General features: G+C 73.2%; 47 protein-coding genes (1 of these 47 only partly in view). 19 read left to right on the top strand and 28 right to left on the bottom strand.

What is annotated here, in order from left to right:
• Both ABT354_RS26920 and ABT354_RS26915 read right to left on the bottom strand, forming a co-directional pair.
• On the bottom strand, positions 1 to 855 hold the 5' portion of the coding sequence (locus tag ABT354_RS26920; protein ID WP_351498318.1) for a peptidoglycan-binding protein. Its footprint begins 216 nt before the window's first position; only the first 855 of its 1,071 coding nucleotides appear in the window; the start codon lies at positions 853 to 855; its stop codon lies beyond the left edge, outside the window.
• Positions 856 to 1,560 carry a hypothetical protein gene (locus ABT354_RS26915; RefSeq protein ID WP_351498316.1) on the bottom strand — a complete coding sequence of 235 codons (705 nt, stop codon included), beginning with the start codon at positions 1,558 to 1,560 and terminating at the stop codon, positions 856 to 858.
• A 122-nt stretch (positions 1,561 to 1,682) separates the two neighbouring features.
• On the opposite strand from ABT354_RS26915, the gene ABT354_RS26910 reads away from it, so the two are divergent.
• The 6 genes from ABT354_RS26910 to ABT354_RS26885 all read left to right on the top strand — a co-directional run bounded on the left by ABT354_RS26910 (position 1,683) and on the right by ABT354_RS26885 (position 7,050).
• Positions 1,683 to 2,372 carry a response regulator transcription factor gene (locus ABT354_RS26910; RefSeq protein WP_351498314.1) on the top strand — a complete coding sequence of 230 codons (690 nt, stop codon included), beginning with the start codon at positions 1,683 to 1,685 and terminating at the stop codon, positions 2,370 to 2,372.
• On the top strand, positions 2,369 to 3,904 hold the full coding sequence (locus tag ABT354_RS26905; RefSeq protein ID WP_502983511.1) for an ATP-binding protein: 1,536 nt from the start codon (positions 2,369 to 2,371) through the stop codon (positions 3,902 to 3,904). The genes ABT354_RS26910 and ABT354_RS26905 overlap by 4 nt, the downstream gene beginning before the upstream one ends.
• Positions 3,901 to 4,488: a hypothetical protein gene (locus tag ABT354_RS26900; protein ID WP_351498312.1), complete on the top strand. Its 588-nt coding sequence runs from the start codon at positions 3,901 to 3,903 to the stop codon at positions 4,486 to 4,488. Before ABT354_RS26905 ends, ABT354_RS26900 begins: the two co-directional genes overlap by 4 nt.
• 140 nt (positions 4,489 to 4,628) lie before the next feature.
• Positions 4,629 to 5,015 carry a hypothetical protein gene (locus ABT354_RS26895; protein WP_351498310.1) on the top strand — a complete coding sequence of 129 codons (387 nt, stop codon included), beginning with the start codon at positions 4,629 to 4,631 and terminating at the stop codon, positions 5,013 to 5,015.
• Positions 5,012 to 5,680 (top strand): hypothetical protein, encoded by a 669-nt coding sequence (locus ABT354_RS26890; RefSeq protein WP_351498308.1) that lies wholly within the window; start codon positions 5,012 to 5,014, stop codon positions 5,678 to 5,680. Before ABT354_RS26895 ends, ABT354_RS26890 begins: the two co-directional genes overlap by 4 nt.
• 233 nt (positions 5,681 to 5,913) lie before the next feature.
• Positions 5,914 to 7,050: an NAD(P)-dependent alcohol dehydrogenase gene (locus ABT354_RS26885; RefSeq protein ID WP_351498306.1), complete on the top strand. Its 1,137-nt coding sequence runs from the start codon at positions 5,914 to 5,916 to the stop codon at positions 7,048 to 7,050.
• 41 nt (positions 7,051 to 7,091) lie between these two features.
• On the opposite strand, the gene ABT354_RS26880 is transcribed toward ABT354_RS26885, so the two are convergent.
• Complete coding sequence (locus tag ABT354_RS26880; RefSeq protein WP_351498304.1) at positions 7,092 to 9,035, bottom strand: hypothetical protein; 1,944 nt, start codon at positions 9,033 to 9,035, stop codon at positions 7,092 to 7,094.
• Positions 9,036 to 9,606: 571 nt separating this feature from the next.
• Between ABT354_RS26880 and ABT354_RS26875 the strand changes: the two genes are divergently transcribed.
• From ABT354_RS26875 to ABT354_RS26860, 4 genes are all read left to right on the top strand, one after another.
• A complete protein-coding gene (locus ABT354_RS26875; RefSeq protein WP_351498301.1) occupies positions 9,607 to 10,722 on the top strand; it encodes a type III polyketide synthase in 1,116 nt (371 codons plus the stop codon).
• A gap of 138 nt (positions 10,723 to 10,860) precedes the next feature.
• A complete protein-coding gene (locus ABT354_RS26870) occupies positions 10,861 to 11,871 on the top strand; it encodes an ABC transporter ATP-binding protein (protein WP_351498299.1) in 1,011 nt (336 codons plus the stop codon).
• Positions 11,868 to 12,857, top strand: coding sequence for an ABC transporter permease (locus tag ABT354_RS26865; RefSeq protein ID WP_351498297.1), 990 nt, complete (start codon positions 11,868 to 11,870; stop codon positions 12,855 to 12,857). Before ABT354_RS26870 ends, ABT354_RS26865 begins: the two co-directional genes overlap by 4 nt.
• Before the next feature lie 43 nt (positions 12,858 to 12,900).
• Positions 12,901 to 13,296, top strand: a complete 396-nt coding sequence (locus ABT354_RS26860; protein ID WP_351498295.1) for a GntR family transcriptional regulator — start codon at positions 12,901 to 12,903, stop codon at positions 13,294 to 13,296.
• Between the two features lie 126 nt (positions 13,297 to 13,422).
• Here ABT354_RS26860 and ABT354_RS26855 read toward each other — a convergent pair whose 3' ends face one another.
• Together ABT354_RS26855 and ABT354_RS26850 are read right to left on the bottom strand one after the other, a co-directional pair.
• Positions 13,423 to 13,596: a CsbD family protein gene (locus ABT354_RS26855; RefSeq protein ID WP_351498293.1), complete on the bottom strand. Its 174-nt coding sequence runs from the start codon at positions 13,594 to 13,596 to the stop codon at positions 13,423 to 13,425.
• Positions 13,597 to 13,724: 128 nt separating this feature from the next.
• Positions 13,725 to 13,880 (bottom strand): DUF6131 family protein, encoded by a 156-nt coding sequence (locus tag ABT354_RS26850; protein WP_351498291.1) that lies wholly within the window; start codon positions 13,878 to 13,880, stop codon positions 13,725 to 13,727.
• 227 nt (positions 13,881 to 14,107) lie between these two features.
• Here ABT354_RS26850 and ABT354_RS26845 point away from each other — a divergent pair, with 227 nt between their 5' ends.
• From ABT354_RS26845 to ABT354_RS26835, 3 genes are all read left to right on the top strand, one after another.
• Positions 14,108 to 14,356 (top strand): hypothetical protein, encoded by a 249-nt coding sequence (locus ABT354_RS26845; RefSeq protein ID WP_351498289.1) that lies wholly within the window; start codon positions 14,108 to 14,110, stop codon positions 14,354 to 14,356.
• A gap of 305 nt (positions 14,357 to 14,661) precedes the next feature.
• Positions 14,662 to 16,029, top strand: coding sequence for a cytochrome P450 (locus ABT354_RS26840; RefSeq protein ID WP_351498287.1), 1,368 nt, complete (start codon positions 14,662 to 14,664; stop codon positions 16,027 to 16,029).
• 115 nt (positions 16,030 to 16,144) lie between these two features.
• On the top strand, positions 16,145 to 17,851 hold the full coding sequence (locus ABT354_RS26835) for a DUF6056 family protein (RefSeq protein WP_351498285.1): 1,707 nt from the start codon (positions 16,145 to 16,147) through the stop codon (positions 17,849 to 17,851).
• A 96-nt stretch (positions 17,852 to 17,947) separates the two neighbouring features.
• On the opposite strand, the gene htpG is transcribed toward ABT354_RS26835, so the two are convergent.
• Entirely contained in the window at positions 17,948 to 19,921 is a 1,974-nt protein-coding gene (gene htpG / locus ABT354_RS26830) for a molecular chaperone HtpG (RefSeq protein WP_351498283.1), read from the bottom strand.
• 56 nt (positions 19,922 to 19,977) lie between these two features.
• Positions 19,978 to 21,624, bottom strand: coding sequence for an FAD-binding oxidoreductase (locus ABT354_RS26825; RefSeq protein ID WP_351498280.1), 1,647 nt, complete (start codon positions 21,622 to 21,624; stop codon positions 19,978 to 19,980).
• A gap of 472 nt (positions 21,625 to 22,096) precedes the next feature.
• On the opposite strand from ABT354_RS26825, the gene ABT354_RS26820 reads away from it, so the two are divergent.
• From ABT354_RS26820 to ABT354_RS26810, 3 genes are read left to right on the top strand one after another with little or no spacing between them, the layout of a single operon-like run.
• Entirely contained in the window at positions 22,097 to 24,148 is a 2,052-nt protein-coding gene (locus ABT354_RS26820; RefSeq protein WP_351498278.1) for a PEP/pyruvate-binding domain-containing protein, read from the top strand.
• Complete coding sequence (locus tag ABT354_RS26815; protein ID WP_351498276.1) at positions 24,145 to 25,416, top strand: MFS transporter; 1,272 nt, start codon at positions 24,145 to 24,147, stop codon at positions 25,414 to 25,416. Before ABT354_RS26820 ends, ABT354_RS26815 begins: the two co-directional genes overlap by 4 nt.
• Positions 25,413 to 26,867 (top strand): ATP-grasp domain-containing protein, encoded by a 1,455-nt coding sequence (locus tag ABT354_RS26810; protein ID WP_351498274.1) that lies wholly within the window; start codon positions 25,413 to 25,415, stop codon positions 26,865 to 26,867. Before ABT354_RS26815 ends, ABT354_RS26810 begins: the two co-directional genes overlap by 4 nt.
• A gap of 68 nt (positions 26,868 to 26,935) precedes the next feature.
• Here ABT354_RS26810 and ABT354_RS26805 read toward each other — a convergent pair whose 3' ends face one another.
• From ABT354_RS26805 to ABT354_RS26790, 4 genes are all read right to left on the bottom strand, one after another.
• Positions 26,936 to 28,105, bottom strand: a complete 1,170-nt coding sequence (locus ABT354_RS26805) for a hypothetical protein (RefSeq protein WP_351498272.1) — start codon at positions 28,103 to 28,105, stop codon at positions 26,936 to 26,938.
• 327 nt (positions 28,106 to 28,432) lie between these two features.
• Complete coding sequence (locus ABT354_RS26800; RefSeq protein WP_351498270.1) at positions 28,433 to 29,437, bottom strand: hypothetical protein; 1,005 nt, start codon at positions 29,435 to 29,437, stop codon at positions 28,433 to 28,435.
• Between the two features lie 4 nt (positions 29,438 to 29,441).
• Positions 29,442 to 30,338 carry an AAA family ATPase gene (locus ABT354_RS26795; protein ID WP_351498268.1) on the bottom strand — a complete coding sequence of 299 codons (897 nt, stop codon included), beginning with the start codon at positions 30,336 to 30,338 and terminating at the stop codon, positions 29,442 to 29,444.
• Between the two features lie 161 nt (positions 30,339 to 30,499).
• Entirely contained in the window at positions 30,500 to 31,864 is a 1,365-nt protein-coding gene (locus tag ABT354_RS26790) for a toll/interleukin-1 receptor domain-containing protein (protein WP_351498266.1), read from the bottom strand.
• A gap of 248 nt (positions 31,865 to 32,112) precedes the next feature.
• On the opposite strand from ABT354_RS26790, the gene ABT354_RS26785 reads away from it, so the two are divergent.
• A complete protein-coding gene (locus ABT354_RS26785) occupies positions 32,113 to 36,765 on the top strand; it encodes a DNA/RNA helicase domain-containing protein (RefSeq protein ID WP_351498263.1) in 4,653 nt (1,550 codons plus the stop codon).
• Between the two features lie 24 nt (positions 36,766 to 36,789).
• Here ABT354_RS26785 and hypE read toward each other — a convergent pair whose 3' ends face one another.
• The 14 genes from hypE to ABT354_RS26720 form a co-directional block, all read right to left on the bottom strand.
• Entirely contained in the window at positions 36,790 to 37,869 is a 1,080-nt protein-coding gene (gene hypE / locus ABT354_RS26780) for a hydrogenase expression/formation protein HypE (RefSeq protein ID WP_351498261.1), read from the bottom strand.
• Entirely contained in the window at positions 37,862 to 38,986 is a 1,125-nt protein-coding gene (gene hypD / locus ABT354_RS26775) for a hydrogenase formation protein HypD (protein WP_351498259.1), read from the bottom strand. The genes hypE and hypD overlap by 8 nt, the downstream gene beginning before the upstream one ends.
• Positions 38,983 to 39,297 carry a HypC/HybG/HupF family hydrogenase formation chaperone gene (locus tag ABT354_RS26770; protein WP_351498257.1) on the bottom strand — a complete coding sequence of 105 codons (315 nt, stop codon included), beginning with the start codon at positions 39,295 to 39,297 and terminating at the stop codon, positions 38,983 to 38,985. The genes hypD and ABT354_RS26770 overlap by 4 nt, the downstream gene beginning before the upstream one ends.
• Positions 39,270 to 41,702: a carbamoyltransferase HypF gene (gene hypF, locus ABT354_RS26765; RefSeq protein WP_351498255.1), complete on the bottom strand. Its 2,433-nt coding sequence runs from the start codon at positions 41,700 to 41,702 to the stop codon at positions 39,270 to 39,272. Before hypF ends, ABT354_RS26770 begins: the two co-directional genes overlap by 28 nt.
• Positions 41,699 to 42,607 carry a hydrogenase nickel incorporation protein HypB gene (gene hypB / locus ABT354_RS26760; RefSeq protein WP_351498253.1) on the bottom strand — a complete coding sequence of 303 codons (909 nt, stop codon included), beginning with the start codon at positions 42,605 to 42,607 and terminating at the stop codon, positions 41,699 to 41,701. Before hypB ends, hypF begins: the two co-directional genes overlap by 4 nt.
• Positions 42,608 to 42,658: 51 nt before the next feature.
• A complete protein-coding gene (gene hypA, locus ABT354_RS26755; protein WP_351498251.1) occupies positions 42,659 to 43,027 on the bottom strand; it encodes a hydrogenase maturation nickel metallochaperone HypA in 369 nt (122 codons plus the stop codon).
• A 196-nt stretch (positions 43,028 to 43,223) separates the two neighbouring features.
• Positions 43,224 to 43,328, bottom strand: coding sequence for a DUF6893 family small protein (locus ABT354_RS38115; protein ID WP_502983510.1), 105 nt, complete (start codon positions 43,326 to 43,328; stop codon positions 43,224 to 43,226).
• Entirely contained in the window at positions 43,322 to 43,921 is a 600-nt protein-coding gene (locus tag ABT354_RS26750) for a hydrogenase maturation protease (RefSeq protein ID WP_351498249.1), read from the bottom strand. Before ABT354_RS26750 ends, ABT354_RS38115 begins: the two co-directional genes overlap by 7 nt.
• The gene (locus ABT354_RS26745; RefSeq protein WP_351498247.1) at positions 43,918 to 45,384 is read right to left on the bottom strand and encodes a hypothetical protein; all 1,467 of its coding nucleotides are present in this window, start codon (positions 45,382 to 45,384) and stop codon (positions 43,918 to 43,920) included. The genes ABT354_RS26750 and ABT354_RS26745 overlap by 4 nt, the downstream gene beginning before the upstream one ends.
• Positions 45,381 to 46,055: a DUF6084 family protein gene (locus ABT354_RS26740; RefSeq protein WP_351498245.1), complete on the bottom strand. Its 675-nt coding sequence runs from the start codon at positions 46,053 to 46,055 to the stop codon at positions 45,381 to 45,383. The genes ABT354_RS26745 and ABT354_RS26740 overlap by 4 nt, the downstream gene beginning before the upstream one ends.
• Complete coding sequence (locus ABT354_RS26735) at positions 46,052 to 46,663, bottom strand: DUF5947 family protein (protein WP_351498426.1); 612 nt, start codon at positions 46,661 to 46,663, stop codon at positions 46,052 to 46,054. The genes ABT354_RS26740 and ABT354_RS26735 overlap by 4 nt, the downstream gene beginning before the upstream one ends.
• A gap of 128 nt (positions 46,664 to 46,791) precedes the next feature.
• The gene (locus ABT354_RS26730) at positions 46,792 to 47,289 is read right to left on the bottom strand and encodes a NifU-related iron-sulfur-binding protein (protein ID WP_351498243.1); all 498 of its coding nucleotides are present in this window, start codon (positions 47,287 to 47,289) and stop codon (positions 46,792 to 46,794) included.
• Entirely contained in the window at positions 47,286 to 49,070 is a 1,785-nt protein-coding gene (locus tag ABT354_RS26725) for a nickel-dependent hydrogenase large subunit (protein WP_351498240.1), read from the bottom strand. The genes ABT354_RS26730 and ABT354_RS26725 overlap by 4 nt, the downstream gene beginning before the upstream one ends.
• Positions 49,071 to 49,139: 69 nt before the next feature.
• Positions 49,140 to 50,231 carry an NADH-quinone oxidoreductase subunit B family protein gene (locus ABT354_RS26720; RefSeq protein ID WP_351498238.1) on the bottom strand — a complete coding sequence of 364 codons (1,092 nt, stop codon included), beginning with the start codon at positions 50,229 to 50,231 and terminating at the stop codon, positions 49,140 to 49,142.
• Between the two features lie 249 nt (positions 50,232 to 50,480).
• Between ABT354_RS26720 and ABT354_RS26715 the strand changes: the two genes are divergently transcribed.
• Positions 50,481 to 51,815, top strand: a complete 1,335-nt coding sequence (locus tag ABT354_RS26715) for a hypothetical protein (RefSeq protein WP_351498236.1) — start codon at positions 50,481 to 50,483, stop codon at positions 51,813 to 51,815.
• A gap of 123 nt (positions 51,816 to 51,938) precedes the next feature.
• Here ABT354_RS26715 and ABT354_RS26710 read toward each other — a convergent pair whose 3' ends face one another.
• Complete coding sequence (locus ABT354_RS26710) at positions 51,939 to 53,000, bottom strand: chitinase (RefSeq protein ID WP_351498234.1); 1,062 nt, start codon at positions 52,998 to 53,000, stop codon at positions 51,939 to 51,941.
• Positions 53,001 to 53,302: 302 nt separating this feature from the next.
• Here ABT354_RS26710 and ABT354_RS26705 point away from each other — a divergent pair, with 302 nt between their 5' ends.
• Positions 53,303 to 53,899: a DUF4240 domain-containing protein gene (locus ABT354_RS26705; protein WP_351498232.1), complete on the top strand. Its 597-nt coding sequence runs from the start codon at positions 53,303 to 53,305 to the stop codon at positions 53,897 to 53,899.
• Positions 53,900 to 53,985: 86 nt separating this feature from the next.
• Here ABT354_RS26705 and ABT354_RS26700 read toward each other — a convergent pair whose 3' ends face one another.
• Both ABT354_RS26700 and ABT354_RS26695 read right to left on the bottom strand, forming a co-directional pair.
• Positions 53,986 to 55,332 carry a DUF2252 domain-containing protein gene (locus ABT354_RS26700; protein WP_351498230.1) on the bottom strand — a complete coding sequence of 449 codons (1,347 nt, stop codon included), beginning with the start codon at positions 55,330 to 55,332 and terminating at the stop codon, positions 53,986 to 53,988.
• Between the two features lie 177 nt (positions 55,333 to 55,509).
• Positions 55,510 to 56,382 carry a F510_1955 family glycosylhydrolase gene (locus ABT354_RS26695; protein ID WP_351498228.1) on the bottom strand — a complete coding sequence of 291 codons (873 nt, stop codon included), beginning with the start codon at positions 56,380 to 56,382 and terminating at the stop codon, positions 55,510 to 55,512.
• Positions 56,383 to 56,547: the final 165 nt, after the last annotated feature.

The following is a 56,547-nucleotide window of genomic DNA, read 5'->3' as shown; positions in this document are numbered from 1 at the left end:
GACGCTCGCCGTGGACCGGGTGTTCTCGCCGGAGACCGCTGAGGCCCCGCCGTCCAGGGTGATCTCGACGGTGATGTCCTCCTGCGATGTGGCCTCGTCCTCGGAGCCCTCGGGGTGGACCGTCCCCGTCACCCGGCCCGGTCTGACGGCTCCGCTGGGCAGGGTCACCTCGACCCGGGTGCCCTGCTGGGTGAGGGAGACATCCTGGCGGTCCAGCTTGGCGCGGACCACGGGCCGGGTGGAGGCGACGGTGAGCACGGTGGTGTCCGGGCCGACCCGGTCGGCGAGGGCCGCGTCCGCGCGGACCACGGTGACCTCCTCGGGCTGGAAGACGACATGGCCCAGGCCGACCCTGCCGGTGGGGGTGCGGTTGAGGGTCTTCTGCCACCGCTCGACCGCCGCCTCGGTCGCCTCGTCGTAGAACGGGTCGACCAGTACCCCGGCGCCGTGTCCGAGTGCGGCGAGATTCCGCTCCAGCTGGAGGACATCGCTGCCCCGGGAGCCGACCTTCATCTCACGGAAGGCGGGCACCGGCCCGTACAACAGGCTGACCGGCTTGTCGTCCAGCTCATAGAGGGCCTGACCGCGCCGGACGGTGGCGCCCTTGACCGCCGCGACCGTCACCGTGCCCGCGACCGCCGGCCGGACCGGGCGGTGCTGGGCGAAGTCGATCCTTCCGTCGACCGTCTCGGACTGGATGAGATCGGCCCGGGTGATGGTGGTGGTGGCGGGCGGCCGTTCCCCGGCGCCGTTCCCGGATCCGGTGCCGCCACCCCCGTACACCAGGGCGCCCGCGCCCAGCGCCGCGGCGGCGAGGGTGACACCGCCGACGGTGAGTCCCGTACGTCGCCTCATCTACTGCATCCCGTCCAGGCCTTCGAGCAGCTTGCCCTCACAGGCCTGCCTGGCCTCCCGGTAGGTGGGCGAGTCGCGGTCGAGGACCGGATTGGCGGGGCTGGGGTCGCCGCCGGGCATGACCCCGCCGCCGGACATGGTGGGGTTGGTGAAACGGGAGACGCCGTTGTCGCGCATACAGGTGGCATGGGCGAGCAGGGACTCGTAGTCCTTCTGCTTGTCGCGCTCGGGCTCAAGCTCCATCGCCTTGGACATCTCGGGGAAGCAGACGCCGTTCTTGCCGCCCTTGTACTCCTCGCCGTTGCCCCGGGGGTCGATGACCTTCTCGATCTTCCCGAAGTCCAGATAGCCGCTGAGCCGGGGGTCGGGGAAGTCCTTCACCCCCGCCTTGGTCCGCATACAGCGGACGTACTCCAGCTGGGCGTCGTAGAAGGCGCTCCGGCCGGCGGCGGGCTTCGAGGTGTCCTTGCCCGCCGCGGTAGCCTTCGCGTCCTTCGTGTCCTTCGCGGATCCGTCCCCGGTCGGATCGTCGGGTACGGAGGCGACCTCGCCGCCCTTCTCCGAGCGGGCACCCTCCCCGTCGGAGCAGGCGACGGAGAAGGCGAGCAGCGGGGCGGCGACCACCGCGGCGAGCCGGAGCCGCGCGGTGCGTCGGGATGCGGTGTGTCGGGATGCCGTGTGCCGGGATGCGGTGCGGATGTTCATGGGACCACCGTCGGCACCCCACATGGTGGGCCGTCCATGGCCGCATGATGAACAGGTAACAATGCGCAAGGAGCCGTCGATCCCCGTCTGAACAGGGGAAACAGTCCCGCATAATCGGCGGCATGCCCCATGTACTGCTGATCGAGGATGACGTCTCCGTGCGCGACGGCATGGAGCTGGTGCTGCGCCGGCACGGCTACGCCGTCGACACCGCCGCCACCGGCGAGGACGCCCTCGCCCTGCTGACCGGAGCGGCGGGCGCCGCCGTGGAGCTGGCCGTGCTCGACCTCATGCTCCCCGGCATCGACGGCTTCGAGGTCTGCCGGCGGCTGCGCGCCACCGGCTCCACCCTGCCCGTCATCATGCTCACCGCACGCGGCGACGACAGCGACATCGTGTGCGGACTGGAGGCGGGCGCCGACGACTATGTGGTCAAGCCGGTGACCGCGCCGGTCCTGGAGGCCCGGATCCGGGCGGCGCTGCGGCGGGCCGAGCCGGTGCGCTCGGCCCGGGACGAGGACCACGCGGGGCTGATCATCGACCGGGCGGGGCTCACCGTCACCAAGCGCGGCGCGACCGTCTGTCTGCCCCCCACCGAGCTGCGCCTGCTGCTGGAGCTGTCCTCGTCGCCGGGCCGGGTCCTCAGCCGGGAGCAGCTGCTGCGGTCGGTGTGGGACCACGACTTCCTCGGTGACTCGCGGCTGGTGGACGCGGCGGTCGGCAGACTCCGGGCCAAGATCGAGGACAGACCCGCACAGCCGCGGTGGATCCAGACCGTGCGGGGCTTCGGCTACCGCTTCGGGCCGGTGTGAGCGTGGCCCTCCTCGGCCGCCGCCGCTCCGATCCCCCCGTCCGGCCCGACCCGTCCCCCTCCGACCCGTCCCCCTCCGGCCCGCAGCCCGGCAGGCGCTCCCGGTGGCGGATCGGCGGTCTGCGTACCCGCCTGGTGGTCGCCTTTGTCCTGGTCGCCCTGGCCAGCGGGCTCACCGCCACCGCGCTCGCCTACCGCGAGTCGCGCAACGCCGTCCTGGAACGCAAGCAGGACGCGGTACGGACCGAGGTGAAGACCCGGGTGGAACAGGCCGCGGCCGCTTTCGACGTCCCGGCCGACGAGGTCTCCCTCAACCGCTTCGCCACCGGGATAGCGGGCGGGCTCGGCGGCGACACCGTCGTGGTGGCCCAGTACCGCTCCCTCCGGGCCTCCTCCGACGACTCCGCCGACCGCACCAGGATCACCCCCGAGCTGCGGGCGGCGGTGCGCGACCGCGACCGGATGAGCTTCCAGCGGGTCGACCGGGACGGCACCCCCTATCTGGTGGTGGGCACCCCGGTCATGTTCGACTCCGGGGAGCCGTCCGGGGTCGATGTCTTCGCCATCACCTCACTGCGGGCGGAGCTGGAGGCCACCGCGGGCGTGGTCGACGCGGTACGCGACGGCCTGGTCCCGGTGGTGCTGCTCGCCACCGTCCTCGCCCTGCTCGCGGCGGGTACGGTCCTGCGCCCGGTGCGCGAGCTGGGGCGGGCGACCCGCCGCCACGCCGCCGGGGACCTCACCTCCCGGGTCCGGGTACGGGGCCGCGACGAACTCGCCGAGCTGGCAAGGGACTTCAACCGGACCGCGCAGGCGCTGGAGGCGTCCGTGGTCGAGCTGCGCGAGCAGGACGCGCGGGCCAAGCGCTTTGTCGCCGATGTCTCGCACGAGCTGCGGACCCCGCTCGCCGCGATGACGATGGTCGCCACCGTGCTGGACGAGGACGCGGCGACCCTGCCGCCGGACTCGGCCCATGCGGCCCGGACGGTCAGCGAGGAGACCGCGCGGCTCGCCCGGCTGGTGGAGGATCTGATGGAGATGTCCCGCTTCGACTCGGGGGCGGCCCGGCTCAACCCGGCCGCCACCGATCTCGCGGAGGCCGTCCGGGCCACCCTCTCGCTGCGCGGCTGGACCCAGCGGGTGCACACCGAACTCCCCACCGGTGTACGGGCCCTGGTCGACCGCCGCCGGATCGATGTGATCGTCGCCAATCTCGTCGGCAACGCGCTGCGGCACGGGGCGGAGCCGGTGACGCTCACCCTGGCCGCCGACCCGGCGGGCGACCGGTTGACCGTGGAGGTCGCCGACCGGGGCCCGGGACTGCCGCCCGAGACCCTCGCCCATGTCTTCGACCGCTTCTACAAGGCGGACTCCGCGCGCACCCGCTCGGAGGGGAGCGGCCTGGGCACCGCCATCGCCCTGGAGAACGCCCGGCTGCACGGCGGCACCGTCGACGCGGCCAACCGGCCGGACGGCGGAGCGGTGTTCACCCTGCGGCTGCCCTGGCGGCACACCCCCGAGGAGGAACGATGAGACTCCCGCATCCCCCGAGCGCCCCGCATCCCCCGCGTCTCCCGCGTCCGGCGGCCGTCACCGTACTGACCGCGCTGACGGCCCTGACCGCCGCGCTGCTCGCCGGGTGCGGGGTGCGCCCCACCACCGTCCTGGACGGCGGTGACGCCGCCGGAGGGCTGACCAAGGGGATACGGATCTACTTCGTCTCCTCGACGGGGCGCCTGGAGGCGGTCTCCCGCCCCGAACACGATGTGAGCGCGGTCGCCGACCCGGCCGGCGTCCTCAAGCTGCTGGGCGCCGGCCCGACACGGGAGGAGCGCGCCGCCGGGCTCACCACCCTGGTGACGTCGGAGGGGTACGAGACGGGATACCGCGCGGCCCTCGACGCCGATGGCGGGGTCACGGTCGATGTCCCGCAGCCGGAGCTGTCCCCGGATTCGCTGGCCGGCCGGCGGCAGCTGGGCCAGCTGGTGTGCAGCATGGCGCGGGGCCGGGCCCTGGCCGACCGCAGCGGCACCCGGCGGACCGATGACATCGAGGTCACCGTCCGGGCCTCGGACGCGAAGCCCCGCACCTATGTCTGCTCGGACCTGATCGGCTGAGCGCCGTCCGGGCCGCCCGGCCGGGCCACCGTGCCCGGCCGGACGGTTCCCCCGCCGGTTGTCGGTGGGGCGCCGTAGGGTGGTGGGTGGCTTGCTCGTTGCTGTCCGGTGGGGTCTCGCACACGGTTACGGGGGTTGGGGTGCTGGCGGAGCGGATCGCGGAGCGGCGCGCGGGTGTGGGGGATCCCCGGGCGCTGGTGGGGGAGGTGCGGCGGGCGCTGCTGCTGGTGCCGCTCGACGGCGGCGGCCTGTGGGCGGCGGAGTCCGGCGGGGTGCGGTGGATCTGCGCCTTCACGGACGAGGCGGCGCTGGCGCGGTTCGCCGCCGCACGGGGCGCCGGCGGGCAGGAGTGGGAGTTCGCGCGTATCAGGGGCGCCCGGCTGCTGGACGAGGTGGTGCCGGGCCTCGGAGCGCCCGCCGGGGTCGCGGTGAATGTGGCGGACGGCGACGGTTCGATGCTCTTCCCGCCGGTCGGGGGGATCGTCCCGGACACGGCCGCGGTGACCGGGGCGGAGGGGGAGCGATGAGCGGTGGCGCCGGGGATCTGAAGGTCGACCCGGAGAGCGTCCAGCGGATCACCACGGGGCTGCGGGCGGCGGTGGGGGAGCTGCGGGAGATGGGCTCCGGCAGTGGCGCACTGCTGGGCAAGGGCCTCTCGGGGCTCTCCCTGACCGGGATGGAGGCGGGCCACCACGGTCTCTCCACCGACTTCGAGGACTTCTGCGAGCGCTGGGAGTGGGGTGTCCGGGCCCTGGTCCAGGACGCCAACACCATCGCCGCCAAGCTGGGGCTGGCGGCGGGGCTGGTCTGGGAGGAGGACCGGTACATCGAGGGCACCCTCAAGGTCGCGGTCAATGCCGGTGTGGGCAATCCGCAGGCCTCCGAGGCCGAGGTGGTCGAGCAGGGCTGGGGCGAGGTGCTCAAGCCCGACTATCTGGACCCCGACTACAGCCCCGAGTCCTTCGACCGGGCGGGCGAGGAAGCGGCCCAGACCTGGAAGGACACCGGCCGGGCGCTGGCGACCGAGGGCATCGGCGGTCACACCAACAGCAGGATCAGCGATCTGGTGGGGGTGGATCAGCGTGCCTTCGACCGGGCGGTGGACGACACCTTCGGTCCGTCGCCGCAGGAGCGCGCCCAGGCGCAGGGCGGCGGGGCCGGGTCCGGCGGGGAGTCCGGCGGGGGGAGCTGACCGGGGAGCACGGACGGACCGGGCGCCGGGGGCCGGATGGTCGGGGTTTTGATGTGCTGTGCAATCACATGATGCTTCCGGGGCGGACGTGAGGCGGACGGGTGGCAGGCCTTCCCGGTGTCCTGGACGATGGGTGGACGGTTCCCCGGCCGGTCGCCGCCGGGCGGGATCCGTCGCTTCAGGGGCGGTCACCGGACCGGCCCCGGGGGCACTCCCCGTTGGGAGGGATCACCATGACCCCAGCACAGGGCCCGGACCCTGCGGAGCTGCCGGTCACCGCGGCCGTGGTGCGCGAGCCCGGCGGGCCGTTCGTCCTCGCCCCGCTGACCCTGGACACCCGGCTGCGGCCGGACGAGGTCCTGGTCAGGGTGGCCGCGACCGGTGTGTGCCAGACCGATGTCCATGTCCGTGACCGGGGCGGGCCCACCCCGCTGCCCGCCGTCCTCGGCCATGAGGGCGCCGGTGTGGTCGAGCGGGCCGGCGTCGCCGTCACCACCGTCGCCCCCGGTGACCATGTCGTCATGTCCTACCAGTCGTGCGGACGGTGCCGCCCCTGTCGCGGCGGATCCCCCGCGTACTGCGCGCGGACCTTCCCCGCCAACTTCGGCGGGTCACGGCTGGACGGGACCAACGCGCTGCGCGAGGGCGACCGGGTGGTGCACGGCCACTTCTTCGGCCAGTCGTCGTTCGCCACCCACGCCCTCGCCACCGAGCGCAATGTGGTCAGGGTCGACCATGACCTCCCGCTGGAGCTGCTCGCCCCGCTGGGCTGCGGGATCCAGACCGGGGCCGGGGCGGTGCTCAACTCCCTGCGGGTCCCGGCCGGGTCCTCCCTGGTGGTGCTCGGCACCGGCACCGTCGGACTCGCCGCGGTGATGGCCGCCCGTGCGGCGGGCGCCTCCCCGGTGATCGCGGTGGACATCGTTCCCGCACGGCTGGCCCTGGCGGCGGAGCTGGGCGCGGGTCACACCGTCGACGCCCTGAGCGAGGATGTCGCCGAGCGGATCGCGAAGATCACCGGCGGCGGGGCGGACTTCGTCCTGGAGATCACCGCCCGGCCGGAGATGCTGACCCTCGCGGTCGACGCCCTCGCCCCGCTGGGCACCGCCGCGCTCATCGGCGGCGCCCCTCCCGGGACCCGCGCCGAGGTGAACATGACCGCCCTGCTCGGCGGGCGGACCCTGCGCGGCATCACCCAGGGCGACTCCATTCCCCAGCTCTTCATCCCCCGGCTCATCGCGCTGTACCGGGCGGGCCGCTTCCCCTTCGACCGGCTGATCCAGGGCTACCGTTTCGAGGAGATCGACCAAGCCGTCGCCGACACCTGCGACGGCACCGTCGTCAAACCCGTGCTGCGCATCGGGGAGTGACCCCGGAGGCCGGGCGCCGTCACCGCGCGGGGGCCGTGGGGTCAGAGCAGCAGCAGGACCACGGCCGCCCAGACCGCCGCGACCACGACGATCACCGGTCCCAGCGGGGCGCCCTGCTCGGCGGGGACGGCCTGCCGCTCGGGGCGCAGATCGGGGCGGTCGGCCAGCAGGCGCAGGGTCTCCGCCGCGTCGAGCGCCGAGGACTCCCGGCCCAGCTTCCGCTGGAGCCAGAAGAAGCCGACGGGGCTCAGCTCCACATCCTTGCCCCCGGAGACGGTGATCTCCACGGTGTCGGGGCGGTGGCGCACCCCGGTGACGGAGTCCCAGGGGATGTGCCGCACCCGCCAGGGGCCCGCGACCCAGATACCGTCACGGTCGGCGGTCAGCCGCCAGTTCAGCCCCGTCGCGATCGAGTTGACCAGCGTCGGCAGGACGAGGAGGGCGAGCAGCCACTGCCACCAGGACGGCTTGTCGTCCAGGATGGTCCACACCCCACCGCCCTGCACCAGCAGCAGAAAGAGCCCCACACCGCGTGAGGCGGCATCCGCCGACCAGCTCCGGGGCGCCGGCGACGGCTCCATCCCGGCCGCGATCTCCGCCAGCGAACGGCGCCGGTCGCGGCGGCCCGTGGTGCCCCGCCGGGTGCCGCCCGAGGGGCGCGGCGAGCCATGGCCCACGGGCCGTACGGGGGAGACGCTCCGCTCGACATCGATCTCGCCCTCGGGTGACGGAGAGGTGGCGGGAGCGAGGAGGACCACCTCGGCGCCGTGGTACGGGGCGCCGTACAGCACCGCCTCCCGCAGCGGCGAGTCATGCCCGTGGTCGCCCTTCAGCAGGGCTTTGAGCTGCTCCGCGTCGCGCCGCATCCGCTCCTCCTCGGCCTCCTCGGCCTCGTCGGGATAGACGGCGTCCGGATCCCCGCTGTGGGCGTCGGCGTCGGCGTTGTCGTCGTCATCGACGGAGTACAGCGAGTGGAAGGTCAGCAGGGGCCGTTCACCGGTCGGGTCATCGGCGGCGTAGACACAGGTCAGACCGGACTCGTCCTCCCTGACCAGCACCTTCAGCACCGGCAGCGGCCCCCGGTCCAGGGCCCTGGAGCGGTGGCGTCCGGTCAGCCCGTTGGCGAGGAACGCCAGCCCCGGGAGGCCCATGGCCAGGATCATCAGCTGCCAGCCGACGATGTCGTACGGCTCGGACACCAGCCGGACCCACTCGCCGTCCACGGCCAGCGCGACCCGGGAGCCCACCGGGTGGTCCTCGGGATAGTCGGTGCCCACCGTGTGCCGCTGGTTGTCGTCGGTCTCGACCAGCAGGGGCGACCGGTCGTCGTCACGGACGTCGACCCGGACGACCTGGGCGCTCACCACACCGCCCCGGGCGGCCCGTTCCTCGTACGCGTCGATCTCCTGCCCGGCCTGCCACAGCGCGCCGCCCGACAGCGCCAGCAGTACCACCGCGACCAGGAGGGAGAACCGTCCGCGGGCGAGGCGGCCCACCGGCGGGGGCAGCGGATGCCGCTCGGGCCCGGCCGCCTCCACGGCGAGCGCCCGCTGGCGGCGTATGACTCCCAGCCGGTGGGCCAGGGCCGCGGTGGAGAAGGCCAGCGCCGCGAGGAACCCCCACTCGCCCGTGCCGGTCACCGTGTCGGGGTCCGTCAGGCGGAACAGGCTGTCGGCGGCCAGCACCACCTGGGCCAGGAGCGCGAGCCGGGGCTGGCGCCAGATCCAGTACAGGGTGATCAGCAGCAGGGCGAAGTGGGACATGGATGCCCACTCGGCGTCGCACGGCCGTGCCGGGGTGCAGGCGGCCTCGGGTTCGGAGACGATCGCCCACAGCGCCCCCGCCACCAGGACGGCCAGGGAGATCAGGGGATGGGCCCAGCGGGCCGGCCGGGCCGCCGACCACCTCCGGGCGTCGGCGGTCCGCCACGTGGTGGCTCCGGCGGGTATGTGCTCCGGCGGAAGGGGCAGGGGAAGGTCGCTCACCTCCGCATTATCGTCCCAGGTGGCGGCGGGTCCGGCGGCCGGGGCACCGTCCGCCGTGCCCCGACCCGGCCCGCCCCCGCCCGCTCCCCTGACGGGGTCTGCGTTCCGGCCGATGGGCTTCGAGCCATGGGCACGGGGCGGGTGCCCCCGCGTCATGGACCGCGCGCCCTGGACCGCGTGCCCTGCCCTCCGGGCCGGGAGCGCGGCGGCGGCGGACCCGGGCGGACCCACGCCGGACCCGGCGTCGGACCCACGTCGGACCCACCGCCGGACCCACCGCCGGGCCCACGGCGGAGCCGCGTCGGACCCACGGGGGACCCGCGCCGGGCCCGTCGCGGGTGTCCGGAACCCGGTGTCCGTACCGGCCGACGGCGGGCCGTCTGTCCGAAAGACGATCTTGCCTGGTGGATATGCCGGAGATCATGCTTCCTATCGCGCCAGGTCCCCTGGGGCCGAGCGCTCCCCCCACCGTACGGGCGCTCCACAGGCCGGCCCGTCCGGCGTCCGGCAGTGCCGCCGATCGCGGACGCGCCGACCGCTCGTACTTCCCCCCACCCCGGAAGGACACCCTGTGCCCACCGACGATTCCCGAGTCCCCACCCCCCGTACCACGGTCGCCGTCTCCCGCCCGGCTGTCGCCGTCCCCGAGCACCTCCTGACCCAGGAGGAGATCGTCACCGCCCTCGGCGACTTCTTCGCGGGCGTCCCCCAGGTGGAGCGCGGCCTCGAACTGATGCGCCACGCCACCGTGGAGACCCGGAGCATGGCCGTCGATCTCAAGGAGATGCTCTCCCGCCGCACCTTCGGCGAGCGCAACGGCCGCTACACCGACGAGGTGGTCCGTCTCGGCGCCGACGCCGCCACGCGGGCCCTCGCCGACGCCGGGGTCGCCGCCGCCGACGTCGACTACTTCGTCTTCGTCTCGTGCACGGGGTACGCACTGCCCGGCCCCGACGCCTACATAGCCCAGGAGATCGGTTGCAGGCCGACCGTACGGAGAACTCCGATCCAGCAGCTCGGCTGCGCCGCCGGGGTCTCCGCACTGGCCGAGGCCTTCCACTTCCTCCAGGGGTACCCGGACGCGACCGTCCTGGTGGTCGCCGCCGAGCTGAGTTCCCTCTCCTTCCAGCCGGACCGGCACGAGCTGAGCGACTTCATCTCCAACGGCATCTTCGGCGACGGGGCCGCCGCCACCGTGCTGCGCCGGGCGACCCCCGGGGCCACGGGATTCCGGATCCAGGCCGCCCGGCAGCATCTGCTCCCCGACTCCCACTCGGTGATCGCGGGCAGCACCACCGAGGACGGCTTCCACTTCCGTACCGATCCCCGGGTCCGCGCCACCGTGCCCCAGGTGGTACCGGAGATATCGGCCTTCCTCGCGGAACTCGGCTGGGCGCCCGGCACCGCCGCGTTCTGTGTCTCCCACACCGGCGGGCCGGTGATCATGGACGGTGTCGAGAGCGGTCTGGGACTGGTGCCCGGGACCCTGCGCCACAGCCGGGAGAGCATGGCCCAGCTCGGGAACACCTCCAGTGTCTCCGTCCTCGATGTGCTCCGGCGCCATCACGACAACGGCTCCCCCGAGGACGGCTCCCGGGGCCTGATGGTGGCCTTCGGGCCCGGCTTCACCACCGAGATCCTCGCGGGCACCTGGAACGAGGGCGTCCCGGCCGCCGTGTCCCCGTAACGGGAGTCCCGGCCCGCCCCGCAGGAGCGGAATCCCCCGGCCCGCCACACCGTGCCCCGGCCTCTCTTTGACTTCCGGGCGCGGCCTCCCCCAGAATCACCACCATTCCACTAACTAACTAGTGAAACGGGGGAGTGGATGACCGACGTATCCTGCCCGTCCGCCGTCGAGGCGCGGGACCTGGGGAAGAAGTACCTGCGGGGCTGGGCCGTGCGGGAGTGCTCCTTCCGGCTGCCGGAGGGCTCCGTGACCGCGCTGGTCGGCCCCAACGGCGCCGGGAAGAGCACCTTCCTGCGGATGGCCGCCCGTCTTCAGCGGCCGACCGCCGGCGAGCTGCACATCTTCGGCACCGAGGTGCGCGACCGCGCGGCCCTGGCCCGGATCGCCTATGTCGACCAGGCGAAGCCGCTCTACAAGCACTTCACCGTCGCCGAGACCCTGCGGCTCGGCCGTGAGCTGAACCCGGGCTGGGACCAGGGGGTCGCCGAACGGATCGTCGCCGCGGGCCAGGTGCCCTTCGGTGCCCGGGTCGGCACCCTCTCCGCCGGTCAGCGCACCCGGGTGGCCCTCGCCCTCGCCTTCGGCAAGCGGGCGGGGCTGCTCCTCCTCGACGAGCCGATGGCCGACCTCGACCCGCTGGCCCGCCATGAGCTGTCGGCGCTGCTGCTCGCCGAGGCGGCGGAGCACGGCATGACCGTCGTGATGTCCTCGCACATCCTCGCCGAGCTGGAGGAGATGTGCGATCACCTCCTGGTGCTCAGCGGCGGCCGGCTGCGCATGGCCGGGCCCGCCGAGGAGCTGATCCCCGCGCATCTGCTGGTCACCGGGCTCGCGGACCCCGGCCCCGGCACCTCCGGAAACCCCGGCGCCCTCGGTGACGGAGTGCTGCCCGCCGTCTTCGGCCGCACGCATGCCGTGATCGACTCCCGGGTCACCGGACGGCAGTTCACCGCCCTGATCCGGCGCCCGGAGGAGCCGGGCGCCGAGGACGCCCTGCGCACCGGCCCGTACGAGACCGTCGAGCCCACGCTCGAAGAGGTCCTGCTCGCCTATCTGCGCTCCCCGGAGGCGCCCGCGCTGATCGCGCCCGGTGTCCGGGTACCCACCACCTCGTATGCCCCGAACTCCACCAAGGAAAAGGCCGCATGAGCGCCATGACGACCAACGCCCCGGCCGGCGGGACCGGCACCGCCGCCCCCCGCAGCCGCTCCCCGCTGAGCGGCGCCGTCTGGGTGGCCTGGCGCCGCCAGCGGCTCTCCCTGCTGGTGCTGGCCGCGGTGGCCGTGGCCCTCGCCGTCTACTGCGCCCTCGAACGGGATCAGCTGATCGACTTCCTGGACTCGGGCCGGCAGCGGCCCGGGGAGTGGCTGCCCGAGCGGTACGCCGGACCGATCGACTACGGGATCCTCCTGCTGAACATGCTGCCGCTGGTCGTCGGTGTCTTCGTCGGCGCCCCGCTGCTGGCGCGGGAGGAGGAGAACGGCACCCTCCGGCTGCTGGTCACCCAGTCCGTCAGCCGCAGCCGGGTCGTCGCCACCACCCTCGCGGTGCCCCTGCTCGCCGTCGCCGTCTGCACCACCGCGATGTCGATGGCGCTGACCTGGATCTGGCGCCCCGCGCGGGACTTCCATGACGGCGGCAACTGGTGGATGAGCGGGGCCTTCACCACCACCGGCCCGATGCCCGTGGCCCTCGCCGTCTTCGCCACCGCGCTCGGCATCGCCGCCGGGGCCGTGCTGCGGCGCTCCCTCGCCGCGATGGCCACCACCTTTGTCGCGCTCTTCCTGGTGGAGGCGGCTCTGGCGCGGCGGGTCCAGGATCTGTTCGCCTCCCCGAAGCAGCTGGCCTTCCCCCTGGAGGGTCAGGCGAAGGAGCTGAAGCCCGGACAGGTCGAGTTCGACCAGTGGATCGGTACGGCGGACGGAAAGCTGTACGGCTGGGGGCACTGCACCCTCCCCACCGAGAAGGAGGCCGACGCGTGTCTGAAGGAGACCGGCATCGTCAACCGTGTGGTCGAATATCTTGAGTACGGGCAGCTCGGGGGGATGCAGTGGAGTTTCGCGGCGGTCCTGCTGGCGATGACCGCGGCGTTGGCCGTCTTCACGGTCTGGTGGGCGCGGCGGATGTCCCTGTGAGGGTGGCGCCCCCGACGGGCAGTGGCAGCAGGCGAGAAACGAGATGGTGACCGTGGTCGAGTTCCGGATCGACCGGCGCAGCGGCGTCGCCACGTACCTGCAGATCGTCCAGCAGGTGAAGCAGGCGCTGCGGCTGGGAGTGCTGGTGGAGGGGGACCGGCTGCCCACCGCCGCCCAGGTCGCCGCCTCCACCCGGGTGAACCCCAACACCACCCTCAAGGCCTACCGCGAGCTGGAGCGCGAGGGGCTGGTCGAACCCCGCCCCGGCGTGGGGACCTTTGTCAGCCAGTCCCTCACCCGGCTGCCCGCCCAGGACACCGACCGGCTGGCGGCGGAGCTGGCCGCCTGGATGGAGGGCGCGCGCGGCGAGGGCCTCGAACGGGAGGATGTCCGCGCGCTGGTCGACGCGGCGCTGGAGGAGTGCTTTCCCCCGGCGTAGCGTCCTGCGGCGGGGGAGCGCGGGGTCTGTGCGCCCGGGCCGGGTGCCCGCCGTCGCCGCCCGGAGGGGATCCGGGTGCCGGTCACCGTCTTCCGGGGCCGGTCACCGTGTGAGTCCGGGGGCCGGTCACCGTTTGAAGACGTCCTTCATCTTCTCCTTCGCCTGGCGTGCGTCGCCCTCGGCCTCCTTGGCGCGGCCCTTGGCGGCCATGCGCTCATTGCCCACCGCGCGCCCCGCCTCCTTCTGGACCTTGCCCTTGAGCTGCTGGGCCTTCGCCCGTGCCTTCTCGTCCTTGGCCATGACGCCCTGCCTTTCGGGGGTACGGGGGAGGGGTGGCCTCCCGGTACGCCCCGGGTTCCCCGGGCGGGAGTGGTGAAACCCCCGCCCGGGTCTGTGCGATCCGGTGGCGATCCTGGGGGATACGGTCGCTACCAGTAATGACGACGGCCGCCGACGGCGTGCCCGAGCGCCCCGAGCACCCAGAGCACCAGGCCGATCACCACCAGGATGATGCCGATCGTCCAGAGCACGTTCAATCCGGTGATCAGCCCGATGACCAGCAGAATGACTCCAAGAATGATCATGGTCACGCCTCCGGGGGTCGTCAGGGTGGGAAATTCATCCCATAAGGAGAAAATCCCACTATTGCCGACATATGAAACACCGTGGGGATGCGGGACTCATGGCGTGAACCGGAGGTCGGTGGCGCTCTCCATGGGGGTGGTCATGGGAGTGACCACCACCCCGCGTTCGGGTGACACCGCCGGGAAGCCGGCCCCCGCCCTGCCGTCCGGCCGCTAGGCACGGGCCCATGCCCCATGGATCGCACCCCGCGGCCCGGACGATCGCCGCCGCCACCCTCGCCCTGCTGCCCGCCCTGCCGCCCACCCTGCTGTCGTCCACCACGCCTGCGAGCGCCGCTCCGTCCCTTCCGGCGACCGCGGGCCCGGCCGTCTGCGCCGACGACCCTTCCCGCCCGTCCACCGCCATGGCACCGGAGGCGGATCCCGGCGCCTGGTGCGCGGCTCCGCTCGGCACCGGGGCCCGGTGGTCCCGGTAGGACGGGACCGCCCGGACCGGCGGCGGCACCCCCACCGCCCGTACACATAAGGCCCCTTGGGCGCCGGGCCCGGTCGGCCCGGCACCCCCGGTCGGCCTTCCGCGCGCCCCCGTGTGCCCGTATCACCCGCCGGGCCGCAGGAGTACGATGCGGGCCTCCGCGAACGTCCCCCACAGGTACCCGCGCATGTCCTGGCACAGCCGGGAGCTTCTCCCGGCGCCTCCCGGCCCCCGGCCCCTCCCGCCTCCGCCCGGCCCCTCCCGACCGAAGGACCCAGCCCCTCGCCCCGACCGAAGGAGTCCGCTATGGCCCGTAGCGCCCCGACCCTGCTCGCCCCCGCCCCCGCCGGCAGCGGTCTCGCCCCGGTGATGGGCGACCCCGGTCTGCCCTATCTCGGCTACGCCCTGGACACCATCCGCGACCCCGCCGCCCACTTCCGCCGCCGCCGTGACCGCTACGGCCCGGTCTCCTGGGGGAACTTCCTCGGCCGCCCCATCATCTCCGTCCAGGGACCCGAGGCGGCCCAGACGGTGCTCGGCAACCCGGAGAAGGCCTTCGCCTCCGGCCCCGGCTGGCACTTCTTCATCGGCCCGTTCTTCGAACGCGGCATCATGCTCCTCGATTTCGAGGAACACCTCCGGCACCGGCGCATCATGCAGCAGGCGTTCACCCGTGAACGGCTCACCGCCTATCTGGAACGGATCGACGACAGCGCCTTACGGAGCGTCGACTCCTGGCGGCCGGGACGGGCCAGGCTGCTCCCGCTCTTCCGGCGGCTCACCCTCGACATGGCCATGGATGTCTTCCTCGGCCTCGAGCCGGACCGGGCCCGGCTGCGCCGGGTCGAGCGCGCCTTCATGGACGCCGTGAGCGCCGGGCTCGCCTTTGTCCGCTTCCCCGTTCCCGGACTGCGCTGGAGCCGGGGGCTCAAGGCCCGCAGGGAGCTGACCGACTTCTTCACCGGCCATATCCCGGCCAAGCGCGCCCAGGGCGGTGACGACCTCTTCGCCGTGCTCTGCCGGGCCCGGTCCGAGGACGGGGAACGCTTCAGCGACACGGATGTCGTCAACCACATGATCTTCGTCCTGATGGCCGCGCACGACACCTCGACCATCGCCCTGACCACCATGGCCTACTATCTGGCCCGGCATCCGGAGTGGCAGGAACGCTGCCGTGCCGCGTCCCGGGCCGTCCCCACCGACCGGGTCGACATCGCGGTCCTGGACTCCCTCACCGATCTCGACCTGGTGCTGAAGGAGTCACTGCGGCTCTGCCCGCCCGTGCCGCTGCTGCCGAGGGTCGCCGTCCGCGACACCTCGGTCCTCGGCCACCACATCCCGGCGGGCGCCCTGGTCGCCGTCACCACGTACAGCAATCACCGGCTGCCCGAACACTGGCCGGACCCCGAGCGGTTCGACCCGGAGCGCTTCGCGCCGGAACGCCGGGGGGAGATCACCCACCCCTACGCCTGGTCCCCCTTCGGCGGCGGCGTCCACAAGTGCATCGGGCTCCACTTCGCCAACCTCCAGGTGAAGGCGGTCATGCACCGGCTGCTCCGGTCCCGGTCCTGGTCCGTGCCCGAGGGCTACACCTGGGAACTCGACATGAGCACCCTGCCGGTACCCAAGGACGGACTCCCCGTCACCCTCGCACCACCGGACCCGGCCCCCTGACCCGGGCGCCCCCGCGGGCGGGGGCGGCGCCCCACTGGGCCGCCGGGGTGAAGCCGTGCCCGGAAGCGGCCCGGTGCGCCTGTCCCCGGCGGGGGAGCGGGGCGGAAGAACTACTGTGGGCCCGTCGCCGCTCCCCGCGTACCCCATCCGTCGCACCGAGCCCACCTGGCACACCACCATGCGCTGTTCCCTCTCCGGCCCGGCCGTCCTGATGACCGCGGGCTCTCCCTTCCTTCTCGCCGCCGCACCCCCCGAAGCCGCCGGGAACCCCGCCCTGTTGGGCGGCGGGCTGGTGGCGGCTGTGCTCCCCTGGGCCCTGCGGACGGCCCGTGGCGCGGTCGCCGCGCGGGCCGGCACCGCACCCGGAGCCGCCCGCGCCGACGGCGGTACGGGGAGCGCACGGCCGCCCCGGAGGGCCCGCTGGGCGGTGCTGCTGGGACTCCCGCCGCTCGCCCTGCTCCTCTGGGCCCTGTGGCTGGGGCGCTGGGTCCGCCCCGGCGCCGACGACTGGTGTTTCCTCCCCTTCGTCCGCGACGAGGGCGTCCTTGGACTCGTCGGCAAGTTCTACCTCCAGGACAACGGACGGATCGTCAACGCCCTGCTCACCGGGGCGTACGCGCGCTTCGATGTCGCCGGGCACCAGTGGTACCCCGCCGTCGGCGGAGCCGTCATGGTCGCCGTGGTGTGGGCGGTGGCCGCCGCACTGCCCGGCCGCTGCGGGCTGACCGCGCCGCGCGGAGTGCCGTTCCTGGCCGCCGTGACCGTCACCGCGCTCTTCCTCCTGGCCTCCCCGAACACCTACAAGACCCTCTACTGGCCCGCCTCCTCGGTCTCCCACACCCTCGCCCCCGTCCTCGCCTGCGCCGCGCTGCTCCCGCTGCTGTGGGCCCGGTCGCGCCGGGCCCGTACCGCCGCCCTGGCCGGTGTCTTCCTCGCGGGTGCCGCCCTCGGCACCCTCTCGGAGGAGTCGTCGGTGGTCGCGCTCACCGTCCTCGCCGCCGTCCTGGTACCGGGCCGCGCCTTCCTCCCCGAACACCGCCGGGTCCGGGCGAGGGCCTGGTGTCTGGCGGGGGCCGCCGGTATCGGCACCGGGGCGATGGTCCTGCTCACATCGCCGGGGTCGCGGACCCGGCGGGAGCGTTACGACGCGGAGGGGATGACACCGTTCTCCCCCGAATCGCTCACCGGTTCACTGGAGGCCTTCGCCGAGATCCTGGGGACCCTCCTCACCACCTGGCAGTACCTCGGCGCGGTCGCCGTCGGGGTCCTCGCCGGGCTGGTCCTGCGCACCCGCCCCGGCCCCCCGGTGCTGCTGCGCCCGCGCCGGGCCACCGCCCTGCTGCTCTGCTCCGGGACCCTGGTCCTCCTGGTCGCGGGGTATCTCTGCACCGTGGTCGCCTACCCGGTCTTCGGCTCCGGCATCGTGGTCGTCACCCGGGCGTGGAACGACTTCCTCTTCCTGTACGTGGTTCTGCTCCTCGGCGCGGGGGTGCTGCTCGGCCGGGCGCTCCGGCGGTACGGGCGGCCCGTCACCCGCCCGGTGGCGGTGGGCGGCGCGGCCCTGGCGCTGGTGGTCTGCGGGGCGCTCGCCGTCCCGCTGGCCGGGCTGGGTACGGACATGCGGGTACGGGCCGAGCGGTGGGACCGTCAGGACCGGTGGATGCGGGACCGGGCGGCCCTCGGCGCGCGGGAACTCCCGTACACCCCCACCTCGGTCGCCGGGATGGGGGAGCCGTTCGGGAAGCACGGCTCCTGGCCCGCCGGCTGTGTCGCCGACTACTACCGCGTCGACCGGGTCACCCACTCCACCCGGCTGCCCTGACCCCGGCCGGGGCCGGGCCCCGACGTGGACGCGCCACCGGGACCGGGCCGTCGGCATCCCGTCGACGGCCCGGCCCCGCGCGCTCTCAGCCCGTGCTCACAGCGCCCGCTGGAGCCGGTCCGCCACCAGCCGGACAAAGCGGGACCGGTCGCCCGGCTCGCCGCCCTCCGCCAGCAGCGCCATGTCGTGCAGCAGCTCGGCCGTCTCCTCCAGGGCGGTGTCCCCCTGCCCGTCGCCGAGGGCCGTCCGCATCGCCTCGACCAGCGGATGCCCCGGATTGATCTCCAGGATCCGCTTCACCTCGGGCAGCTCCTGCCCCATGGCGCGGTACATGTTCAGCAGTGCCGGGGTCACATCGCCGCTGTCCGAGACCACACAGGCGGGCGAGACGGTCAGCCGGGCGGAGAGCCGGACCTGCTTGACCCGGTCGGCGAGGTGTCCCGACATCCAGGTCACCAGCGGGGCATAGCTCTCCTCGCGCCTGCTCCGCTCCTCGTCGTCCTCGTCCTTCTTCCCGGCCTCGTCGAGGTCGAGGTCGCCCTTGGCGACGGAGCGCAGCTGCTTGCCCTCGAACTCCGGGACCGTGTCGACCCACACCTCGTCCACCGGGTCGGTCAGCAGCAGCACCTCGATGCCCCGCTCCCGGAAGGTCTCCATGTGCGGGGAGTTCTCCACCGCCTGCCGGGACTCCCCGTTCAGGTAGTAGATGTGCTCCTGCCCCTCCGCCATCCGCTCCACATATCCGGCGAGTGTGGTGGGCTTCTCCCCATCGTGGGTGGAGGCGAAGGAACAGGCGCCGAGGATCGCGTCCCGGTTCTCGAAGTCGCTCAGCAGCCCCTCCTTGACGATCCGGCCGAACTCCTCCCAGAAGGTGGCGTACCGCTCGGGGGCCGCGGTCATCATCTCCTTGACCGTGGAGAGCACCTTCTTCGCCAGCCGCCGGTGCATCAGCTGGATCTGGCGGTCCTGCTGGAGGATCTCCCGGGACACATTGAGCGACAGGTCCTGGGCGTCGACCACACCCTTGACGAAGCGCAGATACGGCGGCATGAGCGCTTCGCAGTCGTCCATGATGAAGACGCGCTTCACATAGAGCTGGACACCGCGCTTGTACCCCTGGAGGAAGAGGTCCCGGGAGGCCTGCGCGGGGATGAAGAGCAGTGCCTGGTACTCGAAGGTCCCCTCGGCCTGGAGCCGGATGGTCTCCAGCGGGTCGTTCCAGTCATGGCTGATGTGCTTGTACAGCTCGTGGTACTCGTCGTCGGTGACCTCGGAGCGCGGGCGGGCCCACAGCGCCTTCATCGAGTTCAGCACCTCGGGCCCGGTCTCCTCGGCCGGGGTGGTGCCGTCGTCGCCCTCGCCGTCCTGCGCCTGGGACTGGGACTGGGCCTCCGGCTCACCGGCGGCGGGCGGGGGCACCTCCTGGACCAGCCGGATCGGCCAGGTGATGAAGTCGGAGTACCGCTTGACGATCTCACGGATCTTCCACGGCGAGGTGTAGTCGTAGAGCCGGTCCTCGGTGTCCTCCGGCTTCAGCCGCAGGGTGACCGAGGTGCCCTGCGGCGCCTCGTCCACGGTCTCGATGGTGTACGTGCCCTCGCCGGTCGAGGTCCAGCGGGTGCCCCGCTCCTCGCCCGCCCGGCGGGTCAGCAGGGTGACCTCCTCGGCCACCATGAAGCTCGCGTAGAACCCGACGCCGAACTGGCCGATCAGCCCCTCGGCGGTGGTGCTGTCCGCCGCCTCCTTCAGCTCCCGCAGAAAGGCCGCGGTGCCGGAGTTGGCGATGGTGCCGATGAGCCGCACCACCTCCTCGTGCGACATCCCGACACCGTTGTCCCGCACGGTCAGGGTGCGGGCCTCGCGGTCGGGCTCGATCTCGATATGGAGATCGGACACCTCCACGCCGAGGGTGTCGTCACGGAGGGCTTCGAGGCGCAGCTTGTCGAGCGCGTCGGAGGCGTTGGAGACCAACTCCCGCAGGAATACATCCTTGTTCGAGTAGATCGAGTGGATCATCAACTGAAGAAGCTGGCGGGCTTCCACCTGAAACTCGAACGTCTCAGTCGGCATGGTTCGTGATTCCTTCGCTGATCACCAGGGTTGGACAGTGACGGGGGAACTGTAGATCAGGACGCGCCCACGGGGACGGAGAGGGCGTGCCGGAAGAGGTCGCGCGGGTCCCAGCGGGCCTTGACCCGGCGCAGCCGGGCGGCGTTCCCCCGGAAGTAGAGGGTCTGCCAGTCGGTGCCGGAGGTGTTCAGGGCGGGGTCGGCGAGATCGGCGTCGGGGTAGTTGATGAAGGCGCCGTCGTTCACCGCGTCGGGGCCGGGCACACCGCCGGTGTCGGCGTACATGTCCCGGTAGAACTCCCGTATCCAGGAGAGATGGGCGGCGTCCTGGTCCGGTGTCGGCCAGACCGTGAGATGGACGGCCTTGAGGACCGAGTCGCGCTGCGCGGTCGCGGTGGCGGCCGGGGCGACGGTGTTGACCCTGCCCCCGTAGGTGTTGAGGGTGAGGCTGCCGAAGGCGTCGGTGTCGGTACGGGTGAGCTGGCGGTGGACGGCGGCGAGCTGGCGCGGGGTGAGCCGGCGCCGCAGATGGCCCGACTTGATCTTTATCCGCCAGTCGCCGATGGCGTTCTCACCGGAGCCGCGCAGGGTGGCGGTGAGCCAGGGCAGCTCCCGCGAGGAGCGGGCGGCGGGCCGGGCGGTGCCCGCACTCAGGGCGTCGAGGTGTTCCGCGAGCAGCCGCTCGGCCGCCGGCCCCGGGGCGGTGATCTGGCCGAAAAGGGTGGGGCCGCCGCCCGCCGGGCGGGAGAGCGAGAACTCCGCGTAGAGCGCGGCGGCGGGGGAGTCCGGGGCGCTGTTGCGCTCGGCCCAGCGGCCGTAGTTGTCGACGAGCCGGGTGAAGGCGGCGGTGTCCAGATCCTTCCACTCCCAGGACGCGCGGAAGGTCAGCGCGGTCGCGGGGGGCCTCGGTAACAGCCGCTCGGGCGGGGTGGCGTCGGTGGTCCCCGGGGAGCGGAACCAGTAGCGGGTCACCACCCCGAAGGAGCCGCCCCCGCCGCCGGTGTGGGCCCACCACAGATCCCGGTGGGGGTCGCCGGGCTCCCGGGTGGCGACCACGCTGCGGGCCCGGCCGGCCCGGTCCACCACCACGACCTCGACCGCGTACAGATGGTCGGAGATCAGCCCGTACAGCCGGCACAGCGGCCCGTAACCGCCGCCCGCGACATGGCCGCCGACCCCCACATCGGGGCAGTAGCCGCCGGGCAGGGTCACCCCCCAGCCGAGGTGGAGCAGCCGGTAGACCTCCTCCAGGGTGGCCCCCGGCTCCACCACGAAGGCATGGCGCGCCGGGTCGTACGCCACCTCCCGCATCCGGGAGAGGTCGATCAGCACCCGGACACCGGGGTGGTCCACGAAGTCCTCGAAGCAGTGGCCGCCGCTGCGGACGGCGAGCCGGGCGCCCGCCCGTACGGCCTCCTGGACACAGGAGACCACCTGGGCGGTGGTCCCGGCCGGGCGCACCACATCGGGGGTGCCCCGGAAGCGGTTGGCGCCCCTGCTCACCAGATGGCCGTAGCGGGGATCGCCCGGCCCGACCCTCGGTGCCTCGGGGGTGCCGGGTGCGTCAGGTGCGTCGGGGGTACCCCCGGCGGCCCGCGCACCCCCCGCCGGCAGCAGCGCGCCGCCGCCCGCGAGCGCGGCGACCCCCAGCGCGCCCCGCCTGCTCCGCCCCGCCCGTCCGTGCCCGGTGCTCTCCCCGCCCATGGCCGCTCCCCTCACCGCCGGTCGGTGGGGAACGCTACGGAGCGACGCGCCCCGGAGGGAAGACCGCCGCCCCACCCCCCCGGCGGGCGGGTGGCCTCACCGGGTGGTTCACCGGGGCCGTACGGAGGGCCGGGCAGGGTCCCGTACGGCCCCCGGCTCCCTCCGGGCGCGGACGGCGGGCCGGGAACGGGACCACTCCCCGGCCCGCTTTAGGGAGCCGCAGGCTCCGGTGTCTTCCATGAGCCCGTGACACCGATGTCCCTCCCGGATCGGCACACGCACCACCCGCGGAACCCTTGAGCCCACCGCACCGACCGCACCACGAGCGGACGGTGCGTCGGGCTGCCCGCACGCCGCCACGGCAGGAGACGACATCGCCGACTCCGTCCCCGAATGGGAGAGCCGAACCGCTCATGAGGACCCCCGCCCGCGCGGACGCCCCGCGCCCCGTACCCCGGACCGGTGATCGCCCATGGTGAACCCCACCGCCACCGCTGCCGCCACCTCCAGCGGCGCCCCCGCCGTCATCGCCCCCGAGGGCGTCACCACCCCCCTGACCGCCGAGGACTTCACCCGTATCGCGGGCAACCTCGCCGGCTACCCCTTCGTCAAGGTCGTCCTCGACCGCGACGAATCGACGCTCCACATCATCGACAGCACCGGCAATCCGCTCCATGTGCACTACATCGCCGAACACATCCTCGGCACCCCGCCCGAACGGCTCCTGCGGGACATCGACTCCTTCAACCACGATGTCTATGTCCGCCCGGACCGGCGCTTCTACCTGGGACTCCTCGCCCTCCACCGGCGCCGGACCCCGGGCACCGACGGCCCCGAACAGCCGCTCCTCTCCCTGGAGACCGTCGAGGCCGACACCATGGACGGCGCGATGCTCCGCTCCTTCCACCAGCAGGTACGCGCCCATGTCGACCCGGCGCTGCCGCTCTACTGCAAACCCGCCAACCACCACCAGGAGACCTCCGTCGCCGCCGTCCCGGCGGCCGAACTGCCCCGGCTGCTCGCCCATGAACTCTTCTCCCAGGGCGCGTACGTCCCCCTCAACACCGGAGTCGCCTACGGCAGGCTGCGCCTCTTCCGTACCGAGGCCGCCTATCGCGCCGCCCTGCCCACCCTGCGCTGGCACGACATCGTCGTCATGCCCCGCGTCCCCGACGACATCCCCCGGATCTCCGGCCTGGTCAACGCCGAGCACACCACCCCGCTCTCCCACACCAATGTCCTCGCCACCGGCTGGGGCATCCCCAACGCCATCCAGACCGACATCCTCGACCACCTGGAACGCGCCGGACTCGGCGGCCAGTGGGTCCGCTACGAGGTGGCCGCCGCCGCCGGAGAGGTCCGGATCGAGGAGGCCGAGCAACCCGCCGACCTGGACACCGGACGCCCCTGGTCCGGCGATCTCGTGGTGCTCGAACGCCCCGAGACCGAGGCCGCCTCCATCGTGGAACTGTCCCGGCTGCGCCGGGGCGACCACTACCGCTACGGCACCAAGGCCGCCAATATCGGCGAACTCTTCGGTGTCCTGGAGAACGGCTCCGGCCGCTGGCTCGGCTTCTACCGGGTGCCCCGCCCGCCCCGCGCCGACCTCCTCGACCATCTCGCCGGACTCCTCGACGTCCATGGCCCCGCCGACGACGCCACCCTCTCCGCCGCCGCCCGCCGGCTGGTCCGCAAGTACGTCCAGGTGCCGCGCGGCATCGCCCTGCCGTTCTCCCTGCAACGCCGCTTCCTGGAGTCGTCGCCCCGGATCCAGCAGACCATCGGACGGCTCAAGATGGTCCTGGAGGTCGGCGCCGGACCCCTCGACGCCATCTGCGCCGAACTCCAGCACCTCATCACCACCACCCGGCTCCCCGACGACATCCGGGCCCGGATCGACGAGGCCGTCGTCACCCATCTCTCCGGCGTCGCCCGCTTCGTCGTCCGCAGCTCCTCCAACGCCGAGGACCTGGAGGGCTTCTCGGCCGCCGGGGTCTATGAATCCGTCCCCCACGCCCGCACCACCGACGCCATCGCCGACGGTGTCCGCGAGGTCTGGGCCTCCGTGGTCTCCGCCCGCAGCGTCCGCCTCCGCGACGAGGCCGGCATCAGCCTGGAGGACTCCTACATGGGCGTCATCGTCCAGGAGGAGGTCCCGGTCCCCCTCGGCGGTGTCCTCGTCACCTGCAACCCGCTGGACGCCCGCGACTTCCGCAATGTGTACGCCAACATCTCCACCGGCTCCGTCGCCGATGTGGTGGACGGCGTCGCCGCCCCCATCCAGCACCTCTACAACACCGTCGAGGGCGGCGGCCGGACCGTCTCGCTCGGCTCCGCCGGCACCGACCTCGACACCCGCACCCGCGTCGCGCTGGGCCGGCTCGCCCTCATCGGACGGCTGCTCCAGTCCCACTTCTCCCCGGACTACCTCTACGAGACCCCCGTCGACGTCGAATGGGCGCTGGACGGCGAACTGATCCGGCTGCTCCAGATCCGCCCCTACCGGGTGCGGGCGGGCGGATGACGCCCTCCCTGCCGCCCGCCGCCCGGCGGGTCATCAGGCTCCACAACGGCTACAAGCTCTTCACCGGACTGCTCTGGTGGCTGCCGGTCTTCTATGTCTACCAGCGCGACAGCGGGCTGGACGACGCGGAGATCTTCCAGATCCAGAGCCTCTACTACCTCGCCTTCTGTCTGCTGGAACTGCCCACCGGGGCCCTCGCCGACCGCTTCGACTACCGGCGCTTCCTCCAGAGCGGGGCCCTGGTCCTCACCGTCGCCAATCTGCTGCCCGCCGTGTGGACCTCGTACAGCGGCTTCCTGACCCACTTCCTGCTCTTCGCCCTCGCCAACTCCCTGGTCTCCGGGGCGGGCAGCGCCTATCTGTACGAGTACCTCCAGCGCACCGACGCCGGCGCGGCCTATCAGCAGGCCGAGGGGAGCGGACGGGCGTACGCCCTCACCGGCCGGATCGTCTGTCTCCCGGCCGCCGGTGTACTGATGCAGTGGCAGGCCCCGTCACCGTATGTCCTGACCACCCTGTGCAGTGCGATGGCCGTGGTCCTCGCCCTGCGGCTGCCCGCCCTGCCGGGCCACGGCGGCAAGGACGGCGGCAAGGACGGTGGCGGGGGGCGGGCGCCGCTCTTCTCCCCGCGCGACCAGTGGGAGGCGCTGCGGACCCTGGGCACATCCCCCGTCCTCGCCCTGCTGATGGCGCAGGGGGTCGCCGTCTTCACCCTGGTACGGATCGGCCAGGCCAACCTCTTCCAGCCGATCCTCACCGAGAAGGAGCTGCCGCTCGCCGCCTTCGGCCTCATGATGGCGGTCACCACCGTCTTCGAACTCGCCGGGGCCGCCCGCTCCGGCTGGCTGCGCCGCTTCGGCGAGGTCCGCTCCGTCTTCGCGCTGACCGTGGTGATGGCCCTCGCCCTCGGGCTGCTGGTGCCCGCCGGGCTCCCCGCCACCGCCGCCCTGCTCTGTCTCTTCTCCCTCGCCGCCGGACTGGTCTTCCCCATCCAGCGGCAGGTCGTCAACCGTGCCATCCCCGACGCCCGGCACCGCGCCACCCTGCTCTCCACCGAATCGCTCCTCGACCGGGCCGTCTGCGCCCTGGCCATCTGGGCCCTCGGCGGCTTTCTCGCCCGGGGCGAGATGGAGCGGTTCCTGCTGATCACCGCCGTCGGCACGGTGGTGCTGATGGGCGCCCTCGCGGTCCTCGTCCATCTGGTGCGCCGCGCCCCGCGCCGCCCCGCCGAGGGGCCGCGCTCCCCGCGAAAGGAGAACGTCGCATGAGTCGAGTCCTGTACGTCTATGCCAAGGGCGGCACCGCCCTGGAGCACGCCTTCCCCCGGATCGCCGCCCACGCGGAACTGCATGTCCTGGCCCTGATGCCCCTGCCCACCGCCGCCGCCGACCACTGGCGCCCGCACTGCGCCTCCATCACCGAGGCCACCGTCCCCCCGGGAGCCGCCTCCGGTGACACCGTCACCGATGAGATCGTCCGGGTCGCCAAGGAGATCGGGGCGGACGCCGTCCTCACCCTCTCCGAGTTCGCCGTCCTCGCCGTGGCCCACGCGGCCGACCGGCTGGGGCTGCGCGGCGCCGGACCGGCCGCTGCCGAACGCGCCCGCGACAAGCGGCTGATGCGGGAGGTCTGGGCCGCCGCCGGGGTCCCCGTCCCCGCCTTCCGCCGGGTGGGCTCCGAGGCGGAGCTGCGCACCGCGCTCACCGAACTCACTCCGCCGGTGCTGCTCAAGGCGGCCTGGAGCGCGGGGTCCATCGCCCAGCTGGTGCTGCGCTCGCCCGACGACGCCGCCACCGCCTGGCCCCAGGTCGCCCAGGCCCTCGACAAGGGCCGTGAGATCCGGATGAGCGAGCTGTACGAGACCGGCGCCGACCGGGCCCTGATCGTGGAGGAGATCATCGAGGGCAGCGCCGCCGACTGGTACGGCAGCGACAGCGGTAAGAGCAGCAGTGGCAGCGAGGTCGGGGACGAGGGCGCGGGCGGGGGCCACGGCGACTACGGCGACTATGTCAGCGTCGAGGGGATCGTCGCCGGAGGGGTCCACCACGCCCTCTGTGTCACCGCCCGGATGCCGCCCATCCCGCCCTTCAACGAGGTGGCCAGCACCGCGCCCTGTGTGCTCTCCGAGGCCCGGCAGCGGCAGATCGAGGAGGTCGCCGGGCGCGCCGTGGACGCCCTCGGCCTGGACACCTGCGGCACCCACACCGAGCTGAAGCTCCGTGCCGACGGCGGGATCGCGGTCATCGAGACGGCGGCGCGCTTCGGCGGAGTGATGATCACCCGCATGGTGGAGGAGGTCTTCGGACTCGACCCGATCTCCCTGCTGGTACGGGAACTGCTGGGCGAGGAGGTCGCCTACCCGTCCCGGATGCCGGTCTCCGGCCGGGGCGCCGCCGCCTCCCTGGTCGCCGCGCCCGCCGACGCCGTCGGCACCCCCTGGCGTACCCGCCCGGCCTGGCGCCCCCGCCAGGTGGAGTGGGACGGGATCGTCACCCCGGGCACCGCCGTCGAACCGGTGGCCGCCTTCGATCTGCCGCCGGACCATCCGATCCCCGACTACGACCCCGCCGCCGGGGCCGCCAACTGGCTGGGCGTCCTCTTTGTCACCGCCGCCGACGCGCCGACCCTGCTGAAGGACTGCACCGCCGTCCTCGGCGGACTGGAGGAGGCACTGAACCGGGTGGCGCCGGTGGAGCCCGGGGACCGCCGCCGGGGCTGACAGGACCCGCCCACGGAACACGCCGCGCTGGGGACAGCGCCGCGCACGACCGGCCCCCGGGCCACCGGTCAGCGCGGCGGCAGCGGCGTGAAGGGGTTGGGCGTCAGCCCGGTCCAGCCGTGGAGCACCGCCCGGCCCGTCTGGCGGATGACCCCGCCCGACTCCACCGTGCCCGCCTCGGCGACATAGAAGCGGTCGTCGTCCAGGGCCACCAGACCGTACTGACCGGCCGACTCATAGCCGTACACCCCGGTCGGCCCATGGTGCAGGCCCTCCGACCGCAGGGCGAGCAGCCGCCCGTACTCGGGCTCGCGCTGACCCCGGATCAGCCCCCAGGAGGGGCGCTCGGATCCGTCCACGACGAAGAGCGAGTAGTTCGGGAAGGTCTTCTTCTTCCCCTTGTAGACGGCCATCAGCCAGTTGCCGCTCTCGTCGTCGTACTCCAGATTCTGCACCCCGTAGGTGGTGTTCCCGGTGTACAGGAAGTGCTTGCCGTCGGGTTCCGACGGCCCGCTGGTGTGCGGGTCGGTCTCGGTGAGCGGGCGCTCGTACTTGCCCCACCGCCGTACGTCGTACTGGAGCAGCACCTGATGGTCGTTGTCGGCGCGGGTGGTGTTGGAGTAGACGCCGTACGCGACGGTCAGCCGCTCCCGGCCGTGGCGGCCGAAGGACGGGCCGAAGGCGATGCCGTCGATCCCGCTGCACCCGTACCGGTGGTCGGGGGTGTTCCCGGTGTTGCCGTCGAAGACCCCGTCGCCGTTCATGTCGGCGGTGTAGTCCTCCACCACCTCCCGGAGATGGACCGTGGAGACCACCCCGGTGGACTGGGCGTCCATGTTCATCCGGGTGATGCGGTCCGCGTCGAAGAGCGCGATGTAGAACGCCTTCGCCGCCTTGTACTCCAGTGAGGCGTAGACCCGGCCGTCGGATCTGTTGACGTCGAGATCACCGAGGTGACCGGTGAAGCCGGTGACGGAGCCGATGGGGGTGCCCCGCAGATCCGTCTTCACCAGCAGATTGGTGAAGGAGAAGTACATGAACCCCTTCCGGCGGTCCAGGGCCATGCCCTGGAGATGGCCGGATTGCCACGCTCCGCCGTCTATGGCCGGGGGCGCGGGCCGGTGCCTGCCCTGGTCCCCGGCCGCCTCGGGGGCGAGGGCCCGGGCGCTTCCCGCCCCCGCCAGTACCGCCGCCGTGGCGACGAGTGAGGTGAACAGGGCTGTGACGTTCCTTCGCATGGGCTCCTCCGAGATCCTGCCGCAGTGGTTCGAGGGGTCCGGCCCGCCTCGCCGGAGTTGTCCGGGCGCGAGAGTGATTCCCGGTGGGTGTGCACGGGAGACCAGCGGAATGTGAACGTGGCGCGTCTCGTGCGTGTGCGAACGGAAATTACCCGGGGGAAGGTGTGAAGGAAGCGCGGTGAAGGGTCCGCCCCCCGAAGGGGGCGGCGTTTTAGGCGGTGTGGCCGACGGGGGTGCCCGCAGCCCCGACGGTGGCGCCCGGACCACCCACCCGTGGTGCCCGGACCGCCGACGGTGGTGCCCGGACTCCCGGCGGCGCGGCGGGGTTCAGCGGTCGCCGGTCGGCAGCAGCAGCCGCCGGACCCTGCCGACCGTGGTGGGCCGGTCCCAGGGCACCACATCCATGGTCGCGGCGGCCCAGGCGGGCACCCGGCGCGGCGGACAGGGGACGAAGGCCGTCACCCGGCACCCCGCCCGCTCCACCACCCGGGCCAGCTCCCGCCACTCGTCGGGGGTGCTCCGGCGCGGATGGACGGCGGGCCCGCCGATCCCCAGATCGCTCAGGACCAGCACCCGGGTGCCGCGTGTCGGCGGGGTGTACGGGCCCCAGGACCAGCGGGCCTCGTCGCCCGTCCCGCGCAGCGGCGCGTCCTCGAAGTACCGGACCCGGGTGCGGTCCCGGCCCACGACCGCCCGTACCTGGTCCACCAGATCGGTCCGGTCCCGGGCGAAGGGGGCCATCCCCGCCCCGAGGTCCACCAGGATCTGCACCCCGAAGCGGAGCGTCGCCACCGGCAGCAGCGGCACCCGGGTGAGGGCATGGCCCCGGGCCAGCCGGCCGACGATCCGGGGGATGTCCGGCTCGCCCTCGGCGACCACCCGCGCCACTGCCGTCTGCACCAGCGCCGCCGACGACCGGGGGGCGAAGAGCGGTTCATGCGGCGGCACCGGGCTGCCGGGGCCCGCGCGGGCCGTCGGCAGCGAGGCCGTGCCCCACTCCTCGGGCGGCGGTGTCACCTGGGCCACCGGCGTCAGCAGCCGGACCGCCGCCGCCCCCTCCGCCGGTTCCGCCGGGGGCTCGGGGGCGCCGGGCTCCGGCTCACCGGCCGGCTCCGGGGCGGGCTCCGGCTCCCCGGCGGGCGCCCCGGGTGTTCCGTTTCCGGGCTCCGGCTCCCCGTCCGGCTCCGGGGCGGCGGGCCGCTCCCCGTACGCCGCCGGATCCCGGGGGGCGAAGCCCAGCAGCGCCGCGATGGTCCGCTGCCGCTCCCGGTCGTCGGGGGCGGCCAGCGACAGCGCCCCGGCGAGATCCCCGAGCCAGATGTCCCCGGCCATGTGCTCAGCCCCCCGGCTGCTGCGGCTTGAGCAGGGTCAGGCTCTTCAGCAGGGGCCAGCGCGGGTCCTCGACATCGATCCCCAGCGTCCGGCAGGCGCGCAGCGCGTCCAGGAACTCGGCGGTGGACGGCGGCCGGATCGCCCGGGCGCGGGCCTCCTCGCGGGCCCGCTCGATCTCCTCGGCCAGCTCCCTGGCCAACTCCTCGTCGGCCGGGCCGAACTCCCGGTAGTCGCTGCGGAAGTGGGCCTCGGCGATCTCCACAAGGCGGCCCGCGTCCGGCTGCGGCAGCGAGGCGATCACACAGCGCCGCAGAAACGCCTGGGGCAGCTCCCGTTCCTCGTTGGTGGTGATGACGACCAGATGGCGCGGCGGCTCCCCGTCCGTGCCTGACCCGGTGGCCGCCCTTCTCCGTACCGTCTCACCGGTCTCGGCGACGGTGAACCGCTGTGAACCCAGGGGCACCAGCAGACCGTTGGGGAGGTCCGGGTCCGCCTTGTCGATCTCGTCCACCAGCACCACGGCGTGCGGCCGGTCCCGGTCCCGGTCCCGATCCCGGTCCTGGTCCCCGGTGTCCTTCCTGGCGCCGTCGCCCGCCGTGCGCGCCGATACGGGGTCGAAGGCCCACCACAGCGGCCCCGGGGTGACATAGCGGCCGTCGTCCAGTTCGGTGCCCGCCGTCCGCACCTGGGCATCGCTCAGCCTGCGCACATGGTCATAGGTCCACAGCAGATCGTCCGCCTTGGAACGGGAGGTCACCACATGCTCGTAGTAGCGCCAGCCCCAGGTGTGCGCCACATGGGCGGCGAGCGAGGACTTCCCCGACCCCGGTTCGCCGCGCAGCAGCAGCGGCCGGCCGGTGGCCAGCGCCACCTCGACGGCCAGCGCGACATCGGGCGTCATGAGGTAGACCTGCCCGTCCCGGGAGTCGGGGGAGCGCGGTGGCCCCGGGGTCCGGTGCGCCACCGCCGCCGGGCCTCCGACAGCCGGGCCTCCGACAGCCGGGTCCATGGCCGCTGAGCCCGTACCCGCTGGGTCCATGGCCGGTGGTGAGTCCATTCGCTTTACCTCCATGAGCCGTTCAGCCGCTTGGGCAGGTCGAGGAGATCCCTGGTGAGCTGATAGCCGAGGATCTCCTCGTCTCCGGTGAGGCCGGGTGCCACCATGACAAGGTCGTCCAGCCGCCAGGCGTCCAGGGTCCGCCGGTCCGGCACGCTCTCACCGGTCAACAGCAGCAGCACCAGCCAGGGAAAGCGGTGCCGCAGCGCGCCCACCGCCCCGGCCACCACGGCGGGCCGCAGCCCCGCCACATCGACGCTCAGACAGTGCAGCACCCCCTCCCGGGGCCGGAACCGCTCCGGCGGCCACCCGGGTGGATGGTTCAGCAGCTTCCGTACCGCCTCGACGCACTCCTCGGTCAGCTCCTCCGCCGCGTCCTCGCCCAGCGGCAGCCCTCCGGCCGACTCGACGTGGTAGCGGTCGATCTGGAGACACATCGCCCGGTCGACATAGTGCTGCGCCGTGCTCTGCTGACAGGCGTTGAGGACCACCGCCCGGCTGCCCGAACGGTTCGGCGGCGGCAGTATGTGCCGGGCGGACTCGCCATTGACCCAGATCGGCAGCAACTGCGCGATCAGCCGGTTCAGCTGGTCGGTGCCGAGCGAGCCGGACAGCTCCATCAGGGCGCTCTTCAGGGGCGCGCCCGCCACCGTCCCCAGCATGCGATGGGCGAGCAGCCGGCAGGCCCCCGCGTCCGCCCGGACATGGCCCAGCTCGTCCTCCCGGATGCCCAGCACCCGGGCGGCCTTCAGCAGCGGCCGGTCGCTCCCGGCCTGCCCCAGCTGGTCCGCTATCCGGCCCACCCAGTGGCGCATCGGGTCGGTGTCCGAGCCCTCCGTGCCCTCCCCGGGGGCGGGTTGCTCCGGAAACCGCTCCAGCACCGCGTCGGCCAGCCGCTCCGTGGCGTCCGGCCCGGCGTCCAGCTCGGCGTCCAGCTCGGCGTCCGGCCCGGTGCCCGGCCCGGCATCCGGCCCGGTGCCCGGCCCGGCATCCGGCCCGTTGTCGCGGGCGAACTCCACCGGCAGCACATCCGTGAACCCCTCGTCCCGCAGCCGCTGCGAGGTCATCGACCCCATGAGCACGGGAATCACCCGGAAGCGCGGATTGAGCGCGCGCCGCCACAGCAGGATGTTGACCTCCCGCCGCACCCAGAACGACGTCAGCGCCGCCTCGTTGAAGAAGACGACCGCCGCGTCGCACTCCCCGAGCCACTGGTAGAGCGTGTCGCACCAGTCGTCCCCGGGACGCAGCGCGTCCATGTCCACCCGGACCTCGAACCGCCGGGCGGCGAGACCGTCGGTGACCCGCTCGATCACCGCCAGGGTGCCCGGGTCCCGCTTCGCACTGTGACTGATGAACACCTGGGTCACCGCGCTCGGCCCCTGCTCCGCACGCCGACGGGGCACGGCGTACCACGGGAGCCCGGTCCACGGAGCGTCGTAACCCTGCTGTCGTACCCCTGCCGGTGTGCCGACCGTATCGGTGTCCCCCCGTACGTCTCCACAGCGTGATTCTGGCGGAACGGAGGGCCGTTCGGCAAAGATTCCGGGTGTCCGGCCCCTACGATGGGCGGAACGGGGCGGTGCCGGCCTGGTGCGACAGCGGGGGAGCAGGGGAGATGGAGCCCACGGAGACCCTGGTGGGACTGCCGTCACCGGCGGTGGCACCGCTGGTCGAACGGCTCGTCCCCGGCCCCGCCCGGAGCGGCCCCGAGCCACTGTCGGCGTTCGTGGTCCTCCCCGGCGGCGGTGCGCCCATCGGACCCGACGAGGGCAACGCCCTGATCTCCGAGCTGTTCCGGTACTCCTCGCACGGCCGGGGCCGCCGCTTCACCGCCGAGGAACGCACCCGGATCACCGCCGCCCTCAATGAGTCCCTGACCGCGCTGGGCACCCTGCGGCTGACCGATCGGGAGGCGGTCGGCGGGGGACACCGGGCGCTGCGGGACCGGCTGCTGCGCGAGGGCTCCATCGGGCGCGGCCTCTCCGCCAAGGGCAAACATGTCTGGCAGGAGCTGCTCAGCACCTTCTGCGTCCATGTGCTGCACCGGCTCGCCCACCGGGCCCCCGAATCCCCGGCACCGGCGGACCACCGGGCCCGGAGCAACGCCGAGTTGATCCGGCGCTCCGACGAACGGCTGCTCGCCCAGCGGCGGCGGCTGGAGGAGAGCGACCGCGACTTCGAACGCGACTATCTCGCCCGGATACGGGAGGAACACCGCACGGTCCGCGTCCTCGGCCTGGCCGAGGAGGGCGTCTCCGACGCCTCGGCGACCCGGCCGGCCGACCGCGTCGGGGTCACGGTACGGGCCGTCACCCCCCGGGGCGCCTCCCGGGACGCGGGGCTGCTGCCCGGGGAGCACCCACGGCTGCTGGTACGCGGCGGCCCCGGCTCCGGCAAGACCTTCCTGGCCGCCCGGCTCGCGATCGGGGCCACCCGGGAGGACGCCCCGCCCTGGCTGCGCGGACGCATCCCCTTCCCGGTCCCGCTCCGCTCACACACCGCATCCGACGCCCCACCCGGGACGGTCGACGAACTGATCGCCTCCCGCCCCGGCTTCCCCCTGCAACGGCTCCACGACGGCTGGATCGACCGGGTGCTCTCCGAGGGGCGCGGACTCGTCCTCCTGGACGGCCTGGACGAGGCGGCCTACGCCTATCGCACCGCCGTCGGGAAACTCATCGGCGAACTCGTCACCGTCCACCCGGGCAACCTCTGTGTGGTGCTCACCCGCCCGCACGCGGCCCGCGACGGCTGGCTCGCCCGGTCCGGCTTCACCGAGGCGACCCTGCTGCCGCTCACCGACGACGAGCGCACCGCACTCGTCCACCGGTGGAACCCCGGGGCACCGGGCGGACCCGACGACCCCGGGAGCCCCGAAGGCCCGGACAGTTCTGATACGGGGGCGGCGGCCCTGGAGGGTCTGCTGCGCTCCCGGCCCCCGCTCGCCGAGGCTGCGGCCACCCCCCTCATCTGCGCGACGCTCTCCGCGCTGACGGCCGAGCACGGAGTCCTGCCCGCCCCCGCCTATCTGCACGGGGTCACCGCGCTGCTGCTCGGCGCCCGGGACCGCGCCCGGCGTATCGGTGCCGAACGCGCCCTGCCGCTCCTCGACGAGGACCGGTACGCGGCCCTCCAGGCCGTCGCCCACCGGATGGCCCTCGACGGGCGGCCCGAACTCCCCTCCCGTACCGTCCTCCAGCTCTTCGAGGAGAGCGTGCCGGGCGTCGGCACCGGTCGGCGGGCGGTGGCGGCACGTGCCCTGCTCGCCTATCTGACCGAGCGCGCCGGGCTGCTGACGGCCCGTCCGGCGGACTCGGTCGCCTTCACCCATACGGCGGTACGGGACTTCCTTCTGGTGCGCCGGACCCTCACCACGGGCGACCGCCCCGTCGTGGCCGCGCCCGCCGGGGTGCCGGAGTGGATCGCGGCGGCCCGGGAGGACGGATACGAGGACGGATACGGGGGCGGGCACGCTGCCGGGGCGGTGCCTCCCCTGCCCCTGGAGCCGGTCGCGGCCGACGACGAGCCGCCCACGCTGGTGGTGCCGGATCCGGCCCTCGTCCCACCGGCCGAGACCACCCAGGCGGAGCCCCCGCAGGCCCTGCCCTCCCTGGGCGCGATCCCGCCGCCCCCGGTCCCCCCGGCCACCGGCCCCGCCCGGCCCCGTACCCCCGCCGCCGGTCCCGGGGCCGCCCCCCGGACCGCCTCCGACAGCGGGGTACGAGGGCTCGCCGCCGCGCTCAGCGTGGCCACCCGGATCGAGCCCGAGCTGCTGCGCGCCGTCCGGGTCCGGCTCTTCCCCCGGCTCGACGTGGGCGACGAGTCCGACCTCTGGTTCGGCCCCTGGACCGCCGCCCGCACCCAGGGCGCCATCGCCCTCCGCCCCGGGCTGCTCCCCGAACTCCGCGCCGAACTCGCCGAACGGCTCCGCCACAGCCCCCCGGACGACCCGCTGTGGAACCTCGGCGAGCTGGTCTCCCGCACCCATGCCGCCCTCTCGCCCGCGCTGCGCCTGGAGGAGCGGGCCGTCTGGGCCGATGTCTGTGTCCGCGCCGGTCGCGCCGAGGCGCTGGAGGAGGTGCTCCGGCCCGCGCTGCGCGCCCTGGTCGCCGAGGGCCGCGACGGGATCGCCGACTGGCTCGCGGGGGCCTGGCCCCGGCTCCCCGACGCCGTCCGGGGGACCGTCACCGCCTGGCAGCTCGCCACCGTCACGGCCCACCGGATCCCCGGCCATGGCCCCGCCGTCCCCGAGCCGCCCCCGGCGCTCGCCCCGGCGGATGTCGCCGTCCTCGCCGACGCGGTCCCCCAGGTACCGCTGACGGTGGCGCGCGTCGGCCGACGACTGCGGCTGGGCGGCCCCGTGAACGGCGGGGACGCGATCCTCGTACCCGACACCGATCCCCGGATGGTGGAGATCCTGCCGCTGCCCGACGGCCCCGCGCGCACGGTCCTGGTGGCATCCTGCGCCACGACCACCGTACGGATCGGCGCCGGGGGCGCCCGGCTCCGTACCCCCCTCGGCGCGGTCTACGAACTCCGGGGCGACCGTACGACGGACAGCGCTCCGCCGGAGGCCCGGAAGCTCCCGGAGCGGGCGACCGCCGCCGAACTCCTCGCCCTGCTGGACTCGGACATCTCCCTGAGCGCTCCACTGGCCGCGCTGGAGGGGCTGCGGGGGCTGCTGGAGCTGCTGTGCGAGGCCGGGCTCCCGGAGGTGGGGGTGCTGCCGGAGTACCGCCTCCCCGGGTCGTCGCGCCGGGTCGACGCGCTGGTCACCGGGTTCGGCCCGGAGGGCGAGTCCGTCTTTCTGGTGGTGGAGATCAAGGGGGGACAGCGGGTGGCACCCCAGGCGATCCGGACCGCGCTCTCCCGGGTCCGCCGGGACCGGGACCATCTCGTCCGGAGTCGGCTCCACTTCGCCGCGAGTCCCCAAAGGATGGGCGCCCTGGTCTACTGGGGGCGGACGGAGACCCGCTCGCTCACGGCATATCCGCCCACGGACATTCCGATCCTCGGTGAGTTCGCCCGGAACGAGGCCGTCGAGTTGCTTCAACGGCGCTTCTCCGAGCGGCCCGGTCTACCGGCCGCCGAAGATCTGCTCGACGGACCCGGGTGGGCCTTCTACTCCGTGCATCCGCAATTCACCGTGGCCCCGGGGTGGGAGGAGGGGTACGAGCGCGTGCTGGCCGAGGTGGTACGGGCCGGCAGCGCCGAGGTCAAGGAGGTCATCGTCGTCACGGGTGGCCCAGCCGGCGGCGGCACCGCCGTGGGGCTGGCCGTTCTGCGGGAACTGACGCGTCGCGGAGTCTCCGCCGTGTACACCAGCGCTTCAGCCGCTCTCAACGGCGCGGTTCGTGCGGCCTGGGCCTGCGGTCCTCCGGAGCTGGACAACATTCGCAACCTCGACTTCCTCCGAGGGCCGGGCGAGGGGCGCCCGTTCTCGCTGATCTGTGATGGTGCCCAGTACATCCGGATGTTCCCCAGGCGCCGCTCGCAGATCGAGAAGCTGATCAAGACCGCCCGGGTCCCCGTCTTTCTCCTGGACGAGCGGGGCGGCGGTCACCCCGGGGAGACCGGTACCTTCGCCGCCATCGCCCGTGCCGCCTCCCAAGCGGGCTGCACGGTCCGGGAGATCGACCTCGACGCACTGGCCCAGCCGCAGCGGGCCCCGTACGACCGGTGGGTCTCCGTCCTGCTCGGTCTGGAGCCGGACGGCTCGGTCCCGGGCGGCGGCCCTCCGCCCAACCCCGAGGTACGGCTCGCCGACACCCCGGGGGAGCTGGAGGAGCTGGTCTCCGCACGGATACGGCGGGGCCGCACCGCCCGCCTTCTCGCGGGGTGTTGCTGGACCGACCCGCCCGAGCACGGGAGCGGTTCAGGCATCCGACTAGGTGGCTGGTGGCGCCCCTGGGTTTCCCGGTCGTACGCGTCGCACGACGTTCCTGGCGCCGACACCTGGATGGTCCACCCCCAGGGCTTCGCCAGCATCGGCACCCCCCATCTCGCCCGGGGCACCCTCTTCGACTGGTGCGGTGTCATCATCGGCCCCGACCTGGTCTGGCGCGACGGCGACTGGGTCACCGACCGCCGCGCCTCCCGCGATCTGCGGATCCGCGACGCGTCCGACGAGGACGCCGACCGCTATATCCGGGCCGCCTACCGCACCCTGCTCACCCGGGGGCTCCACGGAGTGGTGGTCCACTCCACCGACCCGGAGACCCGGGCGATGCTGCGCGGGCTGCTCCCCGGGGGCTCCGGACCGGGGTGACGGAGCCCCCGGAATGACGGAAGGTCAGCAGATCCGGGGCAGCTGCTCCCCGAGCGGCAGATCCACCACCCGGGTCGCCCCGAACCCCGTCCGCGCCACCACCATCCCGGGATGGTCCGCCACACACTCGCCGATCACGGCCGCCTCCGCGCCCAGCGGATGCGCCCGCATCGCCGCGAGGACCGCCTCCGCGTGCTCCCGGGGCACCCAGGCGACCAGCTTGCCCTCGTTGGCGACATAGAGCGGGTCGAGCCCCAGCACCGCACAGGCGTTGGCGACCGGCGGCGGCACCGGGACGGCGCGCTCCGTGATGGCGATCCCGACCCCCGCCGCCGTGGCGATCTCGTGGAGCGAGGCGGCGAGGCCGCCCCGGGTGGGATCGCGCAGCACCCGCAGCTCCGGGGTGACCGCGAGCATGGCCTCGACCAGGGTGCCGAGGGCGGCGCAGTCGCTCTCGATCTCCACCCCGAACTCCAGCCCCTCCCGCACGCTCATGATCGCCACGCCATGGAGCCCGATGGCCCCGCTGACGATCACCACATCGCCGGGGCGGGCCCGCTGGGGCCGGATGTCGACCCCGGGCGGGATCAGCCCGATCCCGGCGGTGTTGAGATAGATCCCGTCGCCGTGGCCCGCCTCCACCACCTTGGTGTCACCGGTCACCACCTCGACCCCGGCCGCGCGGGCCGCGTCCCCGAGCGCCTGGGCGACCCGGGCGACCACGGCGGTCTCCACCCCTTCCTCCAGGATCGCCGCGCAGGAGAGATAGACCGCCCGCGCCCCGCTCATGGCCAGGTCGTTGACGGTGCCGTTGACGGCGAGGTCCCCGATGGAGCCGCCGGGGAAGAAGAGCGGCCGGACCACGAACGAGTCGGTGGAGAAGGCGATCCGGGCGCCGCCGAGTTCGAGGGCGGCCGAGTCGCCGAGCGTGGCCAGGGTGCGGTTCCCGAAGGCCGGGAGGAAGACGTTCTCGATCAGTTCGGCGGAGAGCGCCCCGCCCCCGCCGTGGCCCATCACCACCCGGGGGTGGTCGCGCAGGGGGGCGGGACAGGTCCAGTCGGCGATGTCGACCAGCGGCAGCCGGGGAAGCACGGTGTCAGCCAACGGGGTCCACCTCCCGGGCGGGGACCGGGGCGCCGAGCCGCCGGTAGAGGTAGTACGCGGCACACGCGCCCTCGCTGGAGACCATGGTGGCCCCCAGGGGGGTGCGCGGGGTGCACAGGGTGCCGAAGGCCGGGCACTCATGCGGCTTCAGCAACCCCTGGAGCACCTCGCCGCTGTGGCACTCGGCGGGTTCCCGGGTGTCGATGCCGGTCACGTCGAAGCGGTACTCGGCGTCATGGTCGCGGTAGCGGGGCGAGAGCCGCCAGCCGCTCCGTTCGATCACCCCGATCCCGCGCCAGGCGCGGTCGGTGACCTCGAAGACATCCTCCAGCATCGCCCGCGCGGCCGGGTTCCCCTCCGGCCGTACCGCGCGCGGATAGGCGTTCTCCACCCGGTGTTCGCCCCGCTCCAGCTGACGCACGGTGCGCCGGACGCCCTCCAGGATGTCCAGTGGCTCGAAGCCGGTGACCACGATCGGCACCCGGTGGCCGGCCGCGAGCGCCGGGTACTCCCCGGTGCCCATGACGCTGCACACATGACCGGCGGCGAGGAAGCCCTGTACCCGGCAGTCGGGCGAGGTCATGATGGCCTCGATCGCCGGGGGTACCCGGACGTGCGAGACCAGCATGCTGAAGTTGCGCACCCCGCGCTCGCGGGCCTGGTGGACCGCCATGGCGTTCGGCGGGGCCGTGGTCTCGAAGCCGATACCGAAGAAGACCACCTCGCGGTCGGGGTGTTCACGGGCGATCCGCAGCGCGTCCAGCGGTGAGTACACCACCCGGACGTCGCCGCCCTCGCTCCGTACCCGGAACAGGTCCCGGTCGGTGCCGGGCACCCGGAGCATGTCCCCGAACGAGCAGAAGATCACCCCGGGGCGGGCGGCGATGGCCAGCGCCTTGTCGATGACCTCCAGGGGGGTGACACAGACCGGGCAGCCGGGGCCGTGGATCAGCTCCACCTCGTCGGGGAGCAGCTGGTCGATGCCGTGCCGGATGATGGTGTGGGTCTGTCCGCCGCAGACCTCCATCAGGGCCCAGGGGCGGGTCACGGTCGCCCGGATGTCGTCCAGCAGGCCCCGGGCCAGCTCCGGGTTCTGGAACTCCGTCAGATATCTCACCGGCCCGCCTCCCGCCCGGTCCACTCCGCCGTCTCCTCGGGGCCGGCCTGGGCCGCCGCCTCCCAGGGGTCGCCGAACTCCTCCTGGATCAGTCCGAGTTCGGCGAAGAGTTCGAGGGTCTTCAGCGCCGACTCCTCGTCCAGCCGCTGGAGCGCGAAGCCGACATGGACGATGGCGTACTCACCCACCGCCAGGTCCGGCAGATACTCCAGGCATACGTCCTTGACCACACCGCCGAAGTCCACGACCGCCATCCGGGTGCCGTCCCGCTCCTCGATCTCGATCACTCTGCCGGGCACCGCCAGGCACATCGGCCCGCCTCCTCTTCTGTCTCGTCCGTCGCTTCTGTCTCGTCCGTCAGGGCCCGCGCGGCCACCATCAGCTGGCCGAGTGCCAGTCCTCCGTCATTGGGTGGCACCCGGCGGTGCCGGAGTACGGTGAAGCCGTCCGCCGCCAGTGCCGCCGCGCATGCCGACAGCAGCAGGGCGTTGCCGAAGACCCCGCCGGTCAGTGCCACCGTGGCCAGGCCGTGGCGGTCCCGGGCGCGTACGCACAGGGCGTGGACCAGCCCGGTCACCCCGGCGTGGAAGCGGGCCGCCACCAGCCCGGCGGGTGCCCCGGAGCGCAGATCGGCCACGGCCGACACGAAAACCGGGGCGGGATCAGCCGTCCAGGGCCCGTCCGTCCCGGGGGAACCCTGTGGTGGCGGCTCCGGTTCGCGCAGGACGAACGCGTACCCCGCGCCGGAGAGCGGGCCATGGGCGTACGCCGCCGCCTCCAGCTCGATCGCCGCCTGTGCCTCGTACCCGGCCCGGTGGCAGACGCCCGCCAGCGACGACATCGCGTCGAAGAGCCGGCCCATGCTGGAGGTGGCCACCGAGTGCAGCCCGGTCTCCAACTGCCGGGCCAGCACCCGCAGCTCGTCCTCCGGGCAGGCCGCCACACAGGCGAGGTCGGGTGTCCAGGCGATCCCCGAGGCCCGCAGCCAGGAGAGGGCCATCCGGTACGGGCGGGCCACGGCCGCGTCCCCGCCCGGCAGCGGTACGGGCGCCAGCCGGGCGAAGCGGCCGAAGCCGTCGTAGTCGGCGATCAGCACCTCACCGCCCCAGACGGTGCCGTCGGTCCCGTGGCCCGTACCGTCGAAGGCGACACCGATCACCGGCCGGGTGCCGTCGAGACCGTGCTCCGCCATCGCCGCCGCGACATGGGCGTGATGGTGCTGGACCCGGGGGACCGGCCGGCCCGCCGCCAGCAGCTCGGCCCGCCGGGCGGAGCGGTAGCCCGGGTGCCCGTCCGCGACCGGAGCCGCGCCCGACACCCCGGTGACGGCGGTCAGATGGGCCACCGCCCGGTCGAAGGCGCGCAGGGTGGCCAGGTCGTCCATGTCGCCGATATGGCCCGAGAGCCAGGCCCGGTCGCCCTCCGCGAGCGCGAAGACGTTCTTGAGGTCGCCGCCCGCCGCGAGCACCGGCCGCACCGGCACCGGCAGGGGTACCGGCGTGGGGACGTACCCCCGGGAGCGGCGCAGCGGCAGGGGTTCGCCGTCCACCACCCGGACCACCGAGTCGTCGCAGGGCACCCGGATCGGACGGTTGTGCGCCAGCCAGCCGTCGACCAGCGGAGCGAGCCGTTCCAGGGCCTCGGCATCGTCGGTGACGATGGGCTCGCCGGCCAGATTCCCGCTGGTCATCACGAGCACCGCCGGGCCGTCGGGATCGCTGTCCAGGCCGAGCAGCAGATGGTGGAGCGGGGTGTACGGGAGCATCACCCCCAGATCGGGGGAGCCCGGTGCGACCCGGCCGGCCGCGATCCGGCCGGAGGCCCCGGGGCGGCGGCGCAGCAGGACGACGGGCCGCGCCGGGCCGGTCAGCAGCCGCCGTTCCGCAGGGCCGAGGCGGACCAGCGGTTCGATCTCGCCGGGGGTACGGGCCATGAGCGCGAAGGGTTTGGCGCCCCGGTTCTTGCGGCGGCGCAGCAGCTCCACGGCGTCCGGGTCGGTGGCGTCGCAGGCCAGGTGGTAGCCGCCGAGCCCTTTGACGGCCAGGATCGCGCCCTTCGCGAGCAGCCGCCGGGCCTCGGTGAGGGCGCTCTCGCCGCCGCGTACCGGGGCGCCGGGGACGGTCAGGGTGAGCCGGGGGCCGCAGTCGTGGCAGGAGACCGGCTGGGCGTGGAAGCGCCGGTCCGCCGGGTCGGTGTACTCCCGGGCGCAGGCGGGACACATCGGGAATCCGGCCATGGTCGTATGGGCGCGGTCGTAGGGGAGCGCGGTGACGATGGTGAAGCGCGGTCCGCAGTCGGTGCAGGTGATGAAGGGGTGACGGTAGCGGCGGTCGGTGGGGTCGCCGAGTTCGGCCAGACAGGCGGCGCAGGTGGCGGTGTCGGGCGGGATCAGGGTCCGGGCCCGGCCCGTCCCGGTGCGGGAGGAGGGCACGATCGCGAAGCCGCGCGCCCCGGTGGCGCGCACGCTCTCCTGTCGTACGGAGACGACATCGGCGAGCGGCGGGGCGTCGGCGGCCACCCGGCGGCAGAAGGCGTCGACGGCCTCCGGTGCCCCCTCCACCTCGGCGAGGACCCCGTCACCGGTGTTGGTGACATGGCCGGAGAGCCCGAGCGCGGTGGCGAGGGTGAAGACGAACGGCCGGAAGCCGACGCCCTGCACCAGCCCCTGGACGGCGACCCGCCGCCGCAGGACCGCCGTGGCCGGGTCGCCGGTCACCGCCGGTCCGCCACCGGGGTGCCCTGGGGTCGTTCGGGGGTGTACGGGTGCCCGTGCGCGTGGTCCGGCTCATGGTGGTGGTCCGGCCCGTGATGGGCGTGCTCGGGGGTGTGCTCATGGGCGTGGATGTGGTCGTGCGGGTGCGGGTGCGGGTGCGGGTGCGGGTGCTCGTGTTCGTGCGCGTGGTCCGGTACGGGAAGCGGCGCCCCGGTGTCCTGCCCGCCGGCCATCACCGGGCGGTGCGGGCGGTCCCCCTCACGCACCCCCAGCGCCCGGTCCAGCAGCACCCCGAGGCCCTGTCCGGTCCTGGCGGAGGTGAAGACCACCTCGACCCCCGGGTTGACCCGGGCGACATGGTCGAGGAAGGCGGCCTCGTCGAAGCCGACGGCGTCCGCCAGATCCACCTTGGTGACCAGTACCAGCTGGGCCAGACCGAACGCGGTGGGGTACTTGAGCGGCTTGTCCTCGCCCTCGGTCACCGACGCCAGCGTCACCCGCAGCGACTCGCCGAGGTCATAGACGGCGGGGCAGACCAGATTGCCCACGTTCTCCACGAACAGGATCCGGGTCTCCGGCGGGAGCCAGCCCGCCAGATAGCCGCGCAGCATCACCGCCTCCAGATGGCACAGCCCGCCGGTGAGCACCTGCTGGACCGGGACCCCGGTCCTGGCGAGCCGCCGGGCGTCGTTCTCCGTCGCCAGATCGGCGGTGAGGGCCGCCACCGGCACCCCCCGCTCCCGGGCCAGCGCCAGCTCCTCCTCCAGCAGCGCGGTCTTGCCGCTGCCCGGACTGGAGAGCAGATTGACGGCCACCGTGCCCCGGGCGGCCAGCTCGGAGCGGAGCAGCCGCGCGATGTCGTCGTTGTGGGCGAGGACCGCCTGCCGGAGGTCGGACGAACGGCACATGGCACCTGTCCCTACTGATCGTTCCCGTATCTGTCGTGTGCCCGGCCGGGGTCAGCCGTGGACCCGTTCCGCGCCGTCGGCCCAGGCGACCTCACGGATCCTCAGCTCCCGTCCGCTCAGCAGCTCCGCCGTGGCGCCCGCACAGCGCGGACAGAGCAGATCGGGCGGCAGCCCCGGCGCCCACGTGACCCCGCAGGGGTCGCAGCGCGCCCGGGCCGGAATCGCGACGGTCTCCAGCTCCGCGCCCTCCAGCACGGTCCCCGCGCAGGCCAGACCGAAGCAGAACGCCAGGGCGTCGGGGACCACCCCGGCCAGCTCACCGATCTCGACCCGGACCGCCGTCGCCGCCGTCGCGCCGCGCCGCTCGGCCTCCCGCGCCACCTGCTCGACCACGGCCGAGGCGATCGACATCTCATGCACGGCACGCCTCATTCCACGGCCGGTCCACGGCCTTCAGCTGCACCACGGTCCCGCCCGCGCGGGCGGGCGTGCGTCCATTCCACGGCCCCCGCCCGGCGGGGACGGGGCGCCACGCCGCCGGGCCCGTACGGCCCGCCCCATTCGCAGCAAGGTGCCCAGGAGCGGGCCGGGAAGGGCGCGGCGCCGGTCGTACGGGTCACATCCGGGAGATCTCCAGATACCGCTTGATGTCGGGCATGGTGCGCCACAGCACCAGCCCGATCGCACCCGCCAGGGCCGTACCGATCACCGCTTTCAGCATGATGACGCCTCTCTCTCGGACCGCTCTCTCCCGGACCGCTGGGACCCCGTCGCGCTCTCCCCGCCCCGCCGCCCGGACCCCGCCGTGGCCGTGACCGGCGGCCCGGCCGTCGTCTCCTCGTCGAGCAGCCGCCGCACCAGCCGTACCGCCTCCTCGACGGCGGCGGTGACCGGGGCGCTCAGCCCCATCCCCTCCTCCAGGGAATCCGGTTCGCAGCCCACGACCAGGATCCGGCGGGGCGGGCTGCCGCCGGTGCCCGCGCTCAGCGCGGAGAGCAGCGCCAGGACCGCGTCCGGGCCCATGCGATGGCCGTCGAGGGCGGGGGTCGCGGAGGGTTCGACGGGGCCGGTCTCCGGCTCGATGAGATGGAGCGTGCCGGGCGGGGAGCCCCGGCCGACCGCGTCGACCAGGATCAGGGTGCGATAGCCGTCGAGCAACTGATAGGCGAGATGGACCCCGCGCACCCCGATGTCGGCCACCTCGACCCCCGGGGGCAGCGGCCCGGCCGCGAGCCGCCGGACGCACTCCACACCGAAGCCGTCGTCCCCGAGGAAGACATTGCCCACCCCGGCGACCAGCACCCCCGCGCTCATGACTCCTCCAGGGGGGAGACCTCGTCGGGCTGGAAGTAGCGGAACCGGCCCTGGGCGCGCCAGAGATCGGCGCCCGGGTCGTCCTCGACGGTGACCGCCAGATGGACCGAGCCGTCCACATCGTGCAGCACCGCCTCCACCCGGGCCGTACGGCCCGCGAGGAACAGATCCTGGGCGTCGGTACGGCGCCGCCCGGGGCGCAGCCGTACCCGGTCGCCCGCGCCCACCAGCCGGCCCTCGACGGGCACCCGGTCCCGCCCGGGATCCACCTCGCGGTCCCCGCCCGGGTCCCACCAGGGCAGCTCCCCGGGCCGGGTGGCATCCGGGGACGCGGTGGCGGACCGCAGCGAGCGCACCGCGCCGTGCAGCCGTTCCAGCACCTCGGGCGGGATGGCGGCGGCGAAGTCGACCACCGCGCCCGCCCGTTCGTCGGTGCCGCGCGCCTCCCGCATCTCCCGGTCCGTCAGACAGGCGGTGCGCAGCGCGAGGATCTCGTCGATCTCGGTGGCGTCGTAGAGGGCGGCCGGGGACTCCGGGGCGATCTCCGGATGGTCCTCCAGGATGATCGGCGAGGAGAGCAGCACATCGTCGCCCGCCCCGGCCAGTACCGGCCAGGTGTGCTCGTTGCGGCACCCGGCCACCGCCGGGGCGGCCCACCGGGGCGGGTCGGCCGAGGAGAGAAAGGCGCCGGTGTCGAGGGCGAGCAGCAGATGGGCGGAGATCAGCGAGTACGGCAGGGCCTCGGCCCGCTCGTCCCCGCCGGTCCGGTCCGGCCCGGAGCCGACGCCGGTCCGGTCCGGCCCGGAGCCCCCGGCATCCTCTGTGTCCTCGGCGTCTTCGGCGGGCCGCAGCTCGCCGGTGTTGGCCACCTCGGCGGTGAGCCGCAGCGCCCCGTACGGGCCCGGGATCTCCCGTACCCGTACCCGGATCACCCCCCGGACCTCCGCACAGCTCCGCAGCAGCCGCCCCACCGGGGCCCCCGCCTCCTCGACCGTCTCCTCCTCATGGCGCGGCGGAAGGCGGAAGGGGTGCTCGAACCCGCCGGGGCGGGTGAGCCGGTCCACCGGGAGCAGCAGCCGGACGGTCTCGGTCACCCCCTCGTCCCAGGGGACGAGGATCCGGTCGGCCAGCTCCAGTTCGGCCACGGTCCGGTGGACGCCCGGGGCGGTGCGCCGCTGAACGGTTCTGCGGCGCGCCCGCAGAAAGCGCAGTTCGACCGCGAGCCGGGCCCCGGCGCGGGGCTCCATCAGACAGTCGGTCCGCTGGTGGGAGGGGTCCTGTCCGGCCGTGCCGAGGGCGGGCGGCACCAGGACGCCGAACTGCCAGCGCAGCCGGTTCTTGGCGGCGGAGGCACGGTACGGATAGAGGACATACCCCTCGAAGAGGACGGCGTCGGCGATCCGGCGGGCCGGGGCCAGCCGCTCCTCCAGGGCGTCCGGAAAGGCGTCGACGGCCTCGGTCATGACCCTTCCACCCCGTCGCCGTTTCCGCTGCCCCGGTCGTCGTCGCGGGCGGCGGCGTCCAGCAGGGCCCGTACGGTCGTCTCCCAGGAGGGCAGCGCCCGCCGGGTACGGAAGGCCAGCAGATCGTCCATCGCGTCGGCGGGCAGCCGCAGCCAGCGACAGCCGGGGAAGTGCTGCTCCATCATCTCCCGCCACACCTTCACCGGCAGGCGCACCGGGGCCTCCCGGTCCCAGGGCACGGGCGTGACATGGAAGCCCGCCGGACCGCTGAAGACCGTGCCGGAGAAGAGGATCAGCAGGGGGACATCGCCGCTCTCCAGGGCGTCGAAGTAGCGGGTGGCGGCGATGTCCAGGTCATAGGTGCACGGCACCGGGAGGTCGATCTCGGTCTCCCCGGTGAAACCGGGCACCATCAGCGGGACCTCGGCGAACTGGAGCGGGTGCAGGGTCCCGCCCCATCGGGAGCGCTCGCCGAAGAGCCCGTTCAGCCGTTCCCCCTCGCCCTCGTCGTAGCCCCGGCGGGCCGGTTCGATCCGCAGCTGGCAGCGGAGGGCGAGGGCGTGCACCGGGGTGCCGGCCGGGGCGGTGATCCGCAGCCGGAGCATCAGGGTCGGCCCGGCGGCGTGCCGGTCGGCGCGCACCTCGGTACAGCGGAAGCCCAGCTCTCTCATGCCACGGCCTCCGTCGACAGGGGCCGGGCCCGGTCCTCCAGCGCCGCGAAGAAGGCGTCCAGCTCGGCATGGGCCTCACTGCCGCCGTCGAAGCCGCGCCAGCGCAGCCGCATCCTGCCGACGAGTTCATAGGCGAGGTCGACCGGGACGAGACAGCAGTGGATCCGGTCGCCGGTCCGGCGCAGCAGCAGGGCCTCCACATCGGGGCGGAGCGCGGCGGCCAGCCTGCTCCGCCCGAAGGCCGCCTCCCAGGCGGACGTGTCGAGTTCGGCCTCGGTGGCCCCGGCGGGGCTGGGGTAGCAGAGCACGGGGCGGCCGAGTGCCGAGTCGTGCAGGACGAAGGCGGTGCTGACGGGGGTGCGCAGGGCCGCCCAGGCCGCCGGGTCCATCTCCTGTCCCGGGTCGGTCAGACAGCGGTCGGAGAGGGCCAGATAGCGTCCGGCGCGGGCGGCGGGCGGTTCGAAGAGCAGGGCGCAGGCGGTGCAGACACAGACCAGGGCGCGGGCGGTGGTGTCCGCGAGATGCCGGTGGCCCGGGGCGATCTCCTCTCCGCACAGGCCGCACCGCTCGGGGCGGGCGGGGGCCGGGCCGCGCAGGGTGCGCAGCAGCTCCGTACCGGGGAGGGAGAGCGGGGAGCGGCTCCGTTCCGCCGTGCCGCCCGCCGTACCCGCCGCTGTGCCCGCCGCCGCTTCCGCCCGTGAGGTGCTCGTGGTGCGGGTCGCGCCCGTCGGGGCCGTCACCGTGCCTCCGCCGGTGTCGCCGCCGGGGGCCTGCTGCCGATCTGGAGCAGCGGCGCCGGGGGTTCGGCGCGCTCCCAGACGATCTCGCTGACCTCGGGGGCGTGACAGGCGATGGCGCCCTCGACGTCCTCGGGGCCCCCGCCGCAGCCGCACCCCCGTTCGGCGCGGCGCAGGGTGAGCCGGCCGCTCTTCTCGTCGAAGCCGTCCGGTTCCAGCCGGACCGCGCCCGCTCCGGCGGCTTCGAGGGCCCGGCCGATGCGTACCCGTACGGGATCCGGGTGGAGGTCGTGCAGCACCAGCAGCCCGGCGACCACCGGGTCCTGGACCGCCGTGGCGAGGGAGCCCGGGGGCAGCGCCGTCACCAGCCGGGTCAGCCCGTCCCCGTAGAGCGCCATCAGGGTGCGGACGAGGTCCTCGCCCGCCTCCCGGGCGCCGTCGCCGGCCAGCCGGTCCAGGCTCCGCTGGACCCGCAGTCCGGTCTCCTCCGCCGTCATCCGCCCAGTCCGCTCAGGCCGGTGGGGACATGCATCCGCTCCAGGGTGCGGCCCTTGCCGACATACATGTGCACCCCGCAGGGCAGACACGGGTCGAAGCTGCGCACGGCCCGCATGATGTCGATGCCCTTGAAGTTCTCCGGGGGGTTCTCCTCGAAGATCGGGGTGTTCTGCACGGCGTCCTCGTACGGTCCCGGGGTGCCGTAGCTGTCCCGGACGCTGGCGTTCCAGGGGGTGGGGGGATAGGGGTGGTAGTTGGCGATCTTTCCGTCGCGGATCACCATGTGGTGGGAGAGGACCCCGCGCACGGCCTCGGTGAAGCCGCAGCCGATGCTCTCGTCCGGCACCTCGAACCGCTCCCAGGTCTTGCTGTTGCCGGCCCGTACCTCGGCGAGGGCCTTCTCCGCGAAGTGCAGTGCCGCCGCCGCCGCGTACGCCTGGAAGTAGGTGCGGGCGCGGTTGCGCTCGATGGCGTTGCTCCAGGCGGGGATCCGCCACTCGAAGGTGGTCTCCGGCTTGGTCATGGAGCGGGGCAGATTGATCTTCACACTGTGTCCGGTGGCCTGGATGTAGCCGATGTCGACCAGCCCGGAGAGGGCGGTGGACCAGAGCCGGGCGATGGGGCCGCCCCCGGTGTCCAGGGCGAGATGCTCCTTGCCGTCGAACCAGCGTGGGGACATCACCCAGCTGTACTTGTCGGCGAAGTCGCGCTTCTGCGGGGCGGGGATGGTGTGCTGGTTCCAGGGGTGCCGGGGGTCGACCGGGTTGCCCAGCGGGTCATGGGTGACAAAGAGGTCCCGGCCCTGCCAGTCGTCGTAGTACGAGCTGCCGAGCAGGATCCGGATGCCGAGGTTGATCTCGGTGAGGTCATTGGTGACCAGCTTGCCGTCGACCACGACACCCGGGGTGACGAACATCTTCCGTCCCCAGTCGGTCATGTTGCGATAGGTGAAGTCGCAGTGGTCGGGGTCGTTGAGACTGCCCCAGCAGCCGAGCAGCACCCGGCGCCGGCCGACCTCCTCGTACCCGGGCAGTGCCTCGTAGAAGAAGTCGAACAGGTCGTCGTGGAGCGGGACGACCTTCTTCATGAACTCCACGTACCGCATCAGCCGGGTGAGATAGTCGGTGAACAGCTGTACGGTCGCGACGGTCCCGACGCCACCGGGATAGAGGGTGGAAGGATGGACGTGCCGCCCCTCCATGAGACAGAACATCTCCCGGGTGTACCGGCTGACCTGGAGGGCCTCCCGGTAGAACTCGCCCTCGATGGGGTTGAGCGAGCGCATGATGTCGGCGATCGTGCGATAGCCGTGGTCCCCGGCGTGCGGGGCCTCGGTCCGCTCGGCCAGCTCCAGCACCCCGGGGTTGGTCTCGCGGACCATCCGCTCGCAGTAGTCGACGCCGACCAGGTTCTCCTGGAAGATGTTGTGGTCGAACATGTACTCGGCCGCTTCGCCGAGGTTGATGATCCACTCACCGAGGTGCGGCGGCTTCACCCCGTACGCCATGTTCTGCGCGTACACCGAGCACGTGGCGTGGTTGTCGCCGCAGATACCGCAGATCCGGCTGGTGATGAAGTGGGCGTCCCGGGGGTCCTTGCCGCGCATGAAGACGCTGTAGCCGCGGAAGACCGACGAGGTGCTGTAGCACTCGGCGACCCGCTTCGCCTTGAAGTCGATCTTGGTGTGGATGCCGAGGCTGCCCACGATCCGGGTGATCGGATCCCAGGACATCTCCATCAGGCCGCTGCCGTCACCGGCCGCCTTGGTCTTCGGTCCCATGGTCTGTGTCGTGCCCTTCTGCGTACGGGGTGGGGGCGGGGCTGCGGCCGGCGGGACCGGCGGGAGGGGTCACCAGGGGCTGCGATAGCCGGTGGTGAGGGTGGCGCCCGGGTGGCGCCAGCGCGGTTCCTTGTCGACGGTCCGCAGGGTGATGGAGCGCAGCTTGCGGATGACCGAGCCATAGGCCGAGCTGGCGTCACTGGAGACATGCGAGCCGGGCGGCGGGTCCATGAAGGGCATGAACTTGTCGGGGAAGCCGGGCATGGTGCAGGCGATGCAGATACCGCCCACATTGGGACAGCCGCCGACGCCGTTGATCCAGCCGCGCTTGGCGACATTGCACTTGACCACCGGGCCCCAGCAGCCGAGGCGCACCAGGCACTCGGGGGTGCCGTACTCGGTGGCGAACTGGCCCTGCTCGTAGTAGCCGCCCCGGTCGCAGCCCTCGTGCACCGTCGCACCGAAGAGCCAGGCCGGGCGGAGCCGGTCGTCCAGCGGGATCATCGGCGCGGACCCGGCGAGCTGGTACAGCAGATAGGTCAGGGTCTCCGCGAGGTTGTCGGGCTGGATGGGGCAGCCCGGCACACAGACGATCGGCAGCCCCGCCTTGGACTTCCAGCCCCAGCCGAGATAGTCGGGGACGCCCATGGCGCCGGTCGGATTGCCCGCCATGGCATGGATCCCGCCGTAGGTGGCGCAGGTGCCGATGGCGACGATGCCGGTGGCCTTGGGGGAGAGCCGGTCCAGCCACTCACTGGTGGTGATGGGCTGGCCGGTGAGGGGATCGTCGCCGAAGCCGCACCAGTACCCCTCCTGCTTGATCCGCTCATTGGGGATCGAGCCCTCCACCACCAGGACGAAGGGGTCCAGCTCGCCCCGCTCCGCCTTGAAGAACCACTCGATGAAGGTGTCCGCGCCCTCCACCGGGCCGCACTCGAAGTCGATCAGCGGCCAGTGCACCGCGATCTTGGGCAGCCCCGGCAGCGCACCGGTGACGATCTCCTCGATGCTGGGCTGCATGGCGGCGGTGAGGGCCACCGAGTCACCGTCGCAGCTGAGGCCCGCGTTGATCCAGAGGATATGGATGACGTCGCTCTCCGCCGCCGGGTCGTCCGCGGGGGAATGGCTGCCGGTGCGCGGGGCGGTGCCGGTGTCGCTCATGTGGTGTCTCCCCGTTCCAGGGCAGAGGTCGGTCAGGGGGAAGCCCCTTACCTAAAGGTCATAACACTCCATGAGCTGACATGTCGGCTTATGGAGCGCCGTTGGGGTCGCCCGGAAAGCCCCGCCGCGACAGGGCCGTCCGGCTGATCCATGCCATCGGACCGGGGCGGCTGTGATCCGCGTCTCAGGGGTAAACCGGCGGGCCGTCGCCGGGCGTATGGCCGGGAGAAACGACTCAGCGAGGAGCCGATGGCACACCAGACACACCGTGACCCCCGACCGTCCGCGGTCACGGTCCCGCAGCCCCGTGCCACCGGGGAGGCCAACGGAGAGGCCGCCGGCTCCCCGGCCGGATCCGGGGCGTCCGGGGGTACGGGGGGATTCCGCCGCGCCGCCCCGGCCGGTGGTCGGCGGGCCGGTGGCCGGCGGGCCGGGAGGACGGGGCGGTCCGCCGGGTTCGCGCGAGCCGGCGGGACCGGGCGGGCGCTGTGGACCGTGGTGGCCGTCCACGCCGTGACCACCGCCGTCCATCTGGTGATCCTCGCCCTGATGAACGGCCCCGACGGCCCCGCGCTGAAGGACCGGCTGCTGGCCTGGGACGCGTCCCTCTATCTCTCCATAGCCACCGACGGCTACCCCGACACCTTCTCCTACGACGGCGAGGGCCGGCTGACCGGGAACACCCTCGCCTTCTTCCCGCTCTACCCGCTGCTCACCCGCCTCCTCCACCAGAACACCGGGCTGGACCCGGGCTCCGCCGCCGTCGCCGTCTCCCATCTGGCACTGGCGGCGGCACTGTTCGCGGTCCACCGGCTGCTCACCGGGGTGTACGGGGAACGTGTCGCGGTCATCGGCGTCATGCTGCTCGCGGGTGCCCAGCCGATGGCCCTCACCTTTCTCATGGCGTACAGCGAGGCCCTCTTCCTGGCGCTCGCGGCGGGCACCCTGCTCGCCGCCCACCGGCACGCCTGGCTCACCGCCGGGTCCCTGGCCCTGCTCGCCGGGCTCACCCGGCCCGCCGCCTTCGCGGTGACCGTGGCCCTGGTCGTCGCGGTGGTGCTGGAGATCCGCCGCGTCGGGCGGCCCACCTGGCGGCCGGCCACCGCGGTCGCGCTCGCCTGCGCCGGGACCCCCGCCTATCTCCTCTGGGTGGGCAACCGCCTCGGGCGCCTCGACGGCTGGTTCGTCGTCCAGGAGGCGGGCTGGGGCACCCGGTGGGACAACGGCGCCGCCTTCTTCCGCTTCCTCGGGGACACCCTGCGCTCCGGCGACGGCTGGGTGCCCCTCAGTACGGCGGTGCTGCTGGTCGCCGCCGTCTGCGGCACCGTCCTCGCCTGGCGGCGCGGCGCCTGGCCACCGCTGCTGGTGTACGGGACCACGGTGCTCGTCATGACCCTCGGGCAGAGCAACTACTACCACTCCAAGCTGCGGCTGGTCGCCCCGGCGCTGGTCTTCCTGCTGCCGCTCGCCGTGGGGCTCGCCCGGGCCCGCCGCCGTACGGCCGTCGTCGTGCTGGCCCTCTCGCTGCTCTTCGGGAGCTGGTACGGGGCCCATATGCTCACGGTCTGGCGGTACGCGATCTGACCGGACGGGCGGTCCGGGGCGGGCGGTCCGGGATGTGCGACGGGCGTTCCGCGAGGCGGGCGCTCCGGGACATGCGTGTGCCCGGGGGCCGTGGCGCCGGCCCCCGGGCACATGGCTCTCCGGTCAGCGGCCCTGGAGGGTCCGCACATTGTTGCCGAAGGTCCAGTTCCTGGATCCGTCCCAGTTGAGGGACCAGGTCATCAGCCCCTTGAGGGCGTTGTTGTAGCCGTTCCAGGCCTGGGCGACCAGCGACGGTGACATATGGCCGCCACCCGCGCCGACCTGGGCGGGCAGCCCCGGGGCCTGCTTGTCGTAGGGGACCCGGATGGTGGTGCCCTGGATGACCAGCCCGCGGTTGAGGCAGTCGGTCTGGGCGCGGAACCCGGCGACCGTTCCGGCGGAGTAGGAGTCACCGGAACACCCGTACATGGCGCCGTTGTAATACTGCATGTTCAGCCACCACAGGCGGCCGTTGTCGGCGTACTTCTTGATGATGGGCAGATACGAGCCCCAGATGGAGCCGTAGACCACACTGCCGCCGGTGACATAGGCGGTCTCGGGGGCCATGGTCAGCCCGAAGTTCGGGGGCATCTGGGCCAGCACCCCGTCGATGATGTGGATCAGGTTGGCCTGGGAGGCGGAGAGCTGGTTGATGTTCCCGCTGCCGACCAGACCGGTCTCGATGTCGATGTCGATACCGTCGAAGTTGAACCGCTTGAGGATCGGCACGATGGTCGCGATGAAACGGTCGGCCACGGTGCGCGAGCTGAGGTCGATGCCCGCGGCGGCGCCGCCGATGGACATCAGGATGGTCTGGCCGTCCTGCTTGGCCCGGCACATCTCGGCGGGGGTCGGCACCCGGACGGTGTTGTCCATGCCGTCCTCCCACAGCACCGTGCCGTCGGAGCGGATCACCGGGAAGGCGGCGTTGAGCACGTTGTAGCCGGCCGCGCGGATCCGGGGATCGGTGATGGGGATCCAGCCGAGCGGGGGATGGACGCCATTGGCGGCGCCGTCCCAGTTCTCCCAGTAGCCCTGGAGTACCTTGCCCGCGGGCTTCGACTTGACGGCGCAGACATCGGCCGGGGGCGGGGCGAGGGCGGTGGCGGAGGCGGCGGCGGGCAACTGGGCGAGAAAGGCCAGTGCGAGACCGGCGCCGACCAGGCGCAGGGTCCGACGGATCATGCGTGGTGCTCCCTTCGTGCCGTTCATGGGGACGGCCGGGAGGAGAGCGGTACGGCGGCACAAGCGGCCGTGGCAGGGACGACGGGGCCTCGGGGGTGGGGGGACACGCTCACCTCCTGGATGTGGGGCCTGGAGAGGTACGCGGGCCCACGGTAAGTTGGTCCAGACCAACCGTCAATGGGGCGGTACCGCAAGGGAGTTGAACACCTCGCGCGCGCCGGGTGTACGCCCGGCGGATCCGGCGCGGCCCGGGTTGTCCACAGGGGAGGTCGACTGTCGGTGCCGTCTGCCACAGTGGCTCCATGACCACGGACACCATGTCGCCCGAGGCGCTCCCCCTCGACGACTTCTGGCAGCTCATCGATGTCGCGCGCGGACAGGTCACACCCGACCGCCCCTTCGCCGACGTGCTCACCGACGTGCTGGCGGCCCGCCCGCCGCAGACCGTCCTCGCCTATGAGCGCAGCTTCACCCGGCTCCATGACGAGCTGTACCGATGGGATGTGTGGGCCGCCGCCTATCTCATAGGCGGGGGCTGCTCGGACGACTCCTTCATGGACTTCCGCGCCGGGGTCATAGCCCAGGGCCGTGCGTGGTACGAGCAGGTGCGGGAGTCACCGGACAGCCTCGCCCGCCACCCCATCGCCCTCGGCGGCGAGCCCGAACTGCTGGAGGAGATCCTTTTCGACGAAGGGGTGAACTACGCCGCCGCCAAGGCCTATCCCCGGGCCCTCGGCGACCCCGAGGCATGGGACACCATGGTCGCCGAGGGATATGACGCCGACAGCCCGGAGGAGACCGTCCTCGGCGAGGACTTCGACTTCGAGGACGAGAGCGAGCTGCGCCGCCGGCTGCCCTCACTCACCGCGCTGCTGATCGGCGGCGGAGCGGGTTCCTGAGGCCGGCCTGGGGGACAGGGGCCCGAGGGAGGGGCAGGGGATGCGGGGGAGGGGAGGGGAGGGGGGCGGGGGCCCGGGGGAGGGGGTCAGATGCCGGGGGTCGCCGCCACCGCGCCGGAGGCTATGGCGGAGGTCAGCGCCGCGTGATCACGGGTGTTCTGATCCATGTACCGCACGGCGAACTCACCGAGCGAGCGGTCGAAGGTCTCACCGCCGCCCAGATAGGAGGCGATGGCGAGCCGGTCGCCCGAGCGCGCATGGGCATGGGCGAGGGCCGTGCCGCACAGCTCGGCATAGCGGCGCAGCATGCCCGGGGTCATGGACTCGATGTCGACCGAGCCCTTCATGTCCCTGAGCTGCCGCCAGTAGAAGTGGCGGCCGTGCGGCCCGGTGACCCAGCCGAGGAAGATGTCGCTCGCGGCCTGGAGCAGCAGCTGCCCCGCGACCACCCGATGGCCGTGGTGGTCATGGACGCTGGGGGTGAGCCACTGTTCCAGCACCGAGGGTCCGGCCTCCTTGATCTGGAGGAAGAGGGGGTCGTCGGCGTCCCGTCCGGTCAGCAGCACCACGAAGCAGCGGGTGCCCACACTGCCGACCCCCACCACCTTGGTGGCGACATCCACCACCCGGAAGGCGTCGAGGAGCCGCCGCCGGTGCTCGGGAAGGCTGGAGCGGTAGTCGGTGAAGATCTTGCGGATGGTGTTGCGGCCCAGGGTGTCGACGGGGGCCAGCAGCGGTGGGTCGCTGATGATCCGGCGCTGCCCGTTCACCACCTCCGTCAGTTTGCGCTGGGCCTGGAGGCTGGTGCGCCGGCGGGCGCGGGCGAACTGGGCCTCCACGAGCGAGCGGTTCCCGGGCCGCACCAGCGGCAGCAGTTCGGCGGTGTCGATATGGGCGTACCAGACCGCCAGCTCGCCCTCCGTGGCCAGTCTCCGCATGGTCTGCCGGTAGCCACGGGCGGCGGCCTCGGCGGCGCGGCGGGCCTGTGCCGGGCCCTGGCCGTTCTCCAGCGCGGCGACGGCGGCGCTGACGGCGAGCCGTTCCACATCCCACTCGAAGGGGCCGGGCAGGGTCTCGTCGAAGTCGTTGAGGTCGAAGAGGAGGGCGCGCTCGGGGGAGGCGTACATCCCGAAGTTCAGCAGATGGGCGTCGCCGCAGAGCTGGACGGTCAGTCCGGTGTGCGGGCGGGCGGCGAGGTCGGCGGTCATCACGGCCGCCGCGCCGCGCAGAAAGGCGAAGGGGGAGACGGCCATCCGCCCGTAGCGGATCGGCAGCAGTTCGGGCACGCGGTCCACCGCCTGCCGCTCCAGCACCCCGATGGGGTCGGGCCGGTCGGCGGACGGGACCCAGGCACCGTAGGAGGACCGGGGGACGGACTTGCGTTCGGCCTTGCCCCGGCTGGTCCGCCCGGCGGGTGCGGCCGGTGTCGCCATGGAGACCTCCTGCGTACGAGCCACCGTGCGGCGCGGCGCCGGGGATCCCGTCGCACCCGCCGTGCAGAGGGGGCTGTGATCCAGTGAACGCCGTACGGGCGGGCGGCGCAATCGCGGCCCGGCGCCCCGGGGCCTTTGGGGGTCCCGGGGTGCCGGACCGTCGCGCGGTCATGACCGTCAGTGGTCGCCACCCGAGGTGACATCGAGGCGGCGGGTGAAGGTCCGCCCGCCGTCCTGGGACTCGTAGACCCCGTCCTGGCTCGCCGCGATCAGACGCTTGCCGTCGAGGGCGGTCAGTGCCTGCGGGGCCCCGCCGGGCAGGGTTCCGGCCGGGCGCCAGCCCTTGCCGCCGTCGTCGCTGACGGAGAGCTTCCCCTTGATGTCCACGCCGTAGAGGACGTTCCCGGGTGTCCAGGAGAGGAAGGCGTGCCGGGGGCCGGAGCCGGGGCCGAAGCTCTCGCCGCCGTCGGTGCTCCGGGAGATCCCGGACTCGGTGGTCGCGAGCACCGTTTTGGGGTCGTCGGGGCTCACCGCGATGTCCAGGGCGGTGAGCCGGGAGCGGCTGTCCCAGCTGTCGCCGCCGTCCTTGCTCACCCGGAGCAGGCCGTTGGTGGAGTCGTAGCCGTAGATCGTGTCGTGGGCGACGACCAGGGAGTGGAAGTCGACCTCGCCGACCAGCGACTTGTCCTTCCAGGAGCGGCCGGAGTCGGTGCTCTCGATGAGCCCGAGGTTGGCGGGGGCGTCCCGGTCCGGCGCGGGATGGCCGCTCGCCAGGAAGCGGCCCTTCCCGGCCACGGTGAAGCCCATGAAGTCGTCCTTGCGGTCGCCCACCAGGGCGGGGTGTCCGTTCTTGTCCGGGGTGTAGATCCCGTTGTGCGTCGCCACATAGAGCTTGCCGTCGGCCGGGCCGATCTCCACACCGTGGATATGGCTGATCGAGCCGGCGCCGGAGGTGTCCTGGTCGTCGCTCCCGCCGCCGGAGCAGGCGGTGAGGGTGAGGGCCAGCGCCCCGGCGGCACAGAGGGATATGAGGGTACGGCGCTTCATCATCAGGTCCTGATCAGTGGGGTACGGGCCGCTGCGCGGCCGGAGGGACCGCGCGGGGCGCGGCGAAGGAAGGGGCCGGGACGGGACCGCGGGTGACGGTCTCCACGGCGCCCTCCACGGTGGCTGCGCTCTGCTGGAGCGGTACGGATACGGGTGGTGCGGGCATGG

This window comes from Streptomyces sp. NPDC000594 (genome assembly GCF_040299965.1).
Classification (GTDB): domain Bacteria; phylum Actinomycetota; class Actinomycetes; order Streptomycetales; family Streptomycetaceae; genus Streptomyces.
This window is presented reverse-complemented; position numbering and strand designations above follow the sequence as displayed.

Bases quoted from the DNA above. Each gene is read 5' to 3' on its own strand.
- ABT354_RS26915 (WP_351498316.1), bottom strand. From the start codon at position 1,560: ATGAACATCCGCACCGCATCCCGGCACACGGCATCCCGACACACCGCA.
- ABT354_RS26910 (WP_351498314.1), top strand. From the start codon at position 1,683: ATGCCCCATGTACTGCTGATCGAGGATGACGTCTCCGTGCGCGACGGC.
- ABT354_RS26900 (WP_351498312.1), top strand. From the start codon at position 3,901: ATGAGACTCCCGCATCCCCCGAGCGCCCCGCATCCCCCGCGTCTCCCG.
- ABT354_RS26890 (WP_351498308.1), top strand. From the start codon at position 5,012: ATGAGCGGTGGCGCCGGGGATCTGAAGGTCGACCCGGAGAGCGTCCAG.
- ABT354_RS26885 (WP_351498306.1), top strand. From the start codon at position 5,914: ATGACCCCAGCACAGGGCCCGGACCCTGCGGAGCTGCCGGTCACCGCG.
- ABT354_RS26870 (WP_351498299.1), top strand. From the start codon at position 10,861: ATGACCGACGTATCCTGCCCGTCCGCCGTCGAGGCGCGGGACCTGGGG.
- ABT354_RS26865 (WP_351498297.1), top strand. From the start codon at position 11,868: ATGAGCGCCATGACGACCAACGCCCCGGCCGGCGGGACCGGCACCGCC.
- ABT354_RS26860 (WP_351498295.1), top strand. From the start codon at position 12,901: ATGGTGACCGTGGTCGAGTTCCGGATCGACCGGCGCAGCGGCGTCGCC.
- ABT354_RS26855 (WP_351498293.1), bottom strand. From the start codon at position 13,596: ATGGCCAAGGACGAGAAGGCACGGGCGAAGGCCCAGCAGCTCAAGGGC.
- ABT354_RS26850 (WP_351498291.1), bottom strand. From the start codon at position 13,880: ATGATCATTCTTGGAGTCATTCTGCTGGTCATCGGGCTGATCACCGGA.
- ABT354_RS26845 (WP_351498289.1), top strand. From the start codon at position 14,108: ATGCCCCATGGATCGCACCCCGCGGCCCGGACGATCGCCGCCGCCACC.
- ABT354_RS26840 (WP_351498287.1), top strand. From the start codon at position 14,662: ATGGCCCGTAGCGCCCCGACCCTGCTCGCCCCCGCCCCCGCCGGCAGC.
- htpG (WP_351498283.1), bottom strand. From the start codon at position 19,921: ATGCCGACTGAGACGTTCGAGTTTCAGGTGGAAGCCCGCCAGCTTCTT.
- ABT354_RS26825 (WP_351498280.1), bottom strand. From the start codon at position 21,624: ATGGGCGGGGAGAGCACCGGGCACGGACGGGCGGGGCGGAGCAGGCGG.
- ABT354_RS26820 (WP_351498278.1), top strand. From the start codon at position 22,097: ATGGTGAACCCCACCGCCACCGCTGCCGCCACCTCCAGCGGCGCCCCC.
- ABT354_RS26815 (WP_351498276.1), top strand. From the start codon at position 24,145: ATGACGCCCTCCCTGCCGCCCGCCGCCCGGCGGGTCATCAGGCTCCAC.
- ABT354_RS26810 (WP_351498274.1), top strand. From the start codon at position 25,413: ATGAGTCGAGTCCTGTACGTCTATGCCAAGGGCGGCACCGCCCTGGAG.
- ABT354_RS26805 (WP_351498272.1), bottom strand. From the start codon at position 28,105: ATGCGAAGGAACGTCACAGCCCTGTTCACCTCACTCGTCGCCACGGCG.
- ABT354_RS26800 (WP_351498270.1), bottom strand. From the start codon at position 29,437: ATGGCCGGGGACATCTGGCTCGGGGATCTCGCCGGGGCGCTGTCGCTG.
- ABT354_RS26795 (WP_351498268.1), bottom strand. From the start codon at position 30,338: ATGACGCCCGATGTCGCGCTGGCCGTCGAGGTGGCGCTGGCCACCGGC.
- ABT354_RS26785 (WP_351498263.1), top strand. From the start codon at position 32,113: ATGGAGCCCACGGAGACCCTGGTGGGACTGCCGTCACCGGCGGTGGCA.
- ABT354_RS26770 (WP_351498257.1), bottom strand. From the start codon at position 39,297: ATGTGCCTGGCGGTGCCCGGCAGAGTGATCGAGATCGAGGAGCGGGAC.
- hypB (WP_351498253.1), bottom strand. From the start codon at position 42,607: ATGTGCCGTTCGTCCGACCTCCGGCAGGCGGTCCTCGCCCACAACGAC.
- ABT354_RS38115 (WP_502983510.1), bottom strand. From the start codon at position 43,328: ATGCTGAAAGCGGTGATCGGTACGGCCCTGGCGGGTGCGATCGGGCTG.
- ABT354_RS26750 (WP_351498249.1), bottom strand. From the start codon at position 43,921: ATGAGCGCGGGGGTGCTGGTCGCCGGGGTGGGCAATGTCTTCCTCGGG.
- ABT354_RS26745 (WP_351498247.1), bottom strand. From the start codon at position 45,384: ATGACCGAGGCCGTCGACGCCTTTCCGGACGCCCTGGAGGAGCGGCTG.
- ABT354_RS26740 (WP_351498245.1), bottom strand. From the start codon at position 46,055: ATGAGAGAGCTGGGCTTCCGCTGTACCGAGGTGCGCGCCGACCGGCAC.
- ABT354_RS26730 (WP_351498243.1), bottom strand. From the start codon at position 47,289: ATGACGGCGGAGGAGACCGGACTGCGGGTCCAGCGGAGCCTGGACCGG.
- ABT354_RS26725 (WP_351498240.1), bottom strand. From the start codon at position 49,070: ATGGGACCGAAGACCAAGGCGGCCGGTGACGGCAGCGGCCTGATGGAG.
- ABT354_RS26720 (WP_351498238.1), bottom strand. From the start codon at position 50,231: ATGAGCGACACCGGCACCGCCCCGCGCACCGGCAGCCATTCCCCCGCG.
- ABT354_RS26715 (WP_351498236.1), top strand. From the start codon at position 50,481: ATGGCACACCAGACACACCGTGACCCCCGACCGTCCGCGGTCACGGTC.
- ABT354_RS26710 (WP_351498234.1), bottom strand. From the start codon at position 53,000: ATGATCCGTCGGACCCTGCGCCTGGTCGGCGCCGGTCTCGCACTGGCC.
- ABT354_RS26705 (WP_351498232.1), top strand. From the start codon at position 53,303: ATGACCACGGACACCATGTCGCCCGAGGCGCTCCCCCTCGACGACTTC.
- ABT354_RS26700 (WP_351498230.1), bottom strand. From the start codon at position 55,332: ATGGCGACACCGGCCGCACCCGCCGGGCGGACCAGCCGGGGCAAGGCC.
- ABT354_RS26695 (WP_351498228.1), bottom strand. From the start codon at position 56,382: ATGATGAAGCGCCGTACCCTCATATCCCTCTGTGCCGCCGGGGCGCTG.